Below are 54372 nucleotides of genomic sequence, written 5' to 3' on the forward strand. Positions count from 1 at the left end.
GCACCTCGTCCTCGAGTACGAGCCCGAGGGCCTCGTGGAGAAGATCGGCGACAAGCTCAACGTGGTCGAGAACCAGGCCGAGGGCGACCTCGAGCGGTTCAAGAAGTTCATCGAGGCCGAGGGCTACGCGACCGGCGCCTGGCGGGGCTCCGTCAACGAGGGGGCCCCGGTCGGCACGCCCGGTGTGGAGCACGCCGCGGCCTCCCGCGGTGACGACGGCAAGGCCGGGGTGTCGGGCAAGGCGGTCGCCGCGGGTGTGGCCGCGGCCGGGGTGGCCGCCGCCGGGGTGGCCGCCGCGGCGGCGAAGAAGAAGGACTCCGGCCCGGACGCGGAGCCGGTCACCTTCGAGTCGACCGCACCGCCGGCCGCGCCGGTGGCACCGGTCGCACCGGGAGTGCCCGGGGAGACCGTGACCGGAGAGGTCCCGCCGATCCCCACCGTGGACGGGGCCCTCGCCGACGACACCGTCGACGCGGACCTGGACGTGGACCCCACCGCCCGGGGCACCGGCGACCGCCCCGCCGGCGGCCCGCTCTGAGCCGTCCCCGCTCGTGCGCCGGGCCCCGACCGCATGCGGTCGGGGCCCGGCGCACGAGCGGGACGCCCGGTGGGGCGGAACCGGACGGTCAGCCGGTGACGGCGCCCAGCGACGCCGAGCGCACCAGCTTGACGTACTTGCCCAGCACGCCGCCCTCGTACTGCGGGCGCAGGGGGGCCCAGCCGCTGCGGCGCCGCGCCAGCTCCTCGGGGTCCACCAGCAGGTCCAGGGAGCGGGCCGCCAGGTCCACCCGGATCCGGTCGCCGTCGCGCAGGAACGCGACCGGACCGGCGTCGACGGCCTCCGGGGCGATGTGGCCGATGCACAGGCCCGTGGTGCCGCCGGAGAACCGCCCATCCGTGAGCAGCAGGACGTCCTTGCCCAGCCCCGCGCCCTTGATCGCCCCGGTGATGGCCAGCATCTCTCGCATGCCGGGCCCGCCCTTGGGGCCCTCGTAGCGGATGACGAGGACGTCCCCGGCCGTGATCTCGCCTGCCTCGAGGGCGTCCATCGCGGCCTGCTCGCGCTCGAAGACGCGGGCCGGGCCCTCGAAGACCTCGGCGTCGAAGCCCGCGGACTTCACCACCGCGCCCTCCGGCGCCAGGGAGCCGTGCAGGACGGTGATCCCGCCCGTGCGGTGGATCGGGTTGTCGAGCGTGCGGATCACGTCGCCGTCCAGGGGACCGGGGTCCAGGGCGGCCAGGTTCTCGGCCACCGTGCGGCCGGTCACGGTGAGGGCTTCCCCGTGCAGCAGCCCGGCGTCGAGCAGGGCCTTCATGACCACGGGGATGCCGCCGTGCCGGTCGACGTCGTTCATCACGTACCGGCCGAACGGCTTGAGGTCCGCGAGGTGCGGGACGCGGTCCCCGATCCGGTTGAAGTCCCCCAGGGTGAGGTCCACCCCGGCCTCCTGGGCGATGGCGAGCAGGTGCAGGACCGCGTTCGTGGAGCCGCCGAGGGCCATGAGCAGGGTGATCGCGTTCTCGAAGGCCTCCCGGGTGAGGATGTCGCGGGCGGTGATGCCCTGCCGGAGCATCTCGACGACGGCCTCCCCCGAGCGGTGGGCGAACTGGTCCCGGCGCCGGTCCGCCGAGGGCGGGGCCGCGGAGCCGGGCAGGCTCATGCCGAGGGCCTCCGCCATGGACGCCATGGTGTTGGCCGTGTACATCCCGCCGCAGGCGCCCTCGCCCGGACAGATGGCGCGCTCGATCCGGTCCAGGTCGGCCTTGCCCATGATCCCGGCCTTGCACGCACCCACGGCCTCGAACGCGTCGATGATGGTCACGTCCTTCTCCGTGCCGTCCGTGAGCTTCACCCACCCCGGGGCGATGGTCCCGGCGTAGAGGAACACCGAGGCCAGGTCCAGGCGGGCGGCGGCCATGAGCATGCCCGGCAGGGACTTGTCGCACCCGGCCAGGAGCACGGAGCCGTCGAGGCGCTCGGCCTGCATCACCGTCTCCACGGAGTCCGCGATGACCTCGCGCGAGACCAGCGAGAAGTGCATCCCCACGTGGCCCATCGAGATCCCGTCCGAGACCGAGATCGTGCCGAACTGGAGGGGGTAGCCGCCCCCGGCGTGGACGCCCTCCTTGCAGCCCTGGGCGAGCCGGTCCAGGGAGAGGTTGCACGGGGTGATCTCGTTCCAGGAGCTCGCGATGCCGATCTGGGGCTTCTCCCAGTCGGCGTCGCCCATGCCCACGGCGCGGAGCATGCCGCGGCTGGCGGTCGCGTCGATGCCGTCGGTGACCTGACGGCTGCGGGGCTTCATGTCGGGGCTCATGCGGTCTCTTCCGGGTCGTCGGTGCGCGGTGGGGTGCGCGGGGCAGGGCGTGCCGCGAACCTATCAACGGAACTCGAGGGGCGTCGAGGCCTGTCCACGGCCGGCGCGGAAGTTTGTGCCCGCCGGGGGAGACAAGGGGGCCCCCGTCCTCCTAGGGTGGGAGCAGGAAAAGATAAGTAACCTGATTGAAGGAGCCCGACATGCCTGAAGCACCCGTCTCCCAGCACGCCCGCGCGATGGCCGACGACGAGGGCGGGATGCCGGAGCAGCAGCAGACGCCCCCGGGGCTGACCGCCGCCATGGACCCCGTGCCCGACCACGGAGAGGCGTCCTGGGTGGGCCGGGGCCGGCTCGAGGGGCTCAAGGCCCTGATCACCGGCGGGGACTCCGGGATCGGCCGGGCCGTGGCGATCGCGTTCGCCCGGGAGGGCGCCGACGTCGCGATCAACTACCTGCCCGAGGAGCAGGAGGACGCCCAGGACGTGGCGGGGTGGATCGAGAAGGCCGGACGCACGGCCGTCCTGGTCCCCGGTGACGTGCGCGAGGAGCAGAGCTGCCAGGACATCGTGGACCGGGCGGTCGAGGGCCTCGGCGGGCTCAACGTGGTCGTGAACAACGCGGGCTTCCACTGGGCCCGCGGGGAGGCGGGGCTCAAGGGGCTCGCCACGGAGGACCTCGAGCGGGCCGTGCGCACCAACCTCTACGGCACCCTCTGGGTCAGCCGTGCGGCCCTGCCGCACCTGGGCCGCGGGGACAGCATCATCAACACCACGTCCGTGCAGGCCTACGACCCCTCGGTGTCGATGCTCGACTACGCCGCCACGAAAGCGGCCCTGAACAACGTCACCGCCAACCTCGCCGCCGAGCTCGGCCCCGAGGGCATCCGTGTCAACGCGGTCGCCCCCGGCCCCGTGTGGACCCCGCTGGGGCCGGCCACCAAGGAGCCCGGGGCGGTCGCGAACATGGGCAAGGAGACACCCCTGGGCCGGATCGGCCAGCCCGCGGAGCTGGCCGGCGCCTACGTCTTCCTGGCCTGCCCGGCGGAGGCCAGCTACGTCAGCGGCGCCGTCCTCGGCGTCACCGGCGGCATGCCCGTCTTCTGAGCGGCGTCCCCCACCCCCCCCCCACGGAAGGAGCACATCGTGCCCAAGACCGGCAAGGACGACCACGCCAGGAAGAGCGAGCTGCCCTCCACCCTGCAGCGCTCGGGGCGGAAGGCGCAGGACACGTTCGCCAAGACCTACGACTCCGCGCTCGAGGAGTACGGCGACGAGGAGCGCGCGGCGCGCACGGCCTACAGCGCGCTGAAGCACACCCACGAAAAGGTCGGCGACCACTGGGAGCCCAAGGAGGAGTACGGGCCCTCGGACGAGCACGCCGCGGGTGGCCGCGACTCCCGCGCGGAGACCGCCGGCGGGGTCGACGCGAACGCCTCGAAGCACCACCTCTACGAGGTGGCGAAGCGGCTCGGCGTCGAGGGCCGCTCCTACATGACCAAGAAGGAGCTGGTCGACGCGATCGGGAAGGCCAACGACGCCGCGACGCGACGCGCCCGCGAGAGCTGAGGGACGGTCCCGCTCAGAGGACGCCCAGCAGCCCGCGCACCAGCGTGATCGCCCCGCCCAGTCCCGCGAGGACGAGCGCGACCGTGCGCGCGGTGCTCAGGGGCACGCGGCGGGCGACGACCCCGCCGATCCGCACGCCCAGCACGACCGTGAGGACCACCCCGGGCGCCACCCACCACGGCGGCATCCCGCCCGTCCCGGCCGCCCCGAGCAGGGTCTTGGTGAGCACCGACAGGGCGCCCATCGTCATGAACACCGGCTGCAGGGTCGCGGCGAAGGAGCGCTGCTCCCACCGGGCGAGCCGGGAGTGGATCACCATGACGGGGCCGGCCACCCCCGCCGTGGTGTTGAAGAACCCCCCGATCGCGCCGGCGAGCACCGTCGGCAGCCGCCCCGTCCACTCGGGCAGGCGGGGGAGCCCGAACATGGTGGTCAGGGCCAGGAGCACCACGCCGCCCACCACCACCTGCAGCCAGGCGGCGGGCAGCTCGCGCACCACGAGCGCCGCCGGCACCGCGCCCACCGCCGCGGCCGGGGCGATGAGGGCGTAGCGCCGCCAGTCCACGTGCCGCCACACCGAGAGCATGATGAGGAACCCGGAGACGGTCGTCGTCGCGTTGGTCACGAGCACGCCCGTGGCGGGGCCCAGCAGCAGGGCGAGGGTCGGGGCCACGACGAGGCCGACCCCGGTGCCCGAGACGCGCTGCAGGACCGAGCCCACGAGGATCGCGAGAGCCGCGATGACGATGATCTCCACGGGCCCCATTCTGCGCCCCCGCCCGCCCGGTCCCGGACCGCACACGGGCCTGCGGTGGTCCTTCGTGGTTCCTCCCAGAGTCGATAAGTAGCCTTGTGGTCATGGGAGTCCACGGGGCGACGTCGACCGAGGGGTGCGTCATGAGCAGCAGCCGAGACCTGGATCAGCGGCGGCGGGCACGGGTCCGTGACCGTCCTCGCCCAGTTCCCGTGCTGAACCGGTGAGCGCCGCCAGGGGCGCGGAACAGCCCACCGCACCGGTTCCCGCGGAACGGCTCCGGGAGGTCGCCGCGTCCTGCTTCGGCATCGAGGAGTTCCGGGAGGGGCAGCTCGAGGCGATGGCGGCGGCGGCCGGCGGCCGCGACGTCCTGGCGGTGATGCCCACCGGCCACGGCAAGTCCGTGATCTACCAGGTGCCGGGCACCGTCCTGCCCGGGACCGCCGTGGTGGTGTCCCCGCTGATCGCCCTCCAGCACGAGCAGGTCGAGGCGATCAACGAGGACCTCGGGGCGGAGGTCGCCTTCGCGCTGAACTCCACGGTGGGGGCGCGCCGTGAGCGCGCCGCCTGGGAGGCCGTGGAGCGCGGGGACGCGAAGTTCCTCTTCCTCGCCCCGGAGCAGCTGGCCCGGGAGGAGACGACGCAGCGGCTCGCCGTGCATCCTCCGTCCCTGTTCGTGGTGGACGAGGCGCACTGCATCTCCTCGTGGGGTCACGACTTCCGCCCCGACTACCTCGTGCTCCAGGAGGCGGTCGAACGGCTGGGGCGCCCGACCGTCGTCGCCCTGACCGCCACCGCGTCCCCGCACACCCGGGCCGAGATCGTCGACCGGCTGGGCCTGCGCGACCCCCTGGTCCTGGTGCACAGCTTCGACCGGCCCAACATCGAGCTGCGGGTGGTGCGCCACCACCAGGCCTCCGACAAGCGCCGGGCGGTGCTCGAGGAGGTCTCCGGGCTCGGAGGCCCGGGGCTGGTCTACGTCGCGACCCGCAGGGAGACGGAGGACTACGCCGCCGAGCTGACCCGGCGGGGCGTGCGCGCCGAGGCCTACCACGCGGGGCGCACGCGGTCCGAGCGCAACGACGTGCACGCCCGGTTCCTCGGCGACGAGCTGGACGTGGTGGTGGCGACCACCGCCTTCGGGATGGGCATCGACAAGCCGGACGTGCGCTTCGTGGTGCACGCGGACATCCCCGACTCCCTGGACAGCTACTACCAGGAGATCGGCCGGGCCGGCCGGGACGGGAGACCGGCCCTCGCCGTGCTGCACTACCGCTCCGAGGACCTGGGGCTCCAGCAGTACTTCGCCGGCACCGCCCCCGGGCGGGAGGACCTCGAGGCGGTCTTCCGCGCGGTCCGCCGGCACGGGCCGGTCCGGGCCCGTGAGCTGCGCGAGCACACGGGCCTGGGCCCCCGCGCCCAGGCCCGGGCCCTGCACCTCCTCGAGCACAGCGGCGGCGTGCTCGCCGGGCCGCAGGGCTACCGTGCCGTGGGCGGGGCCACGCCGGAGGCGGCCGTGGCCGCCGCGCTCGCGGAGGCCGAGGCCCGGCACCGGATCGACCGGTCGCGGATCGACATGATGCGCGGGTACGCCGAGACGGACGGGTGCCGGCGGGACTGGCTGCTCAACTACTTCGGCGAGGAGACCGACGGCTGGTGCGGCAACTGCGACACCTGCGCGGAGACGGGCTCCGCCGCCGAGGCCGCGGAGCGGGCCGCCGCCACCCCGCACGGCTGGGAGATCCTGACCCCGGTCACCCACCGCGAGTGGGGCCACGGGATCGTGATGGGCGCGGAGCCGGACCGGATCACCGTCCTGTTCGACTCGGTCGGCTACAAGGAGCTCTCCCTGCGCCTGGTCGAGGAGCACCAGGGCCTGCTGGTGCGCGGCCCGGAGGAGCAGCGGGGAGAAGTGCCGTGAGCTCCCGGGGCCGGCCGCCGGTCAGCGGACGACGTCGTAGACGGACTTGAGGACGCCGTTGGCGTAGGCCTCGTGCTCCACCAGCTCCAGGGTGCGGAACGTGTCGGTGCTGTCGTCGAAGAGACGGCGGCCCGCGCCGAGCAGCACGGGGAACACCAGCAGGTGGTACCGGTCCACGAGCCCCGCGGCGGCGAGTCCCTTGGCCAGGGTGGCGCTGCCGTGCACGAGGATGGTGCCGTCGACCGTGGCCTTGAGCGCCGCGACCTCGTCGAGGGAGCGCAGCACGGAGGTGTTGTGCCACTGCGGGTCCTGCAGGGTGGAGGAGACCACGTACTTGGGCATGGCGTTGTACTCCGCGAAGTCCTCCATCGACGGCCAGACGGGGGCGAACTCGTCGTAGCTCACCCGGCCCATCAGCATCGCGGCCGCCTCCTTCTGCTCCCGGTCCTTGAGCTCGTAGGCGGCCTCCTCGTAGGCGACGTGCTGGAAGGTCCAGCCGGCGTGCGGGTGCGGGCCGCCGCCGGGGGAGTCGACGACGCCGTCGAGGGTGATGAACTCGGTGACGATCAGCGTGCCCATGGGGTTCTCCTGTCGGTGCGGTCGGCGTTCGTCCGTGCGGTTCCCACTCTGGTGCTCCCGCGCGGCCGGGGGAAGGGGGGCGGCACGACGCGTCCGGCAGGCACGCGGACCGCGCCACCTCTTGCGCGGCCGGCACCCCGGTGGGATCGTCGGCAGGGACGGCGGTCAGGCGAGGGTCCGGGAGGCACCCGTGGCGGAGGAACAGGCGGCGGAGCAGGTGCGGACCACGTGCTGCGTGGTGGGCGGGGGCCCGGCCGGGCTGATGGCAGGGGTGCTGCTCGCCAGGCAGGGCGTGGACGTGGTCGTGCTGGAGAAGCACGGGGACTTCCTGCGCGACTTCCGCGGCGACACCCTGCACCCCTCCACCCTGGAGCTGATGGCCGAGCTCGGCTGGCTCGAGGACGTCCTGGCGCTGCCGCACACCCGCGTGGAGCGCGCCACGGTGTCCCTCGGCGGGGAGACGGTCGTGGTCGGGCGGTTCGACCGGCTGCCCGTGCGCTGCCCGTTCATCGCGTTCCTGCCGCAGTGGGACTTCCTGGACCTGCTCGCCGAGAAGGGCGAGGCGCTGCCCGGCTTCCGGCTGTTGCGCTCCACGGCCGCCGACGGCCTGCTCGTCGAGGACGGCCGGTGCACGGGCGTCACGGCGCACGACGACGACGGGGCGCCGGTGCGGATCCGGGCCGAGCTGGTGCTGGCCGCCGACGGCCGCGACTCCGTGCTGCGGGCCGCGGCCGGGCTGGTCCCGACGGCCTCGCCGTCCCGGATGGACGTGCTGTGGTTCCGCGTGCCCCGCCGCGAGGGGCAGGAGCAGCCGCTGTTCAACGCCGGCGACGGCGCGGTGGTCGCCCTGCCGCGCACCGGCTACTGGCAGGCCGCGATGATCGTGCGGGCCGGGGAGCACGACGCGCTGCGCGCCCAGGGGCTGGAGGCCTTCCGGGACCGGGTGCGCGCGCTCGCCCCCGGGCTGGGCGAGGGGCTCGCGGCGATCGAGGACTGGGACCAGGTGAAGCTGCTGCGCGTGCGCGTGGACCGCCTGCGCCGCTGGTGGCGGCCCGGGGTGCTGTTCCTCGGCGACGCCGCGCACGCGATGTCCCCGGCCGGCGGCGTGGGCATCAACCTCGCGATCCAGGACGCGGTCGCGGCGGCGAATCTCCTCGGGCCGCGCCTGCTGCACGGCGGGGTGCGGGCCCGGGACCTCGCCCGGGTGCAGCGCCGGCGGGCGTGGCCGGCGCGCGCCACCCAGCTGTTCCAGCTCGTGCTGGCCCGCCGGCTCGTGCCCACCCGGGCCGGGGCGCGGCCGAGGCCCCCGGTGCCCCTGGGGGTGGTCCGGGCGCTGCCGTTCCTGCCGCACCTCACCGGGCGGGCCATCGGCATCGGTCTCCGGCCCGAGCACGTCCCCGCCGCGCTGCGCGCGACGGACGGCGCGGCACGCGCATGACCGCGGTCCCGGACAAGCGCGCCCGGGTGGACGAGCCCCACGTGGCCCCGCTCAACGCCCTGGTGCGCTCCTGGCGCCACGGCGGTCGGTTCGTGCCGTGGGTCGATCCCGACGGCGGCGGCACCGCGGCCCGGGTGCTCGTGCTCATGGAGGCGCCCGGGCCGGCCACCGTGGCGGCCGGGGACCTGGGGTTCAGCTCCGAGGACAACCCTGATCCCACCGCCCGGACCTTCCGGGCGCTGCGGGAGGAGTCCGGGCTGGCCCGCGGCGACTGCCTGCGCTGGAACGTGGTGCCCTGGGCGCTGCGGGACGAGGGCGGCCGGCAGCGGCCGCCGAAGGTCGAGGACCTCCTCGAGGCGGGACCTGCTCTCCGCGAGCTGGTCGGGGCGCTGCCGGAGCTGCGCGTCGTCGTGACCTTCGGGGCCCCGGCGCTCACCGGGATGATGCGCCTGCTCACCGTGGAGGAGCCCCCGCGGCTGCTGCCCGTGCTGGGCGTGCCGCACCCGTCGCTGCGCAACGGCCACCGCCGGGCCGAGACCCGACAGCGGATCCTCGTCGCGCTGCGCACGGCCGCCGCCGCGGCGCGGACCTGAACCGGCCCCTCAGGGGCGTGGGCTGAGCCGGTCCACCGCGGCCAGGAGGCGCTCCAGGATGGTGTGCCGCTGCGCGCTGCCGTCGGGCAGCAGCCCGATCGACGCGTTGTGGTAGAGCCCGTCGCCCATCTGCTGGACCGCGGTCGCCACCGCAGGGTCCCCCACGTCGGCGAGGATCAGCTCGTACCACGCCTCCTCGAGCCGCTTGAGGGCGGCCCGGGCGTTCTCGTCCCCGGCCTGGACCAGGCGGGAGGCCACGATCAGGGCCCGGTCCAGCCGGCTGTCCTCGAACAGGGACGTGACGAGGAAGTAGCGCGCGGCCCCGTCCGCCGCCGCCGCCATGGCCTCGAGGTCCAGGTGCATGAGCTCCTCGAGCCGCTGCAGCGTCGCGTCCACGAGGGCCTGGCGGTGCGGGAAGTGGTAGAGCAGGCCCCCCTTGGACACACCGGCGGCGGCGGCGACGGCGTCGAGGGTCGCGGCGCGCTCGCCGTCGTCGAGGACGATCTGCTCGAAGGCGGCCAGGAGCTTGTCCCGGGCCACGGGTGGGCGTGGCATGTGAGGAAGACCTCCCTGGGTCGGACGTGGTCCCCATTGTGTCAGCTCGCACATAACTGTACCGTCTGGACGGTACAGTTTCTGCAGCTGTCCGATCCCGATCCGTTCCCCGGAGGTGAACCATGACCACTCTGCTGACGCCCCGCCCCACGGCCGGCGCGCGCGAATGGGCCGCGCTCGCGGTCCTGATGATGCCCGTCCTGCTCGTGTCGGTCGACAACACGGCGCTGAGCTTCGCGCTGCCCACCATCTCCCAGGCGCTGCACCCCACCGGGGCGCAGCTGCTGTGGATCGTGGACGTCTACCCCCTCGTGCTCGCCGGCCTGCTCATCCCCATGGGGTCGCTCGGGGACCGGATCGGCCGCCGGCGGCTGCTGCTGATCGGCGGCACGGGCTTCGCCGCCGTCTCCGCGGCTTCGGCCTTCGCGCCCACCGCCGAGCTGCTCGTGGCAGGGCGGGCCGCCATGGGGTTCTTCGGCGCGATGCTGATGCCCGCGACCCTGTCCCTGCTGCGCAACATCTTCCTGGACCCGGGGCAGCGCCGGATCGCGATCGCGGTGTGGGCCGGCGGCTTCAGCGGTGGTGCCGCGCTGGGCCCGATCGTCGGAGGCTTCCTGCTCAACCACTTCTGGTGGGGCTCGGTGTTCCTGATGGCCGTGCCGGTGCTGCTGCCCCTGCTCGTGCTCGGTCCCGTGCTGGTGCCGGAGTCGCGCGACCCCCGGCCCGGACCCGTGGACGTCCCGTCCGTGCTGCTCGCCATGCTCGCCATGACCCCCGTGGTCTACGGCATCAAGGCGGCGACGGCCTCCGGGGAGCTCTTCCACGGCCTGCTCAGCGCGGCCTTCGGCGTGCTGGCCGGTGTGCTGTTCGTCCGCCGCCAGGCGGTCCTGGCGCATCCCATGCTCGACCTCGCCCTGTTCCGGCACCCGGGCTTCAGGGGCGGCGTGACCGTCAACGTCCTCGGCAACGTGGGGCTCTACGGGTTCCTGTTCATGCTGACCCAGTACCTGCAGCTCGTGGTCGGCCTGGACCCGATGACCGCGGGCCTGACCATGGTCCCCGGCCTCGTCCTCACGGTCCTCGCCGGCTTCGTGGCCGTGCGCGCCGTGCGGTGGCTGACGCCCCGGACCGTGATCACGGCGGGGATGCTCCTGTCCTCGGTCGGCTTCCTCGTGGTGGCCCTCGCCGACCTCTCCGCGGCCGCCGGCGCCGTGGTGGTCCTCGTGGCCTTCTGCCTGGTGGGCACCGGCATCGGGCTCGCCGAGACGCTGTCCAACGACCTCGTCCTCACGGCGGCCCCGCCGCACAAGGCCGGCGCGGCCTCCGCGATCTCGGAGACCGGCTACGAGGTCGGTGCGGTGCTGGGCACGGCCGTGCTCGGCGGACTGCTGACGGCGTTCTACCAGCGACACCTCGAGCTGCCCGCGGCCCTGGGCGCCGGGCCGTCGGCCGCGGCGCACGAGACCCTCGGCGGAGCCGTCGAGATCGCGGAGGGCGCCGGGGAGCTCGGTCCCGCCGTGCGGGAGGCTGCGGTCGCCGCGTTCACCGCGGGCATGCACTGGACGGTGGTGGTCATGACGGCCGTCGTGGTCCTGGCGGCGTTCACGGTCGCCCGCATGCTGCGGCCGGCCACGCGCTGACCCGCCCGCCGTCGGGGAGCCGCGTCACCGGACGGTGGCGCGGCTCCCCGGGCCCCGGGGGGACGTAGGCTCGGCGGCAGGGGCCGGTCCGGTCCCCCGTACGGAGGGAGTGGTCGCGATGACGCCGCAGGAACTGTTCGAGGACGCCGCCCGCCGCCCGTCCGAGGTGGCGGAGCACGTGCTCGAGGGCATCTCGGCGGAGGTGCTGAACACCATGCCGGGCGGGACCGCGAACTCCGTGGTCTGGCTGGTGTGGCACGCGGCCCGCCAGCAGGACGTGCAGGTAGCCCAGCTCGCCGGCACCGAGGAGGTGTGGACCGCGGAGGGGTGGAGCGGGAGGTTCGGTCTCGACGTCCCCGACTCCTCCACGGGCTTCGGCCACGGCCCGGAGGACGTCGCGCGGATCCGTGTGGCGTCCCCTGACCTGTTGCGCGGCTACCTCGACGCGGTGGTCGAGCGCACGGTGGCCTACGTGCACGGGCTCACGGACGCTCAGCTCGACGACGTGGTGGACCGGTCGTGGACCCCGCCCGTCACCCGCGGGGTGCGTCTGGTGAGCACGGTCGACGACGCCGCACAGCACCTCGGCCAGGCAGCCTATGTCCGCGGCCTGCTCGACGACGGGTGGTCCGGGCCCTACTGACCGCCTCCCGCGGGGACCCCGGACCGTGCGGGCAAGGCGCACGGGAGGTTCCACCCCCATTTGCATTTGCATCAAGTCGTCGCATGACAAGGCGCTGATGTGGGGACGGGAGTTTCCTCGGTGGTCAGGGTCCGTTCGCTTAAGCTGATCACGCTGGGTCCCAGCACCTCGAACTCCTGCACGATCTTTTCGTCGCTCGCCGCGACTTCCTGGGGGAAACACCGTCATGCCCCGCGACTCCTCTCGCCGTCCTGCCCGCACCGATCTGCGTCACCGTGCTTCCTCGCCGGTGACCGCCCTCACCGCGTTCTCGGCCCTCGTGGCCGTCAGCGTCGCGGTCAGCGCGGGCATCGCACCGGAGGCCGGCGGCGAGCGGGGGGCCTCGGCCTTCGGGGCTCCGGCCGCCTCCGCCGAGCGGCCGGACAGCGGGTGGAGCCTGCTCGCGGCCGGACAGGAGCAGACCACCCCGCCGGCCGGACCGCTGCGGGAGGACCGTACTGCCTCGCCCGTCCGGGACGGCGGCGCGGGCCAGGGCTCCTGGCGGGCCGGGACGGGCCGCGGTGACGGCGGCCGCGAGGCGGCCTCGACGGTGCGCCCGGGCCGGCAGGCGCCGAAGCTGTACCAGGGCGAGCTGCCCGTCAACACGATCATCGCACCGGCCCGCCCCGGTGCCGTCCTGCCCGGTGGGCAGTTCGGCTGGCGGATCGCGCCCGACCGCGGCGGGCGCGAGTTCCACAACGGGACCGACGTCTCCGCCGCGGCGGGCCTGCCGGTCGTCGCCGCCCTCGACGGCGTGGTGACGGACGTGTTCTGGGACGTCTGGGGCGGCAACCGCGTGGAGGTCACCCACGCGGACGGGATCAGGACCACCTACAACCACCTCGAGGACGTCCGGGTGCGGACCGGCGACCGGCTCGCCGCCTCCGAGCAGCTCGGCACGGTCGGGGCCACCGGCGTGCGGGTCACGGGCCCGCACCTGCACTTCGAGACCTGGGTGGACGGGCAGGCCGTCGACCCGCAGTCCTTCGACTGGGTCGACGGCATGCGCGTCATCCCCGCCTCCCGCAGCAAGTACTCCCTCGAGGTCCCCGTCCCGGACACGGTCGAGGACCCGGCGGCGCAGAAGGCCGAGGCGTCGAAGAAGGCGGACGCCGCCAAGAAGGCCGAGGCGGCGAAGAAGGCCGAGGCGGCGAAGAAGGCCGAGGCGGCCAGGAAGCAGGCGAAGTCCGCCGAGAAGACGGAGACCCGCACGAAGGCGGACGCCGCGAAGAAGCAGGCCGACGCCGCCAAGAAGGCTGAAACAGAGAAGACCGGAACCGTCGAGCAGCCCGTGCCGCCGGTGGAGGCCGTACCACCTCCGACGACCCCGGTCGTGACGGCTCCTCCTCCGCCCGCTCCCGTGCCGACGCCGCCGGCTTCCGGGAACCCTGCCCCGCCTCCCGCGGTGCCCGACGTCAAGCCCGTACCCGAGGTGAAGCCCGTGCCCGTGCCCGTACCCGAGGTGAAGCCCGTGCCCGTGCCCGAGGTGAAGCCGGAGCCCGAGCTCGAGCCGGGAGTCGCTCCCGTCGTCGTGCCGGACGCGGTGCGGGACACCGACGGGGACGGGACCATCGACGTGGAGGATCCCGACATCGACCGCGACGGCGTCCCCAACGAGCTGGACGACGACATCGACGGCGACCGCGTCCGCAACGACGTGGACCCGGACATGGACGGGGACGGCCTGCGCAACGAGGACGACCCGGACCGCGACGGGGACGGGATCCCCAACAAGGAGGACGCGGAGCCGGACCGCCCGGCGCCCAAGACGGCGTCCGCGCCGGCCACGGACCCGGCCGAGGCCACCGACCCGGCCGTCCCGCCCACGGCGGCCGCCGGAGCGGGCGGGACCGTCCGTCCCTGACGTCCTGCGCGGAGTTATGCAGGCGTGACGAGGGCACCTGCCGAGTCCGGCGTGCGGCGGACTAGAATTTGCCACCGGGCTGACGATTTCTTTCGCGCAGGAGCGGGAGCCATGAGCACCACCGACCACGGTGCGCCGGGCAACGGGACGACCAGGGCGCTCCAGGAACTCCAGGACCGTCTCACCGGGGGGCTGGTCGAGCCGGGGGACCCCGACTACGACAGGGCCCGCCGCGTCTGGAACGGCCTGATCGACGCGCGTCCCCGCGCTGTCGTGCGGGCCGGCGACCTCGATGACATCGACCGGGCCCTGGCCGCGGCCCACCGCACGCGGCTGCCGCTGGCGGTGCGGGGCGGCGGGCACGGCGTGGCGGGCCACGGCACGGTCGAGGGCGGTCTGGTGCTGGACCTCGGGCGGCTGCGGGGCGTCGTCGTCGATCCCGCGAACCAGCTCGTGAGCGTGGACCCCGGCACCACCGTCGCCGCTCTCGACCGTGCCACGGCCCGGCACGGGCTCGCCGTTCCCGGCGGCCTCGTCGGCACGGCCGGTGTCGCGGGGCTCACCCTGTGCGGGGGCATGGGCTGGCTGACCCGCAGCAGCGGGCTGACCCTCGACAACCTGGACTCCGCCGACGTCGTGACCGCCGCCGGCGACCACCTGCACGTCAGCGAGGAGGAGAACGCCGGGCTGTTCTGGGGACTGCGCGGCGGCGGGGGCAACCTCGGGGTGGTCACCTCCTTCACCTTCCGGGCCCGCCGGCTGCCGTCCACCGTGCTCGCGGGGAACCTCCACTACCGCAGACCCCGCTGGCGGGACGCCCTGACCGCCTTCGCCGCGTGGACGCACGGCCTGCCGGACGAGATGACCCCGGTCCTCATGTTCGCGATCCCGCCCCCGGGGGCCCGGATGGGCGACGAGCCGGTGCTGACCGTGGGCTTCAGCTGGGCCTCCGAGGACCACGCCGCCGGCCTGGGCGTCGTAGACGGACTGCGGGAGGACGCTCCGCCCGACGCCGAGGAGATGGGCCCGACGCCGTGGCCCGCGTGGCAGGGGGCGAGGGACGGCCTCTTCCCCAAGGGCTCGCACGGCCACTGGCGGAACCTGCCCTTCTCCCGGCTGGACGACGAGGTCGTCGACGTCCTCGTCGGACTGGCCTCCCGGATCACCTGCCGGGGCGCCGGCATCGACGTCCACCATCTCGAGGGCGCCTTCGGCAGGGTGCCCGAGGAGGCCACCGCCTTCCCCAACCGGTCCGCGCGGTACTGGCTGATGGTCCACGGCGTCCGGCAGGACCCGGCCGCCGACGAGCACCTCGCAGCCTTCGTGCGGACCGTGCGCGACGCGATGCAGCCGTTCGCCGAGCACGGCGAGTACGTCGGCCTCATGGGTCCGGACGCCGAGCTCGGGGGTGATCCGGCGGAGGCGGCCCGCCTGGCCTACGGGCGGGAGAAGCACCAGCGGCTGGCCGTTCTCAAGGACCGCTACGATCCCGGCAACCTCTTCCGGCACAACCTGAACGTCCTGCCCGGCCGGCCCTGAGCGCACGTCCGGCGGGGCCTGAGCGCACGTCCGGCGGTGCCTCCTCGCGCGGGCTCGCGCCCGAGAAACCAGCGGCCCCGCCCCGTCATGTCCGGACGATGTCGGTGGCAGCCCTTCCCCGGCCCCGGACCCGGCACTAGGGTCGTCAGTCCAGAGACCCCGCGTTCCCGGGAGGCCCCCCGCATGCCGATCTACGAGTACCGGTGCCGGGAGTGCGGCGACTTCGAGGTCCTGCTGGGCATGGGCGCGGCCACGCGCGAGAGCGACTGCCCCGGCTGCGGCGCCGCGGCGCGGCGGCTGATGAGCGCGCCCGGGCTCTCCCGGGCCGGCACCCCCGCGGCCCGGCTGATCGAGCGCACCGAGCGCACCGCCGCGGAGCCCGACGTCGTCACCGCGCCCCCGCCCGACTCCCGGCGAGGGCCCCGGACCACCGGCAACCCCCTGCACCGCAGACTTCCCCGGCCCTGAGAGGCACACCACCGCAGCACAGCCGCCAAGGAGGCACGTCATGCCGGAGCTCATCTTTCCCCTGGACTCGTCACGGCCGTTCGAGGACCAGCAGCTGGTCGGCCACAACCGGTGGCACCCGGAGATCCCCCCGGTGGCCACCGTGCGACCGGGGGACACGTTCCGGGTGCACTGCCGGGAGTGGTTCGACGGCGCGATCGTCAACGACGACTCCGCCGAGGACGTCCTCAACGCGCCGCTGACGACCGTGCACAAGCTCTCCGGCCCGTTCGCGGTGCAGGGCGCCAAGCCGGGGGACCTGCTCGTCGTCGACATCCTCGACGTCGGCCCCATCCCGCAGGAGGACTCGGGCCCGCTGGCCGGGCAGGGCTGGGGGTACACCGGCGTCTTTGCCCGGTCCAACGGCGGGGGCTTCCTCACCGACCGGTTCCCGGACGCCTACAAGGCGGTCTGGGACTTCCGAGGCCAGACCGCGACCTCCCGGCACGTCCCGGAGGTCTCGTTCACCGGCATCGTCCACCCCGGCCTGATGGGCACCGCGCCCTCCGCCGAGCTCCTGTCCCGGTGGAACGCGCGCGAAGGAGCGCTCATCGCCACCGACCCGGACCGGGTCCCGCCCCTGGCGCTGCCGCCCGAGCCCGAGAACGCCCTGCTCGGCGGAGTGCCCGGCCCCGACGTCGAGCGGGTCGCCGCGGAGGCCGCGCGCACCGCCCCGCCCCGCGAGAACGGCGGCAACCAGGACATCAAGAACCTCACCAAGGGCACCCGCGTCTTCTACCCCGTCTTCGTGGACGGCGCGAACTTCTCCGTGGGCGACCTGCACTTCTCCCAGGGCGACGGCGAGATCACGTTCTGCGGCGCCATCGAGATGGGCGGGTTCATCGACTTCCACGTGGACGTCATCAAGGGCGGCATGGAGACCTACGGGGTCACGGAGAACGCGATCTTCCTGCCGGGCAGGACGGACCCGCAGTATAGCGAGTGGATCGCCTTCTCCGGCACCTCGGTGACCCTCGACGACGAGCAGCGCTACCTCGACTCGCAGCTGTCCTACCAGCGGGCGTGCCTGCACGCCGTCGACTACCTCACGAAGTTCGGCTACTCCCCGGAGCAGGCGTACCTGCTGCTGGGCGCCGCGCCGATCGAGGGCCGGTTCTCGGGGGTGGTGGACATCCCCAACTCCTGCGCCACGGTCTACCTGCCCACCGCGATCTTCGACTTCGACGTCCGGCCGTCCGCGGCCGGACCGCACCAGGTGGATCCGGGCAGGGGGGCGCCGCACGCGGCCGCGTGAGCTCAGACGGCCCCGAGCGCGAGGTACAGCTCGACCACGGCGGTGGCCACGTCCTGGCCGCACGCCGCGGTGGGGTAGCCGGAGCCCAGCACCGCGATGTGGTGGGCGGTCCCGCCCGTGACCGTCCGCCCCACGCTGTGGGTGTCCCACGCGCCACCGGTGTCCGGCAGCCACCCGTTCTTGACGAGGGAGTCCGCTGTTCCGGCCCCGTCCGCGCGGACAGCCCCCACGCCCCACGTCTGGGACGGGTGGCTGGGCCGCATCTGCTCCCGCAGCCAGGCGAGGTCCTCCTCGGGCAGCCAGTCCGCCCCGTGGACGACCGTGCCCAGCACGGCCAGCTGGTCGGAGGCGTTGGTCAGGTTGTGGCCCCAGCCCCCGGAGGACCGGGTCGAGCCGACACCCATGAGGTCGTAGGTCTCGTTGACCTCGCCCTCCATGGCGGCGACCGTGGGCCCGAGCGCGCCGTAGAGAGCGGTGGTGGACTCGTTGCCGCTCTCGTGCACGCTGTTGCGGATCAGTTCCCGCTGCTGCTCCGTGAGCCGGCCGTCCCGCTCGGCGGCGAGGCGCATGGTGGTGAGGGCCAGCGGGACCTTCGAGAGGCTGGCCTCCATGCCGGTCAGCTCGGGACGGTGGGCGAAGACCGTGCGGCCGTCCGCGTCCTGCACCACCAGCGAGATGTCGGCGCCCACCGCCCCGCTCAGCCCGTCCAGCGCGGCGGTCAGGGAACGCTGGTCCGCCATCGCCGTGACCCCGCCCGCGACGGGCAGCGGCCCGGCCGCCGGGCCGCAGGAGGCGGGGACGGAGACCGGCGCGGGCGCGGCGACCTCGGTGCCCGGGGCGGCGGGGAGCGCCGCCGCGGGCGCCGGGACGGAGAGTCCCAGCAGGAGCGCGGCGGTCCCCAGGGTGCGGGCGGTCCTTCGGTGCTGCGGGTGCGGTCGGCTCATGGGCCCCATGCTCCCCCACGGCGGCCGTTCTGCCGATCCGAGCGGGTTCTCCTCACGTAATGAGCCCCCGGTCCGTCCAGGACGTCGGCAGGTGCCCGCCGGAGGGGAGCAGCACGAGCTGGGCCGAGGGCAGCCGCTCGACGAGGCAGCGCGCGTGGGCGGGGGGCACGACGTCGTCGTCCTCGGCGTGGACCACGACGATCTCGAGGTCCGCGAGCGTCCGGCCCACGGTGGAGGGCAGGGCGAAGCCCTGCTCGTCCACGTCCGGGTGCTCCGAGCACCAGCACGGGGCCGCCACGGTGACGACGCGCTGCAGCAGGGTGGGGATCCGGTGGCAGAGGAAGCGCAGGGCCTCGAACCCGCCGAGAGAGTGTCCCACGATCACCCAGGGCTCGTCCGGTATGGCGCGCACGGCGCGGCCGATCGCCTCCTGCCACTGCTCCGGGTCGGGGTCCTCCGGGTTCGGGAGCTCCGGGGCGACGAGGTCGGCGTCGGGCCACTGCCGCCGCACCGCCTCGAGCACCGGGTTGTCACCGGCTCCGGGCTGGGCCCCGGCGCCGTGCAGGAAGAGGATGCGCTGGACCATGGGTCACCTCGGGGGCGCTGGGAGGTGACGGCGGACGCCGCCTCTCCCAGCGTCCCCGCCGCCGTGGCGGGGTGTCAAGAGCGGCGGGCGGCTCCTGCTCCCACGCGGTCCAGTCCCGGCCCCGCGAGCCGGTCGAGGGCCGCGGTGCGGCCGGTCAGCAGCAGCAGGAGCGCCTCCATGGTGCCCCGGACCTCCGGCCCGCTGCCGGCGCGCCAGTCGATGTCGGTCGCGGTGAGCGTCACCCCGCGCAGTCTCCGGCGTGCCCAGAAGGGGAACGGCATGGACCAGACGCGGTCGGCGGCCGTGCGGGCGTCCTCCGGCGGCATGGCGTGGTGCCGCCCCAGGGGCAGGGCGATGTCCTGGGTGTGGACCAGGACGTCCAGCAGCGGCTCGCGGGCGGTCGTGCCCGGGGGGTGGCGCCTCGACCCGTCCAGGCGGCGGTAGTCCGCGACGATCTGCTCGACCGGCCGGCGGCCGCGGGCCAGGGCGTCCAGGTACATGGCGCGGTTGTAGTCGCCCCGCCCGCGCCACAGGGCCGGGACGAGATCGGCGAGGCCGAACTGGGGTGAGGCGATGACGTGGGCCGCGACGTGCCGGACCGCCCATCCCGGGCACAGCGTGGGGTGGTCCCACTCCTCGGGGCTGAGCGTCTCGAGCAGGTCCGCCAGTGCGGACCGCTCGCGGTGAACGGCGTCCCAGACGGCGGTGCGGTCCATGGTAATCTCCCCCTGATGGTCAGGTTTCCTGACTAAATTTTCCGGCGGTGGGCGCCACGGTGTCAAGGGGTGGGAATGCAGGAGGGCGCGGGGACGAACACGGGGCTGCTGCTGTACTACCCGTACCGGGACATGGAGATCCGGGTGCTGGAGGCCCTGCACGCCGCCGGCTTCGCGGACCTCTCCTACGCCCAGGCGCGGATCTTCCAGCGGATCGGCCCGGACGGCACCCGCACGGTGCAGCTGGCGGAGCAGGCCCGGGTCACCAAGCAGACGGCCAGCCTGCTCGTGCAGGCCATGGAGGAGGAGGGCTACGTGGAGCGGCGCCCCGACCCCGCCGACGCCCGGGCGCGGCTCGTGACCATCGCCGAGCGCGGCCGGGCCGCCCAGGCGGTGGCGGCCGGCGTGGTCGTGGAGGTGGAGGAGCAGTGGCGGCGCAGGCTCGGAGCGCGGCGCTATGCCGCGCTGCGCCGGGCGCTCGCCGAGCTGCACGAGGAGCCCGGCGACGTCCGCTCCACGCCGGCCGGCCACGGTCCGCCCGGCTGAGCCGGGAGAGCCCGGCCGACCGCGCGGTGGCGTGCTCCGCCGGGCCCGCCGCGGTCACCCGGTGGCGCGGCGCCGCCGTCAGGACACAATGGGACCATGACCGACGCCGCCCCGGAGGAGTCCCGCACCTGCCGCGCCTACTGGACCGTGGAGCCCGGCCGGGGGGAGCTGCGCACCGCGGAGCTGCCCGGCCCGGGCCCGGAGGACGTCCTGGTGCGGGCGCTGTGCTCCGGGATCAGCCGCGGCACCGAGGCGCTCGTCCACCGCGGCCTCGTCCCGGCGCGCGTGCACGGGCGGATGCGCGCGCCCTTCCAGGAGGGGGACTTCCCGGGCCCGGTGAAGTACGGCTACCTGTCCGTGGGCGTCGTGGAGGAGGGGCCGGAGGAGCTGCTGGGCCGGCGCGTCTTCAGCCTCCACCCGCACCAGGACCGCTACGTGCTGCCGGCCGCCGCCGTGACCCCCGTGCCCGACGACGTCCCCTCCGGGCGCGCGGTGCTCGCCGGCTCGGTGGAGACGGCCGTCAACGCCCTGTGGGAGGCCGCGCCCCGCTTCGGGGACCGCGTGGCCGTGGTGGGGGCCGGGATGATCGGCGCGTGCGCGGCCGCCCTGCTGGCCCGCTTCCCGCTCGCCCGGCTGCAGCTCGTGGACCCCCAGCCGTCCCGCCGGGAGCTGGCCGCACGGCTGGGCGTGGAGCACGTGCTGCCGGAGGACGCCGCGGGGGAGTGCGACGTCGTCCTGCACGCCTCCTCCACCGCCGCCGGCCTGGCGCGGGGTCTCGAGCTGCTCGGCGACGAGGGCGAGCTGATCGAGCTGTCCTGGTACGGCGACGAGGACCCGGCCGTCCCGCTCGGCGCGGACTTCCACGCCCGCCGGCTGCAGCTCCGCGCCAGCCAGGTCGGCGCCGTCGCCCCTGCCCGCCGGGCCCGCCGCACGACCGCCGACCGGCTCGCCACGGCGCTGGACGCCCTGCGGGACCCCCGCTTCGACGCCCTGCTCTCCGGGAGCTCCTCCTTCGAGGACCTGCCCGCCACCATGGCGCGGCTCGCCGCAGGGGCCTCGGACGTGCTGTGCCACGTGGTCCACTACGACTGACCGCCCCCCACCGACCCGAGGAGCCCCGTGTTCACCCTGACCGTCCGAGACCACATGATGATCGCCCACAGCCTCCCGGATCCCTTCTTCGGTCCCGCCCAGAACCTGCACGGGGCCACCTACGACGTGGAGACCACCTGGTCCCGGCCGGTCCTCGACGAGCACGGGGTGGTCATGGACATCGGCGTGGCCAACGACCTGCTCGCGGGCGTCCTCGACGGGCTGCGCTACCGCAACCTCGACGAGCACCCGGACTTCGCGGGCCGGCTGTCCACCACGGAGGTCCTCGCCCAGTACGTCGCCGAGCGGCTCGCCGCGGGCGCGGCGTTCGTCGAGGGGCTCGAGCGGCTGACCGTGACCCTCCGGGAGACCCCCGACGCGTGGGCCTCCTACACCCTCGAGCTGCCCGTGCTGAGCGAGCGCGGCGGGCCCGCCCCCGCCCGGTGAGCACCGCGCGCGCGGGCCTCGACGTGGTGGTGCCCGACGACGGCGGGCGGCCCTCCGGCGGCTCGCGCTACCGCCGCCGGCTCGTGGCGGCCCTGGGCGCCCTGGGCCGCCCGGCCCGCCTCGTGCCCGTGGCCGGGGACTGGCCCGCCCCGGACGGTGCCGCCCGGGCGCGGCTGCGGCGGGCGCTGGGCGCACCCGCCCCCGGGCGGGCGGTCGTCCTCGACGGCCTCGTGGGGTGCGCGGCCTCGGAGACCGTCGACGACGCCGTGCGCTCCGGCGTGCCCGTGCACCTGCTCGTGCACCTGCCCCTGCCCGCCGAGACCGGGCTGGACCCCGCGACCGCCACGGAGCTCGCCCGGCGGGAGGCGTCCGCCCTCGCCGCCGCCACCGGCGTGCTGGTGCCCAGCGCCTGGGCGGCCCGGGACCTCCGCCGCCGCTACGGCACCGCGGACGCCGCCGTGGCCGAGCCGGGCGCCGAGCGCGGACCGGTGGCCGCGGGGTCCCGCCCGCCGCGACTGACCTGCCTGGCGTCCCTGACCCCGCGCAAGAACCAGCGCCTCCTGCTGGAGGCCCTCGCGCCGCTGACCGGCCTCGACTGGACCCTCGACCTCGTGGGCCCCGACGGCGACCCCGAGCACATCGCCGCACTGCGCGCGGCGGTCCGGGACCTCCCCGAGCCGGGGCGCGTGCACTGCCCCGGTCCCCTCGAGGGCACCGCGCTGGCCCGGCAGTGGGCGCGCACGGACCTGCTGCTGCTGCCCTCCATAGCCGAGACCTACGGCATGGTCGTCACCGAGGCGCTCGCCCACGGCGTTCCCGCGGTGGTCGCTGCCGGCACCGGCGCGGTCGAGGCCCTCGACGGCACGCCGGGACCCCGGGGGGCGGCCGGTGCCGGCGCTGCTGTCGGCGGCACCCGGGCCGGCACCGCCGTCGACCCCGCCGACCCGTCCGCCTGGACCGAGGTGCTGCGCGACTGGCTGACCGACGCCACCCTGCGCGCGCAGTGGCGGGCCGCGGCGCTGGCCCGCCGCGATCACCTGCGCGGCTGGGCGGACACCGCCCGCGACGTCCTCGCGGCGATCGGCCCGCCCCTCGGCCCGCCGGGCCCCGGCGAGCACGGCACCGACCACGACCACGACACCGACCGCACCAGGAGACCGTCATGACGAACCACTCCGCTCCCGACCGGCCCGTCGCCGGTGACTGGCTGGCCCTGCGGGAGCCCGCCGACGCCGCGGCCCGCGAGGACTCCCTGCCGCTGATCGGCCGTCTCGTCCGGCACTGGGAGGAGCTCGGGGCCTCCGGCTCCTCGGGCGCCGAGCCCGTCGTGGTCGTGGACCTCGGCGCCGGGACGGGCGCGAACCGGGCCTGGCTCGCCCGGCACCTCCCCGGCCCCCAGCGCTGGATCCTGCTCGACCACGACCGCGAGCTGCTCGACCAGGCTGTGGCCGCGGCCCGGGAGGAGGGGGCCGACGTGGTGCCCGTCCTCGCCGGGGTCGAGGAGCTCGGCCGGGTGCTCGCGGAGCACCCGGCGCCCCGCCGGCTGGTGACGTGCTCGGCGCTGCTCGACCTGCTGACCCGGGAGCAGCTCCGGGAGCTGGCCCGCGTGATGTCCGAGGAGGCCGTCCCGGCGCTCCTCGCCCTGACCGTCGACGGCGAGGTCCTGATCGACCCGCCCCACCCGCTGGATCCCTCGGTGCTGGGAGCCTTCGAGGACCACCAGCACCGCGGTGAGCTGGCCGGCACCGGGGCCGTGCGGCTGGCCGCGGAGGCCCTGCAGGAGCGCGGCATGGTCGTGGACGTGGTGCCCACCCCCTGGTGGATCTCCGACCAGGCGTGGGCCCGGCCCCTCCTGGAGCGGTTCCTCGCCGACCGCGCGGACGCAGCCGTGGAGCACCGCCCCGATCTCACGGCCGAGGCCCACGCCTGGGTGCGGACCCGTCTGGTGGACTGCGCCCGCGGTCGGCTGCGGGCCACGGTGGGGCACGCGGACGTGCTCGGCCTGCCGCCCGTCAGCTGAGGCCGCGGGCGTCCCGTTCCAGCCACAGGACGTCCCGGCCGAAGGAGACCAGCAGCAGGGCCAGCGCGATGACGGTGGCGGTGACGGCCAGCGGCACCGGGGTCGGGGGGACCAGGGCGCCGAGCAGGACCCCGCCCTGGATCCCCGCGACGACCCGCCGGTACGAGGAGAAGGGGAGCTCGCGGCGCCACGCGGGACGCGCCCGGAGGGCCAGCAGGAAGAGGTAGCGCAGGGCGCCGATCACCACCACCCACCACGCCTCCGGCAGCCCGATCCGGGCGGCGACGGCCACGGAGAGGAACAGCAGCAGCACGGCGTCGACCTCCTGGTCGAACCGTGCCCCGGCGCGCGTGGCGCTGCCGGTGCGGCGCGCCACCCACCCGTCGACCCCGTCGAGCAGCCAGGCGGGCAGCGCGACGGCGAACACGGTCCAGCACCAGGCGTCGGCGGGCCGGCCCGCGTCCTGCCCCAGCACGGGAGCCAGCCCCACGGGCAGGAGCGCCGCGGTCAGGGCGACGAGCACGGAGCGGCCCACGGTGACCCGGTCGGCGGGGCCGTAGGGCTCGCCGCGGCGCCGCACGGCGCTGCGCACCACGGCGCCGAGCACGGTGACGCCCAGCACCCCGGAGGCCACCAGCACGAGGGGCTCCGCGTCCGCCAGGAGGAGGAGCGCCGTGAGCGCTCCCCCCAGGGCCGTGAACGCCAGGACACCGTCCCGGCGCGCCGAGGACCGAGGACCGGTGGATCGGGCCAGGGGCATGCGGTCGCCTTCCGCGTCGGGGGTCTTCATCGTGGGCGGGCAGGGCCCGCGGCGTCAATCCGGGCGACGACGGGCGGTGGCTAGACTGCGCCCATGCCTGCCGAGACCCCGCCCGCCGCCCGCGGGCGGCGGCCCGTTCCGCGCGTGCTGCTCGCGGCCGGGCAGGCGGCGGCCGGACTGGGGCTCCTCGCCGTGCTGTTCCGCGTGCTGGGCACGGACGCGGTGCGCAGCGCCCTCGGGATCCTGACCCCCGCCACGGTGGCGCTCGCCCTGGGCGCCGGGCTCGTGGCCACCACGGCCCAGGCCCAACGCTGGCGACTCGTGGCCCGCAGCCGTGGCACGCCGATCGGCTTCCGCGAGGCCCTGGGCGAGTGCTGGGCGTCCGGGCTCGTCAACCTGCTGCTGCCCGGGGGCGTGGCCGGGGACGCGGTGCGGGTGCTGCGCCGCCGCCGGCGGGGCGACAGCTGGCCGGGGGCGGGCGGCTCCGTGCTGGGCGAGCGGCTGGCCGGGACGTCCGTGCTCCTCGCGGCGGGGGTCGTCCCCGCCCTGGCAGTCGGCGGCTGGCTCGCCGCGGCCCTCGGCCTCGGGGCGCTCGCCGTGGGGGCCGTCGCCTGGCGCGCGACGAGCGGCGCCCCGGCGCGGGACCGGGCCGGGGTGTGGGCGCTGTCCGTGCTCGCCTGGGCCTGCTACCAGGGCCTGTTCCTGCTGGCCGCCGTGCGCACCGCCCCGCAGGAGACCCTGGCGAACCTGTGGGGAACCACCGTGCTGGGCCTGGCGGGAATGTCCGTGCCCGTCGGGGTGGGCGGCTGGGGCCCGCGCGAGGGGATCACCACCCTGGCCGCGATGGCCCACGGTCTGCCCGCCGGGGCCGGCTTCGCGATCTCGATCGGCTACGGGCTGCTCGCCCTGATCTCCGCACTGCCGGGGGCCGTGGTCCTGGCACGCTGGCTCCTGCCCGTCGGTCGCCTCCCGGGCTAGGCGCTCCTCGGGCCCGGCGGAGGCGACACGGGCGGCTCAGCGCGGGGCCGTGCCGAAGGGCCGCCTAGACTCCGAGCCATGCACCCCCCCACCGTGCTCCCCGACGCCCGCGCCGGGGACCCCCTTCTCCGGCGCGCCGCAGGGCCGACGATCGCCGGATGGGCCGTCGGCCTCGTGGGGACCGGGCTCGTCGTCTGGAGCCCGCACGTCCTGTTCGGCTACCGCAGTCCCTCCGTGCACCTGGTGCTGGACTCGGTCGACGCCTGTGTCGCGCTCCTGGTCGCGTATCTCCTGCACGGGCGGTTCGTGCGTCGACGTCGGTTGCAGGATCTGCTGCTCGCCCAGGGACTCGTGCTCCTGGTGGTCGCCGGGATCGGCCTGGCCTGGATGGTCGAGGCGGCCGGGCTCGGTCCGGCCGGGACCCTGGACGTCTGGTTGCCGCTGGCACTGAGGCTCACGGGCGCGGCGCTCATCGCGGCGGCTGCCCTGGTGGGGCCCCGGCGTGACGTGCCCTTCAGCTCCGAGCTGTGGGTGGTGGGCGCGCCCCTGGTGATCGTCGCCGTGACGTCCTCCGCACTGTGGGCCGTCAGATCGTCCCTCCCCGTGGCCCTCGACCAGCCCGGTGCCCTCGCCGCGGCACCGCAGGAGATCCTCACCGGCCACCCCCTGCTGCTGATCGGGCAGGGGGTGGCGGCGCTGTGCTTCTTCGTGGCCTCCGTCGCCTTCACCGTGCAGGCCGCGGAGCACGAGGACCCCCTCCTGCGCTGGCTGGGCCCGGCCTGTGCGCTCGCCGCCTTCGCCCGCGTCAACTACGTCCTGTTCCCCTCCCTGTACACGGACTGGCTCTACGCCGGGGACGTGCTCCGGACCGGTTTCTACCTGTGCCTGCTGGTGGGCGCCGGCCGGGAGATCCAGCAGTACTGGACCGCCTCCTCCCGGGCCGCCGTGCTGGAGGACCGGCGGCGGCTCGCCCGGGAGCTGCACGACGGCGTCGTCCAGGAACTGGCGCTCATCCGGATGGAGTGCCACGCCCTGCCGCAGGAGCACCCCTCGAGGAGCCACATCATGGCCGCCTCCGACCGCGCCCTGGACGAGGCGCGCGCCGCCGTCCACGCCCTGGGGCACGCGGGGGACGAGGCCCTCGGGTTCACGCTGCACCGGACCGCGAGGGAGCTGGCCCAGCGGTACCGGGTGGAGCTCGAGGTGGACGTGGACGACTCCATCGACGTCGACAGCGACCAGCGGCACGCGATCCTGCGCATCACGCGGGAAGCGGTCTCCAACGCGGTGCGCCACGGGCACGCCGGCAGGCTGTGCCTGCGGCTGAGCCGGGACGGCGAACGCCGCCGCCTCACCGTCCAGGACGACGGCGACGGCTTCGACGTCCTCCGCTCGACCGGGGTCCGTGCGGGTTATGGTCTGATCAGCATGCGGGACCGGGCGCGTGGACTGCCCGGTTCCCTCGAGATCGACTCGGAGCTCGGCAGGGGGAGCACGGTGACGCTGACGTGGTAGGGGACGACCGGATGCGCGTGGTCATCGCCGACGACCACGCGCGGATGCGCGCGAGGATCCGAGAGGCGCTGGAGGCGGGCGGCTGCGAGGTGTGCGGGGAGGGCGCCAGCGCCGAGGACGCCGTGCGGCTCGTGGCGGAGCACCGGCCCGACGCGGTGCTGCTCGACATCCACATGCCGGGGAGCGGGATTCAGGCGGCCCAGCAGATCACCCGCAGCGCTCCCCGGACCGGCGTCGTGATGCTCACCCAGTCCCGGGAGGACGAGGACCTCTTCGACTCCCTGCGGGCGGGCGCCTCCGGGTACCTGCTCAAGGACGCCGACCCCGCGTCCCTGCCCGATGCCCTGCGGGGCGTCCTGGCCGGTGAGGCCGCGATGCCCGCCGCCCTCGTCACGCGCGTGCTCGAGGAGTTCCGCGCGCCGGGCCGGCGGGTCTTCCGGCGGAGGTCCGACGCCGCGGCCAAGCTGAGCCCCCGGGAGTGGGAGGTCATGGAGCTGCTCGCCGAAGGGCGGTCCACCGAGCAGGTGGCGGGCAAGCTGTTCGTCTCCCCGACCACGGTGCGGGTCCACGTCTCCACGGTCCTGCGCAAGCTCCGGGTCAAGGACCGCGAGGGCGCCTTCCGGGTGCTCAAGGGCGAGTAGGACCCCGGCGGGCACCGCGCGGTCTGGACCTGCCGGCAGGGTTCCCGCGACGAACAGCAGCGTTCAGGCATTTGAACGCGACAACGGCTTCGCGTTTACGAACTTGAACGCGGAAACGGGCTCCCGGGTGTCCGACGTACCGCAGACTTCTCGCGGGGACCCGCTCAGGGGGAGCGGGCCGACGAATCTGGGGGCTCCACCATGTCTTTCGCACGCACTCCTGCTGCACCGTCCGGCACGACCTTCCGCCGGGGTGCCGGACGCGCCGTGGCGGCCCTGGCGATCTCCGCCGTGTTCGGCGGGATCGCCGTGGCCGCGCCGGCGCACGCGGCACCGCCGTCCACGACCGGCGGGGTGTGCAACGGCGTCGTCAACCAGTCGGCGCACCGGGGCACCGTGCAGCAGGGCCTGCTGAAGGCGGCCGCGAAGAAGAACGCCGAGCAGATCACCAAGCTGCAGGCCGAGAAGGCCACGCTGGTGAAGACGGCCGAGGAGCTCACGGCCAAGATCATCGCGGAGGAGAAGGGCCTGGCCGAGCTCGAGGCCAAGGACGCGCAGACCGAACTCGACACCGCGGCGGCCGAGGCCGAGCAGAGCGCCCTGGTCGCGGAGCAGGCCGAGTCGGTGGCGGCCGTGGCCGCCGCCGAGAAGGCCCTCGACGAGCTGCAGTCGCAGCAGTCCTCCCTGCAGGAGCGGCTGGCGCCGCTGGAGGCGGACCTGGAGGCCGGGAAGCAGGCGCTGGCCGCTCTGGAGGAGCGGACCGCCGGGGCGACCGCGGACGCCGTGGTGAAGCAGGAGCAGATCGACGCCGCCGGGACGGAGCTGACCACGCTGGAGGCCGCCGCGACCGCGGCGGAGGGTGCCGTCACCGCCAAGAACGAGCAGGTCGACGAGGCCGAGGCCGGGCTCGCCGCCCTGGAGGACACCGCGGCCACGGCCGGGGCCGCCCGCACCGCCGCCGAGGGGGCCGTCGCCGAGGCCGAGGCGGAGCTCGAGCAGCTGCAGAAAACCGGCACCGCCGCCCAGGACGAGCTCGACGCCCAGCAGCGCCGGATCGCCGACGCGCAGGAGACCCTCGCCGCGGCGCAGGCCGCCGCGAAGCGCGCCGCCGACGCGCTGGCCGCCCAGCAGGCCGAGATCACCGAGGCGCAGGAGACCCTCGCCGCGGCGCAGGCCGCCGCGAAGGGCGCCGCCGACGCGCTGGCCGCCCAGCAGGCCGAGATCACCGAGGCCGAGGCCGATCTGGCCGCCCTGGGGACCGCCGCGAAGGCCGCCGCGGACGCCGTCGCCGCGAACGAGGCGAAGATCGCCGCGGTGGGAGCCGAGACCACCGCGCTCCAGCAGCAGATCGACGAGAAGAGCACGGCGATCACCGCCAAGCAGGCCGAGCTCACGAAGGCCCGGAACGAGCTGACGAAGCTGCAGGAGCGGAGGACCTTCCTGGACGCAGAGATCGCCCGCCTGGACGCCATCAAGGGGCAGGGCGAGAAGGAGCGCAAGGACCAGATCGCCGCACACAGGGCCGAGCTCAGCACCGTCACCGCCCAGATCAGCGACAAGAACACCGTGATCTCCGGCCTGCAGGGGGACCTGACCACCCTGCAGAAGCAGGCGGACACCCTGTCCCAGCAGCTGACGGCGAAGCAGCAGGAGAGCGCCGCCCTGCAGCAGCAGGTGGCCCCGCTGCAGACCTCGCTGACCGCCGCCGGCACCGCGGTCGCCACGAGGCAGGCGGAGGTCGACGCCCTCAAGAACCAGCTGCCGGCTCTCCGGTCCGCCGCGGCCGCGGCGGATTCGGCGGTGACGGCCGAGCAGGCGGAGCTGACCGGGCTGCAGGACGCGGTGCCTGCTCTCGAGGCTGCCAGGACTGCCGCGAACGACGGCGTCACGGCGCAGGAGCAGGTCGTCGAGGATCTCGAGGCCGCCCTGCCGGGCCTCACGGAAGGAGTCGAGGCTGCCCAAGAGGAGATCACCGCCCAGCAGTCGGTGCTGAAGGACCGGCAGGACGAGCTGGCCGAGGCCACGGGAGCGCTCGCGGCCGCCCACGCGGCCGTCACCGCCCAGAATGCGGAGCTTCAGAAGCTCCAGGGTGAGCTGTCCGGACTGAAGACGGCCGCGGAGGACGCAGCCAAGGCAGTGACCACCAAGCAGGGCGAGATCACCACGCTCAACACGCAGATGGACTCCCTGGTGGCCACGGTGACCGCCCTGAACTCCCAGATCTCCGCGAAGGAGGCTGAGGTCCTGGGCCTGCAGGGTCGCGTGGCTCCGCTCCTGCTCGAACTCCAGAAGGCCGACGAGGCGGTCACTGCCGCGGAGGCACAGCTCAGGACGCTCCAGGGCCAGGTCGTGACGCTGGACGGACAGGTCACCGCGGCGCAGTCGAAGCTTCGTGGCCTGCAGGCAGACAAGAAGCCCAACAAGGACGCGATCGCCGCCCAGACGGCGGTCGTGAAGGGCTTCCAGGACCAGCTCGGGTCGGTCCAGAAGCAGATCAGCGCCATCGACGGCACGATCGCGCTCGGCGGCTGCGTCGCCTGACCGCCGGCCGACAGGGGTGCTCGGCGGGTGGGAGCCGGCGGGCTCCGGATCGAACGATCCGGGGCCTGCCGCGGCCCCCGAGCAGCGCGGAAGGAGAGCCCCGTGCACGAGGGCATCGAGATCGAGCGCCCGGCCGACGATGTGCGCAGCCCGGGCCGGATCTGCCCCGACTGGTGCGTGGCCCGGCACGGCGCGCAGCTAGGGGAGGAGGACTGGGTCCACTCCGGCGAACCGCTGACCGTCACGGAGGGCGTCACCGCGCAGCTGTGCATGTCCGTCGACCCCGACAGCGGTGCCGAGGACGGACCTCACATCCTCATCGGCTCGAGCGAGTACACCCCGGCGGCGACCGCCGCGCTGGGACGGTCCCTGATCGCGCTGGCGGACCGTGCGGGAGCTCGGCCGGCGCGGTGACCGGCCTTCCGCGGACCGGGGCCGGGGTGCTCACGGGCTCATCCGCCGGAGCAGGTCGGCGGCGACGCTGATGGCGATCACCGCCGGGGCCTTGCCCGGGATGCCGGGGAGCCCGATGGGACAGGTGATGCGCTCGAGCGCGCCGTCGTCGTGCCCCTCCTCCCGCAGCCGTCCCCGGAACCGCGACCACTTGGCCCGGGAGCCGATCAGGCCCACGGTCCCGAGGTCGTCCCGGCGCAGCGCCGCGTCGCACAGGACGAAGTCCTCGGCGTGGTCGTGGCTCATGATCAGCACGTGCGCACCGGCCGGCAGCCCAGCCAGCACGTTCTCGGGGACCGGGCTGTGGTGGAGGTGGACCTGCGCGGTCCCGTCGGTGACGTCGGCCAGACGCTCGGCGTCCAGCTGCCTCTCCCGGCTGTCCACCAGGTGCAGGTGCAGCGGCAACCGGGACAGCACCCGGCCGAGCTCGTGGCCCACGTGGCCCACGCCGAACACCGCGATCACCGGCAGGGCGCGCTGGGGCTCGAGCAGGACGCTGACCACGCCCCCGCAGCACTGCCGCCCGTGCGCCACGGCGGCGTGCTCGTTGAGCGCGAAGGTCAGGGTCTCCGGCGTGCTCGCCCCGGTCGCCAGCATCGTCCGTGCCCGCTCGATCACGCTGGCCTCCAGGTTGCCGCCGCCCACGGTGTCCCAGGTGGCGGTACCGGACACGACCATCTTGGCCCCGGCCTCCCGGGGGGCGTGCCCGCGCACCTCCGTGACGGTCACGAGCACCCCCGGTTCGCCCTGCGCGCGCAGGTGCTGCAGCGCGTCCAGCCAGTCCACGTCAGCGCGCCGCCGAAGCGGCCGGTGCCGCGGAGTTCTCGGCGTCGGCGGTTCCGGCCCGGCGGGCCTCCCGGACCGCCCAGAACACGGCCTCCGGAGTGGCGGGGCTCGCGAGCGCGGTGCTCCGCCCGCCGGGCCCGAACGCGGCCGCGGCCTCCCGCAGCGCCTCGCGCACGCTGAAGGCCAGCATGAGGGGCGGCTCCCCCACGGCCTTGGAGCCGTAGACGACACCGCTCTCGGTGGCCTCCTCGAAGAGGTGCACGTGGAACTCCTCGGGCATCTCCGAGAAGCTCGGCAGCTTGTAGGTGCTGGCGGACTGGGTGGCCAGCCGGCCCCGGTGCGGACCGTCGGAGACGTCCCAGCGCAGCTCCTCGAGGGTGAGCCACCCGGCGCCCTGGACGAACCCGCCCTCGATCTGCCCCACGTCGATGAGCGGGGAGAGGCTGTCGCCCACGTCGTGGACGATGTCCGTGCGCAGCAGCCGGTAGGCGCCGGTGAACCCGTCGACCTCCACCTCGGAGACGGAGGCGCCGTAGGAGAAGTACTTGAACGGCTCGCCCTGCATCCGGGCGCCGTCCCAGTGCAGCCCCTCGGTGCGGTAGTACCCGGCCGCCCACAGCGAGACCCGCTGGAAGTAGGCGTCGTGCGCGAGCTCGGCGAAGGACATCACCTGGTCGGAGAAGCCGATCCCGGTCACCGTGCCGTCGACGAAGCGCACGTCGTCGGGGTGGATGTCGAACTTGCGGGCGGCGACCTCGGCCAGCCGGTCGCGGATCTGCTCGCAGGCGTTCTTCACGGCCCCGCCGTTGAGATCCGCCCCGGAGCTGGCGGCCGTCGCGGAGGTGTTGGGCACCTTGTCCGTGCGGGTGGGCGCCAGCCGGACGATCTCCAGCGGCACGCCCAGCGCCGTGGCCGCGACCTGGCGCATCTTGGTGTGCAGGCCCTGCCCCATCTCGGTGCCCCCGTGGTTGATGAGCACGGACCCGTCCTTGTAGACGTGCACGAGCGCACCGGCCTGGTTGAAGGCCGTGAGGTTGAACGAGATGCCGAACTTCACCGGAGTGACGGCCAGCGCTCTCCGGGTGTCGGGGTGCGTCGCGTTGAACGCCGCGATCTCCTCGCGGCGGCGCTCGACGTCGGCCCGGTCGAGCAGCTGCGTCCAGATGGTGCGCAGCCGCTCGGCGTGCCTGACCGGCTGGCCGTAGGGGGTGGACTGGCCGGGGACGTAGAGGTTGCGGTGGCGCAGCTCCGTGGGATCCAGGCCGAGCAGCGGGGCGCACCGGCCCATGACCTCCTCGATCACCAGCATGCCCTGGGGTCCGCCGAAGCCGCGGAACGCGGTCTGGGAGGTCTTGTTCGTCTTCGCGATGCGGCCGTGGACCTGCACGTGGGGGATCCAGTAGGCGTTGTCGATGTGGCACAGCGTCCGCTGCATCACGGGCTCGGAGAGGTCCAGGCTCCACCCGCCGTCGCTGGTGACGGTGGCCTCCAGGGCCTGCAGGCGGCCGCTCTCGTCGAAGCCGGCCTCCCAGCGGGCGTGGTACGGGTGGCGCTTGCCGGACAGGGTGATGTCCTGGGTGCGGTTGAGCCGCAGCCGCACCGGCCGTCCGGTCAGCACCGACCCGAGGGCGGCGACGGCGGCGTAGCCGTGCGGCTGCATCTCCTTGCCGCCGAACCCCCCGCCCATGCGCAGGCACTGCACGGTGACCTCGTGGCTGTGCAGGCCCAGGACGTGGGCGACGATCTCCTGGGTCTCCGTGGGGTGCTGGGTGCTGCAGTGCACCAGGACCTGACCGGCCTCGTCGACGTAGGCGAAGGACGCGTGGGTCTCCAGGTAGAAGTGCTCCTGGCCGCCGAACTCGAACTCCCCGCCGAAGCGGTGGGCGGAGGCGGCCAGCGCGGTGCTGGTGTCCCCGCGGCTGACGGTGGGCTGACCGCCCTGGAAGCTCCCGGCCTCGACGGCCTCCGCCACCGTGATCAGTGACGGCAGCGGCTCGTAGTCGACCTCGACGGCCTCGGCCCCCAGCCGGGCGGCCTCCTGGGTCTCGCCCAGCACCCAGCACACGGCGTGCCCGTGGAACATGACCTCGGAGGGGAACAGCGGCTCGTCGTGCTTGGTGCCGGAGTCGTTGACGCCGGGCACGTCCGCGGCGGTGAGCACCCGGACCACACCGGGGACCTCCAGGGCCGGGGCCGTGCGCACGTCCTGCACGAGGGCGTGGGCGTGGGGCGCCTGCACCGGCCAGGCGTGCAGCACGTCCTGGTGGCGCACGATCAGATCGTCGGTGTACAGGGCCGTGCCGGTGACGTGCAGGGCGGCGCTCTCGTGCGCGACGGACAGGCCCACCACGGGGTCGACGGGGCGGTCGGCGAGGGACTTCATCGGGACACCTCCAGATCGGCGGCGGGCGCGTTCTGCGCCCAGAACTTGAGCAGGGCCTGCTCGAGCATGGCCGAGCGGTAGCGTGCGCTGGCCCGGTGGTCGTCGATCGGCGTGCCCTCCCCGGCCAGCGCGGCCGCCGCGGCGACGACCGTGTCGCGGTGCCACGGCGCGCCGCTCAGGGTGCGCTCCGCGCCGTGCGCCCGGATCGGGGTGGCCGCCACCCCGCCCAGACCGATCCGCACGGACGAGACCGTTCCGTCATCCACCTGCACGGCGATGCCGACGGCCACGCTGGAGATGTCGTCGAAGCGGCGCTTGGCGATCTTGTGGAACGCGGTGTTCCGGGCGAGAGGCAGCGGGATCCGCACGGCGCGGATGATCTCCCCGGGGCGGCGGACGCTGCGCCGGTATCCCGTGAAGTACTCGTCCAGGGGCACCTCGCGCTCGCCCCCGGCGGAGGCCAGCACCACGGAGGCGCCCAGGGCCAGCAGCGCCGGGGCGGAGTCGCCGATGGGCGAGCCCGTGCCGAGGTTGCCGCCGAACGTCGCGGCGTTGCGGATCAGGCGCGAGGCGAACTGCGGGAAGAGCTGGTCGAGCAGGGGCACCCGTCCGGCGAGCCCGCGCTCGACCTCGGACAGGCTCAGGGCCGCTCCGATCTCGATCCCGTCCTGCCGCACCTCGAGGGTGCGCAGCTGCTCGAGTCCGTCCACGGCGAGGGTCAGCGGCGGACGGGCGTGGTGGATGTTGACCCCCACGCCCGCGTCCGTCGAACCGGCGACCAGCAGCGCCTCCGGCGCGCGCTCCAGGTGCTCAAAGAGCTCCTCCAGGGAGCCGGGGCGGACGAACCGTGCGCCGCCGGCCTCCACCCGGGTGGGCGGGGCGGGCGGCGCGGGCCGTTCCTGGCGCTGGAGCAGGGGGTCGGCGTCGGCCGGCGCCCCCAGCGCGTAGGCGGCGTCACGGATGGGCCGGTAGCCGGTGCAGCGGCAGAGGTTGCCGCTCAGGGCGTGCAGGTCGAATCCGTTGGGCCCGCACTCGTGGTCGGCCGCGTGCTCCTCGCCGGTGACCTCGGTGCCGGTCTGCACCTCGTCCGCCGGGCCGGAGGCCTCGCGCTCGGGACGGTAGTACTCGGCGGCCATGGAACAGACGAACCCCGGCGTGCAGTAGCCGCACTGCGAGCCTCCCCGGACCGCCATCTCCTGCTGGACGGGGTGCAACGCCGCCGGCGCGCAGGCCCCGGGGGCGGTCCCGAGCCCCTCGGCGGTGACGACCTCCTGGCCGTCGAAGGCGACGGCGGGAGGCAGGCACGCGTTGACCGCGGTCCACCGGCTGCGACCTTCTCCGTCCGGCCGGGCGACGAGCACCGCGCAGGCTCCGCACTCGCCCTCGGCGCAGCCCTCCTTGGCCCCGGTCAGTCCCTCGCCGCGCAACCAGTCCAGCAGCCGGGTGTGCGGGCCGGCACCGTCACAGCTGCGGGCCCGACCGTTGACCGTCACTCGGATGTCACTCATGCCTTGTGCTCCTCGGTGCGTGCCACTGGCCGCGACGTGGAGTCAGGTGGTTCCCGAGGGGGACCGGGAGCTCTCTGGCGGCGGACCAGCGCGATTTGTCGTTGCTCGCCCGGTAGATAGTCCGGTGGGGACCCGCCGTAGGCTGAGTCACACGATAACCACGCCATGACGCGGCCGCAAGAGGTGGTGCGCCGACTCCGGCTGCCGCGTGGATCTGGAAGAATTCTTCCGTATTGTGTTGTACCTCACGTCGAACTGCTCTACGTTTGCCTCAGCCAATGGCGGGTCCCGGTCGAGCGGGACTATCTACCGGGCATGATCCGACATTCGGGTGGGCCCGCCGGCGGCCATCAGCCGTTCCCCGGGTCCCCCACGATCCGTGAGGACCTGAGCATCATGTCGACCGTTCACGAAGAAGCCACCCACTCCCAGACCTACCTCGAACACGCCGTCGACCTCGCGGTGGAGAACGCCGCTGTCGACGGCGGGCCGTTCGGCGCCGTTGTCGTGACCGCTGACGGGCGGGAGTTCCCCGCCGTCAACCGCGTGACGGCGGACAACGACCCCACAGCGCACGCGGAGGTCATGGCGATCCGCAGCGCCTGCCGCGAGCTGGGGACCTTCGACCTCAGCGGGGCCGTGCTCTACACCAGCTGCGAGCCGTGCCCGCTGTGCCTGTCGGCCTCGCTGTGGGCCCGGCTGGACGCGGTGTACTTCGCCGCCGACCGGCACGACGCGGCGGCCGGCGGATTCGACGACGCCGAGTTCTACGAGTTCTTCGCCCGGAGCGCGGAGCAGCGGGACCGGGCCCTCCCGGTCCGCCAGGTTCCCCTCGCCGGGCGCACGGATCCGTTCGAGGCCTGGGCCGGCAACGCCCGCCGCACCGAGTACTGACCCGAACATCCGCCGCACCCGGTCGGCTTCCACCGGGACCACCAGATCTGGACACTTCACGGGAGACCCGCCGGCAACGGCCGGACCCGGGAAAAACAGAGGATCGCCGGACCTTGCGCAGCAGAGCCGACGTCTGCGCGCTGAAGGAGGCTCCTTCCATGTCACCGACCACACCTGGCCGCCCGACCCCGGACCGCACGATCCGCCGTGGGCGCCGAGCGGGCCCAGCACGCGTGCCCGGCCCGGAGGACGAGCGGCTGCCCCTGGGGCGCACCACCGCCTACGGCTTCCAGCACGTCCTCACCATGTACGGTGCCATCGTCGCCGTCCCCCTCATCATCGGGCAGGCCGCCGGGCTCTCCGGCGAGGAGATCGCCCTCCTCATCAGCTCCTGCCTGCTCATGGGCGGGGTCGCCACCGTCCTGCAGAGCTTCGGGGCCCCCTTCCTCGGCTCCAAGCTGCCGCTCGTGCAGGGCGTGTCCTTCGCCGGGGTCGCCCCCATGCTCGCGATCCTGGCGGGGGGCAACGACCTGACCACCATCTTCGGGGCCGTCCTCGTCTCCTCGGTGGTGGGCTTCCTGCTCGCCGGCGCGTTCTCCCGGATCCTCCGGCTCTTCCCGCCGGTGGTCACCGGAACGGTCATCACGGTCATCGGCATCTCCCTGCTGCCGGTCGCGATCTCCTGGGCCGCCGGTGACGGGGACGGCGGAGCCGCCGATCCCCGCAGCCTCGCGCTGGCCGGGACCACCCTGCTCATCGTGCTGGTGCTGTCCAAGGTGGGCGTCGGGATGATCTCCCGCCTGTCCATCCTGCTCTCCTTCGTCCTGGGCACGGTGATCGCCCACGCGATGGGGATGGTGGACTTCTCCGGCGTGGGCGAGGGCGGCATCGTCACCTTCCCGACGCCCCTGGCCTTCGGGCCTCCGACCTTCGAGGTCGCCTCGATCATCTCGATGCTCATCGTGGTGCTCGTCACGATGACCGAGACCACGGCGGACATCCTCGCCGTGGGGGAGATCACCGGGGCCAAGATCGACTCGAAGCGCGTGGCCGACGGCCTGCGGGCGGACATGCTCTCCTCCGCGGGGGCGCCGGTGCTCAACTCGTTCACCCAGACGGCCTTCGCCGCCAACGTGGGCCTCGTCGCGGTGACGGGCGTCCGCAGCCGGTTCGTGGTCACCGCCGCCGGGGTCATCATGGTCGGGCTGGGCCTGTTCCCGGTCGTCGGGGAGGTCGTCGCGGCCATCCCGACCCCGGTCCTCGGCGGCGCGTCGATCGTGCTCTTCGGCACGGTGGCGTCCTCCGGCGTCCGCACGCTGGCCAAGGTCGACTTCAGCAACTCCATGAACCTCGTCATCGTGGCGGTCGCCTTCGCCTTCGGCCTGGTCCCCGTGGCCGCACCACAGCTCTACGCCGGTTTCCCGTCCTGGACCCAGACCATCCTCGGGTCGGGGATCAGCGCCGCAGCACTCGTGGCCATCGCCCTCAACCTCCTGTTCAACGAGCTCACCGCCGGCAACTCCAGGAACCAGTCCGTCATGGCGGCGGCGCCGGTGCGGGTCGTCCGGGCGGACGTGCTCGCACACCTGGAAGAGGGCGACCGGATCCAGGGCGGTGCCGTCGTGGCCAGCGACGGGGCCGAGGTCGCGGTCGTCCCGGGGCACCGCTTCGACGACGTCCGGAAGATGATCGACTCCGGGGAGATCACGCACACGGGCCAGATCCTGCAGGTGATCGGGCAGAAGGACGGGGTCTGAGCACCGTTGCCGGCGGCGCACCCGGGGGGCTGAGGCATCGTCCCGTGACGCTGCTCCGATCAGGACACGTTCTCTCGGGCACCCGGATCTCTCCGGGCCCCGGCTCAGAGGCGTCGCGCCGGGGGTCCTCCGAGGGGGCGCGGACGGGCCACCAGGAGCCGGCCCATGGGCCGGCAGATCAGCAGGAGGAGGATCCCGAGGGCCGCGAGGCTGCCGGCGAGCAAGGGAGAGTCGTGCCACCCTCCGGAGAGGGCGAGGAAGCCGGGCAGGCCGGTGGTCAGCAGCGCGTTGCCGATGGAGAGGACCCCCACCGCAGGCGCCAGGTCCGTGCGGTCCCGAGCCATGAGCACGAAGAAGGCGGCCCAGAGCACGGACCACATGAGCCACTGGACGGCGAGGACCCGCCCGCCCAGGACCACCCAGGAGTGCGCCGCGAAGCCCGCCCCGTTGACGGCCACGACCAGGCAGAACCAACCCAACCCGTGGTCCGGCCAGCGGGTGACCAGGTTGGCGCCCAGCCAGAGGTAGGTGAAGCCGAAGAAATAGAGTCCGGCGGCCTCGGCGATCCGAGTCCCGTCGCCCCCGGCTGAGACGATGAGCCAGGTGGGGACCACCACCTGCAGCGCTCCCACGAAAAAGTTCAGCGGAGCAGCGCCGGTGCCGCTGACGTGGCCCAGCAGCATCATCCCGTTGACGAACAGGACCGCACCGACGTAGAGCAGCCCGACGGCGCTCATGGGCGCCGGTTCCGGGCACGACTACGGTCCCAGCACCAGGACGCGACCACAGGTCTACCTCGATCTTTCCGCATCGGCGCCCGGCGCCTCAGGCCGTGGCGAGGTCGGGCCCCCGTCGCAGCGTGTTGAGCCGGGGCAACGGGGCGTGGCGGGCAGGGCGTTCACGAGCGGAGGTCACGCGGGGGCCAGTTGCTGAAGGCCTTCTGCCGGGCGGTTGCATAGGTCCGGACCTTCGACGTGGTCAGTCCCAGCCGGACGAGGGACTCGGCGATCGTCACGGCCGCGGCGACGCCGTCGACCACGGGCACCCCGGTGCGCTCGGCGACCTTCGCCGTCAGACCCGCCATCCCGCCGCAACCGAGGCAGATGACCTCAGCGTGGTCGTCCCGCACGGCGCGCAGCGACTGGTCGAGGATGGCCTGGACAGCGGCGCCGGGGTCCGACTCCAGCTCGAGGACGGACATTCCGCTGGCCCGCACGGACGCGCACCGGTCGGTGAGCCCTGCGAGCTTGAGCCGGTCCTCAATGAGAGGGACCGTGCGGTCCAGCGTGGTCACCACCGAGTACTTGTGCCCGAGATACATCGCCGTGCTCGCCGCGGCTTCGGTGATGTCGACCACCGGCACGTCCAGGAGCTCCTGGAGGCCCTCCCGGCCGTGCTCGCCGTAGCCGGCTTGGATGACGGCGTCGAAGGGCTCGGGGTAGGCCTTGACGGTTTCCATCACGGCAATGGCGGCCAGGTAGCTCTCGTAGTTGCCCTCGACGGACTCGGCCCCGAACAGCGGGGTCAGGGGCACGATCTCCGTCCCCGGGGCGGCGGCGGCCGCTGCTTCGCGGCCGATGGATTCGGTCATGGACTCGGTGGTGTTCACGTTGAGCACGAGGATGCGCATGCGGATGGCCTTTCGGTCGGAGATTCCGGGCGTGTGGTGGTCGTCGGGGCGGTCAGTGCTTCGGGGCCACGGCGATCTCCTCGCCGTCGACGGCGTGGAACGTGGCGTGGCGGTCGGAGATCAGCAGGTAGATCACCGCGGCGAGGATCGCGCCGACGAACCAGGAGAACCCGGCGACGAAGGTGAAGGCGGGAACCAGCGCGAGGATCAGGGCGACGATCGCGGCCGGCGTGCCCGCGAGGACGGCCTTGCGGTTGACGCCGCGGGTGTAGGCGTACTCCCCGTGCGGGGACTCGGAGTACAGGTCCGGGATGTTGACCTTGCCCTTTCGGACCAGCCAGTAGTCGGCCATGATCACGCCGAACAGCGGCCCCAGCAGCGCACCCAGGCCGCCGAGGAAGTACACGATGACCACAGGGGAGTTGTACAGGTTCCACGGCAGGATGATCAGCCCGATCACCGCCGAGATGATGGCGGCCCGACGGAAGTTCAGGGTGCGCGGGAACAGATTGGCCAGGGTGTAGATGGGGGCGACGAAGTTGGCCATGAGGTTCACGGCGATCGTGAGGATGATCAGGGCGAGGCAGGCGAGCACCAGCAGGAAGGTGTTGGGGATGGCGTTGACGACGTCGGTGGGGCCCTCGATGATCGTTCCGTCGATCTTGTACTGAGCGCCCGCGAGGACGATGACGATGGCGGCGAAGAACATCATGTTGATGGGGATGCCGTAGAAGTTGCCGCGCACCACCGAGCGCTCCGAGGGGGCGCCGCGGGTGAAGTCGCAAAAGTTCAGCACGAAGGTGCCGTAGATGACGACCCACAGTGCGGCGGACTGGAAAATGCGCACCCACATCTCGCCACCGGTCAGGGAGTCCGCGGTGGACCAGGCGATGGAGCCACCGGCCTCCACGAACATCCAGACGGCCAGGGCGAGCATGGTGACCAGGATGATCGGGCCGGCGAAGGCCTCGTACTTGCGGATCATCTCCATGCCGAAGCTGACGATGACCACCTGCACGAGCCACAGGGCCACGAACGAGATCCAGCCCAAGGTGGAGAGGCCGAGGAACGAATTGGTGTCGAGCGGCGCCAGAGAGGGTGCGAGGGCAAGGATCAGCACCCGGAGCACCAACGAGGCCAGATAGGTCTGGATGCCGAACCACGCGATGGCCACGCCTCCACGGACGATGGCGGGGATCTGGGCGCCCTTGACGCCGAAGGCGATGCGGCTCATGACCGGGAACGGCACTCCCGTGCGCTCTCCCATGAACCCGGAGAGGTTCAGGAGCAGGAAGAGCAGGGCGGCACCCAGGATGAAGGCCAGCATGATTTGCCACCCGCCCAACCCCAGGGCGAACAGCCCGATGGCGAACGCGTAGTTGCCCAGCGAGTGCACGTCGTTGGCCCACAGGGTGAAGATGCTGTAGGCGTGCCAGGTCCGGCCCTTCTTCGTGGTCGGTGCCAGGTCCTCGTTGTAGAGCCGGGGGCTGACGCCCGTGGGGATGGGGCCGGTGGTGCCGGGCACGTGGACGGCCGCCTCGACGGCAGGGTCACCGGTGCCCCACGGCTCGGGGTCGAGCAGGGGCCGGTGACCGTGCTGCCTGCCCGTGGCACGCGGCTCTCCGCCGCGGGGAGAGCCGTCCGTCGGATCGGTGCCGGGGGATGGCTTGCTGACGTTCACGGCGCCTGTCTCCTTCTGGAAGATGCCCATCGGATCCTCATTCCATAATATGAAATTCTTATTTCATTCGGTGAAATGAGCTTAGGTGTGTCTCACGTCACGATCAAGCATTACGGAACGGTAATTTCAATGGGTGACCAAATTGAAACTTCCATGACCACAGGCCGCCGGTCAGGAGGATCTCCTGGCCGGCGGCCTGTGGTGGATGGTGCCGGTCGTCCGTCAGCTCTCGCCGCGCCGGACCAGGCGGCCGGTGGGCGTCCGGAAGTCCACGGCGCTGCCCCGCAGATAGGTTCGGCGCACCTTTCCGGACAGCGCCTTGCCCTGGTACGGGGTGATGGGGTTCTTGTGGTGCAGCTTCCCGGCGTCCACGACGAATGCGTCGTCGGGTGCGAAGACCACCAGGTCGGCGTCGTAGCCCAGGGACAGCTTGCCCTTGGAGCGCAGGCCGGCGCGCTGGGCGGGCTTTGTCGACATCCACTCCACGACGCGACCCAGGGCCACTCCCCGGCGGCGGGCCTCGGTCCAGATCAGGGACAGGCCCAGCTGCAGGGAGGAGACCCCGCCCCAGGCCACGCCGAAGTCGCCGTTGTCGAGGTCCTTGAGGTCCAGCGTCGAGGGGGAGTGGTCGGAGACCACGAAGTCGATCGTCCCGTCGATCAGCCCCTCCCAGAGCAGCTCGCGGTTGCCGACCTCCCGTACGGGCGGGCAGCACTTGAAGGCGGTGGCCCCGTTGGGCACCTCTTCGGCGAGCAGCGTGAGGTAGTGCGGGCAGGTTTCGACCGTGATGTCGAGGCCGTCCGCCTTCGCGGTCGCGATCATCGGCAGGGCGTCCGAGGAGGACAGGTGCAGGATGTGGGAGCGGGCACCGGTCCAGCGGGTCCGCTCGATGACCTCGGCGATCGCCAGGTTCTCCGCCCCGCGCGGGCGGGACCTCAGGAAGTTCTCGTAGACGTCCCCCTCCGGGTGCGGGGCGCGGTCGATGGCGCGGGAGTCCTCGGCGTGCACGATCATCAGCGAGTCGAAAGTCTTGATCTCGGCCAGGTCCTCCTCCATCTCGTCGGCCTCGAGGTGCGGGAACTCGTCCACGCCGGAGTGCAGCAGGAAGCACTTGAAGCCGAAGACGCCGTCGTCGTGCAGCTCGCGCAGATGGGGCTTGTTGCCGGGGATCGCCCCGCCCCAGAAGCCCACGTCCACGAAGACGTTGTCCTGGGCGAAGAGGCGCTTGTACTCGAGGGCCGGCACGTTGACGGTCGCCGGGACCGAGTTGAGCGGCATGTCCAGGACCGTGGTCACGCCCCCGGCGGCAGCGGCGCGGGTCGCGGAGGCGAATCCCTCCCACTCGGTGCGGCCGGGCTCGTTGATGTGCACGTGGGTGTCCACCAGGCCGGGCAGCAGGTGCTCGTCCTCGGCCAGCTCCACGACCTCGCGGCCCAGCAGCCCGGCGCCGAGGGGTTCGATGGCCACGATCTTGCCGTTGCGGACGCCGACCTCGCGCGGAGCGAAGTGGTCGCCGCAGGAGACGTTCCTCCCGCGCACCACGAGGTCGAACTCGCGGTGATCACCCGCGAAGGTGCCGTCGTCGTCCGCCCCCAGATGGGGGGCGTCGGCGGCATCGGCAGGAATCCCGTGCTCCCGCTTGTAGTCGGCGATGAGGCGGCGGACGCGCTCGGGGTCGTTGGCGTCCTTGCTCACCTCCCGCTGGTGCGCCTGCTCGGCCTCGAAGGCGCTCTGGGCTGCGGCCGGCTTGGTGGCCGCGCGCGAGGAGTCCTCCCGGGCGATCTCCGCGGGATCCCCGGTCGTCTGGTGCGGGCGCCCGGCGGCGTCCGGGGTGCCGTCCACGCGTGACGTGCGCTCCGCGGACGGTTGCTGGGGGGCCGGCTGACGTCCTTGCTCGCCGCCCTGGTCCTTGCCCCGGCCGGGGTTCCCCGGCTGCTGCGGTGTCTTCTTCTCCGTCATCGACGTTCCTTCTCGTCATCGGCGTCCGCACAGGGCGCCGGATCGGTCAGTTGGGTTGGGTCCCGGCGAGCAGGTCGGGGAGTTCACGGGCGAGCCGGGCGCCCACCTGCTCGAGCAGCCGGCCTGCCTCACGCATGCTGACCCGCGGGTCCGGCTCGAGCTCGGTCAGGGCATAGGTGCGTACGAACCCCGCGCTCCGGCGGGTCTCCTCGTCCAAGGTGGTGCGGCCGCACACGGCCACCACCGGCACGCCGGCGGCGTGCGCTGTGGCGGCGACCCCCATGGGGGTCTTCCCGCCGAGCGACTGCTCGTCGAGGCTGCCCTCCCCGGTGACCACGAGATCGGTGCCCGCCATCCGGTCGGCGAGGCCCACGAATTCCAGGACCACGTCGATGCCCGGGCGGCGCTGGGCGCCGAGCACGGCGAGTGCCGCGAATCCCACCCCGCCGGCAGCTCCGGCACCGGGGGACTCGGCCGCCGCCAGGACGGCCGGGCCGAGGACGTCCGCCAGCCGGTCCCGGAGAACCGTCAGCGCGGCATCGAGGGATGCGACCAGTTCGGGATCCGCACCCTTCTGCGGGCCGAACACGGCCGGGGCGCCCTTGGCTCCCGTGAGGGGGTTGTCCACGTCGGCGGCCAGGACGAACTGCGCGTCCTGCACCCGGGGGTCCAGCCGGGTGAGGTCGATCCGGGCCAGCCGGGCGAGCTCGGCTCCTCCGCGGCCCAGTTCGCGCCCCTCACCGTCCAGCAGACGGGCGCCGAGACCCTCCAGCAGCCCCGCGCCGCCGTCGCTGCACGCGCTGCCGCCCACGCCCAGGACGATCCGGGTGGCTCCGGCGTCGAGGGCGGCCCGGATCAGTTCCCCGGTGCCGCGGCTGGTGGCGCCCCCGGCGTCGAGGAGGGGGTCGCCGTCCTCGTCCACCGGCAGGGCGGCCAGTCCCGAGGCCAGGGCCATCTCCACCACTGCGGTCCGGTCGAGGAGGGCGAACCCTGCCTCGACGGGCTCCCCGAGGGGACCGGTCACCGTGGTGGGGCAGGCGGTGAATCCGGCGCCGACGGCGGCGTCGAGGGTGCCCTCGCCGCCGTCGGCCACCGGGACGGCCACGACCGTGGCGGACGGTTCCACGGACCGGATGCCCGCCGAGAGGTGCTCCACCACGTCGGTGGCTTCCAGCGAACCCTTGAACTTGTCCGGGGCGACGACGATGCGCACGGCCGGTCCTCCTGTTCTGTGCGGATGGGGATCAGTCGAGCAGGGCGATCGCGGTCGGGGCGTCCACGCCGCTGGCGGCGAGCTCCTCGAACTCGACCACGTTGTCGATCTCGGTCCCCATGGAGATGTTGGTGACCTTCTCCAGTATGACCTCCACCACCACGGGGACCTGGTGCTTCTCCAGGAGGGTCCGGGCCTGGCCGAAGGCCTCCTGCAGTTTCTCGGGATCGGTCACGCGCAGGGCCTTGCAGCCCAGGCCCTCGACGACCTTGAGGTGGTCCACGCCGTAGCCCTGGGTCTCGGGGGAGTTGATGTTCTCGAAGGCCAGGGAGACGTTCTGCTCCATCTTGAACCCGCGCTGGGACTGGCGGATGAGGCCCAGGTACGAGTTGTTCACCACCACGTGGAGATAGGGCAGGTTGAACTGCGCCCCGACGGCCAGTTCCTCGATCATGAACTGGAAGTCGTAGTCCCCGGAGAGCGCCACGACGGTGGCCTCCGGCTTGCCCCGGACGACGCCGAGGGCGGCGGGCCCGGTCCAGCCCAGCGGGCCGGCCTGGCCGGCGTTGATCCACTGGCGCGGGCCGTGCACGTGCAGGAACTGGCCGCCGGCGATCTGGGAGAGCCCGATCGTGGAGACGTAGGTGACGTCCGTGCCGAAGGCGGTGTTCATCTCCTCGTAGACGCGCTGCGGCTTGACGGGGACCTGCGTGAAATGCGTCTTGCGCTGCATGGAGCCCTTGCGCTGGGCGCAGTCCTTGACCCACACGGACCAGTCCGGCACGGAGAGCTGCTCCTTGCGCTCCCGGGCGACCTCGATGAGGACGTCCAGGGCCGCACCGGCGTCGGAGACGATGCCGAGGTCCGGGGAGAACACGCGCCCGATCTGGGTGGGCTCGATGTCGATGTGCACGAACGTGCGGCCCCGGGTGTAGGTGTCCAGGCCGCCGGTGTGACGGTTGGCCCACCGGTTGCCGATGCCGAGCACGAAGTCGGACTCCAGGAACGTCGCGTTGCCGTAGCGGTGGGAGGTCTGCAGGCCCACCATGCCCGCCATCAGCGGGTGGTCGTCCGGGATGGCGCCCCAGCCCATGAGGGTCGGGATCACGGGCACGTCCAGCAGCTCGGCGAGCTCGACCAGCTGCGCCGAGGCATCGGCGTTGATGATGCCGCCGCCGGCCACGATGAGCGGACGCTGTGCGGAGGAGAGCATGTCCAGGACCTTCTCGGCCTGCGCGCGGGTCGCTGCGGGACGGTGGACGGCCAGGGGCTCGTAGACGTCGATGTCGAACTCGATCTCGGCGAGCTGCACGTCCAGGGGGAGATCCAGCAGCACCGGACCGGGCCGGCCCGAGCGCATGAGGTAGAAGGCCTTCTGGAACGCCCCGGGGACCTGGCCGGGCTCCAGCACCGTCATGGCCATCTTGGTGACCGGCGCGGCGATCGAGGAGATGTCCACGGCCTGGAAGTCCTCCTTGTGCAGCTTGGCCACGGGGGCCTGGCCGGTGATGCACAGGATCGGGACGGAGTCCGCCCACGCGGCGTAGAGGCCGGTGATCATGTCGGTGCCCGCGGGACCGGACGTGCCCACGCAGATCCCGATGTTGCCGGGGGCGGCCCGGGTGTAGCCGTCGGCCATGTGCGAGGCGCCTTCGACGTGCCGGGCGAGGGTGTGGCGGATGCCGCCGTGGGCGCGCATCGCCGAGTAGAACGGGTTGATGGCGGCGCCGGGCAGGCCGAAGGCCTCGGTGGCGCCCTCCTTCTCGAGGATGGCGACGACGGCGTCGACCGTGCGCATTCTGGCCATGATGAACTCCTTGGAAGCAGGACCCGGGATCGGGTCGGGAAGCGGTGGGGTGGGACAGGTCAGCGGCCCGAGCGGCCGGAGAGCTCCTCGACGAGCTTGAAGAGACCCGAGTGGTCGAGTCCGCCGTCGCCCTTGTTGACGGTGGCGGCCACGAGCTGGGCGACGATCGCGCCGAGTGGCACGGCCACGCCGGCCTCCCGGGCGGCGGAGGTCACGATGCCCATGTCCTTGTGGTGCAGCTGCAGCCGGAAGCCCGGGTCGAAGTTGCGGTCCAGCATCTTCTGACCCTTCTGGTCCAGGACCTTGGAACCGGCCAGGCCGCCCCCGAGGACCTTCAGCGCGGCGTCCGTGTCCACGCCGTAGGCCTCGAGGAAGACGATGGCCTCCGCGAGCAGCTGGATGTTGCCGGCCACGATCAGCTGGTTGGCTGCCTTGACGGTCTGCCCGGAGCCGGCGGGGCCCACGTGCACGATGGTCTTCCCGACGGCCTCGAGCACCGGGCGGGCGGCCTCGAAGTCCGCGGCCTCGCCGCCGACCATGATCGACAGCGCGGCGTCGATGGCGCCCTGCTCGCCGCCGGAGACCGGGGCGTCGAGGGGGCGGAGACCTGCCCGGGCGGCATCCCCGGAGAGCCGAGCGGCGACGTCGGGGCGGATGGAGCTGGCGTCGATCCAGATGGTGCCCCGCCGGGCGTGGGCGAAGACGCCGTCCTCGCCGGTGACGACGCCTTCGACGTCGGGGGAGTCCGGGACCATGGTGATCACGACGTCGGCGTTCTCGACGGACTCGGCCACGCCGGAGGCGCCCTTGCCGCCGGCTTCGACGAGCTGGTCGATCTTGTCCTGGGAGCGGTTGAAGCCGACGACGTCGTAGCCGGCCTTGACGAGGTTCTTGGCCATGGGCAGGCCCATGATGCCGAGTCCGATGACGGTGACGGTGGTCATTGTGCTGTCCTCACTGTGGGGGCCCGCACGGTGCGTGCGACGGGCGGGTGCTTGCGGGGCGAAGAAGGGGTGGTCAGCCTCGGGTCCAGGCGGAGAGCCATGCGAAGGGGTCCTCCTGGGACGCCTTGTACTCCAGGCCCACGTAGCCCGAGTAGCCGAGCTCCCGGCTGCGCTCGATCCACTGCTGGAGCGGGAGCTCGCCGGTGCCGGGCTCGTTGCGGCCGGGGGCGTCGGCGATCTGGATGTGGCCGAAGTCAGCGGCGTGCTGCTCGATGACCGAGGTGACGTCGTCACCGTTGACCGACAGGTGGTAGAAGTCGGCGAGCAACTTGATGTTGTCGGCGCCGGCGGCCCGGACCTTCGCGATGACGTCGAGGACGTCCTGGGCGGTCTTCAAGGGATAGGCCTCGGTGCCGGAGACCGGCTCCAGCAGCACGGTCCCGCCGATGCGCGCCACGCCCTCGGCCGCGGCCACGAGATTGCGCACCGCCAGCTCGTCCTGGGCCTGCGGGGTGTGCTCGGGCTGACGGTTGCCGTAGAGGGCGTTGAAGGCCTTGCACCCGGTGCGCTCGCCGATGGCGGCGACCACGGCGATGTTCTCCGTGAACTCCCCGCAGCGGCCCTTCCAGGACACGAGGCCCCGGTCTCCGCCCGGCATGTCGCCGGCGTTGAAGTTCAGCCCGCTCAGCTGCACCCCCGCGTTCCGGATCGCGTCCACGAAGGCGTCGACGTCGCGGTCCCCGGGCACGGATTCCGCGAAGGGCCACCAGAACTCGACCGCGTCGAATCCGGCGGCCTTGGCGGCTGCGGGGCGCTCGAGCAGGGGCAGATCGGTGAGAAGGATGGAGCAGTTCACGGTGTAGGACATCTGGATCCTCCTGGTTCGGACGGGACCGCCGCATATTTCGGAATGTGGAAGTCAGTTTCTGTCTTGTGAAACAGCGTACGGTCCCCTGTGACGCAGGTCAATCCTTAATTGGAAGAATTGTTTCGTGATGTGGAAATATCTGACGGTGGTCCGATGGCATGGAAGGACCCCGTGCCGCCGCGGTGGCAGGGCGGCACGGGGTCCGGTCGGTGGGGACGGGATCGCCGTCCGGTCAGCGCAGCTTCATCTGCCGGTTGACGTCCTTGTAGAGCAGGTACCGGAACCGGCCCGGGCCGCCCGCGTAGCAGGCCTGGGGGCAGAAGGCGCGCAACCACATGAAGTCGCCGGCCTCGACCTCGACCCAGTCCTGATTGAGCCGGTAGACGGCCTTGCCCTCGAGGACGTAGAGCCCGTGCTCCATCACGTGGGTCTCGGCGAAGGGGATCACGGCCCCCGGCTCGAAGGTCACGATCGTCACGTGCATGTCGTACCGGACGTCGTCCGGGTCCACGAAGCGGGTGGTCGCCCACTTGCCGTCGGTCCCCGGCATGGCCGTCGGCTCGACCTCCTGCTCGTTGGTGACGAACGGCTCCGGGACCTCGATGCCCTGGACGTACTCGTAGGCCTTGCGGATCCAGTGCAGGCGGGCGGGTTCGCCGCCGGTGTTGCGCACGGTCCACTCGCACTCCGGCGGGAGGAAGGCGTAGCCACCGGGAGCGAGCTGGTGCTCCTCGCCGTCGACGGTCAGGGTGAGCGTCCCCTCCATGAGGAACAGCACGCCCTCCACGCCGGACTCCGTCTCGGGCCGGTCGCTGCCGCCGCCGGGGGCGACCTCCACGATGTACTGCGAGAAGGTCTCGGCGAAGCCGGACAGGGGCCGGGCGAGCACCCAGACGCGGGTGTCGTCCCAGAACGGGAGCCGGCTGGTCACGATGTCGCGCATGGTCCCGCGCGGGATCACCGCGTAGGCCTCCGTGAACATCGCCCGGTCCGTGAGCAGCTGGGTCTGGTCGGGGTGGCCGCCGTGCGGCGCGTGGTAGGTGGTCTCGCTCATGTGAAGTCGCCTCCGGTGGTCGATGCGGCCGGTGCCGCGGCCTTGGGGTGGGCCAGGGTGAAGAGCTCCTGCTGGCCGATGCCGGCGCTCTCCTCGAGCTCCTCCCCGGAGATCGCCCCGCACAGCACGCCGCGGTGGACGAAGCGGGCCAGGGCACGGGCCGTGGCCGGTTCGTCCATGATCTCCGACTCGATGCCGTGCACGTAGTTCTTCAGCCGCAGCGCCGCGGCGGCGAAGCCCTGACGGTAGAAGAAGTACGTGGCGAGGAACCGGGTGGGCAGCTGGTGCGCGTGCAGGTCCCAGCCCTGGTAGAAGCCCCGTTCCAGGGAACGGCGCACCAGGCGGGCGTGCAGCTGCCAGGAGCCCAGTCTCTGCTGCTCGTCCCCGGTGGGCAGGATGTTCGTGGAGCCGTCGGACAGCCGCACCCCGGTGCCGGCCACGGCGACCTGCATGACGGCCTTGGCGTGGTCGGCCGCAGGGTGCTCCATGGACTGGTACGGGGCGGCGATCTGCAGGGAGTCGGAGTAGTCGTAGGTTCCGTAGTGCAGTGCCTCTACCCGTCCGTTCGTGCGGTGGAGCATCGCGGGGATGGGGCAGGTGCCGTCGGTTCCCAGGATCATGGGGGCGGTCTCCATCTGCACCTCGAACCGCAGCCGCCCGGCCGGCAGCCCGAGGCCGGCCTCCAGCTGCTCGCAGGCCTCGACCATGACCTCGACCTGCTCCAGGGTGCTCACCTTGGGCAGGGTGAGGACGAGGCCGCGGGGCAGGCCGTCCTCGCTGTGCCCGGACTCCCGCAGCCCGCCCTCGCGCACCAGGGTGGTGAGGAACAGGTCGAGGGTGCGCAGGCCGCGGTCCCGGGTGGGGGACTCGAAGCACTTGAAGCGGATGCCGATGTACGGCGGTGCGGTGCCCTCCCGGACGGCCTGGGCCACGGTGCGTGCCGCACGGACGGACCACTCGTCCTCCTCCTGGTCCCCGCGGTCGCCGAAGCCGTCCTCGAAGTCCAGACGGAGATCCTCGATCGGCTCGCTGGCGAGCTTGCGCTCGACCGCCCGGGCCACCTGGTCGACCAGCTCGGGAGCGGCTCCCTCGGGGGCGATGCGCGCCGCGAGGACGCCCACCCCGAGCCCGGCCACGGCCTCGGCGGCGCGCGCCCCCCACTGCTGGGCCGTCTCCGGGGTGAAGGTGTCGGCCGGGAGGTAGACGGTGTGCACGGGTTGGCGGGTTCCCGGATCTCCCGGGTAGGCCCGCTGGAGCAGCTGGTCGGTGCCGGTCAGCCGCTCGGCCGCGCGCTGCTGGAAGGCCCTTCCCAGCGTCCTGGTGCCCAGGTCGCCGGCGCTCACTGCGTGGCCACCCGGTCGCGGTCTGACTTCTCGAGCAGCTCGTAGGCGGGCAGGGTGAGGAAGTCGACGTACTCCTCGTCCAGGACGAGATCGGCGATCAGTCGCGCGGCCGGCTCGAAGTACGCCTCGAACAGCTCCTGGCCGACCTCGGCGCGCAGCACCTCCTGCTGCCGCTGGAGCTCCTCGGCGACGAGCTCGTGGGTCGCGGTGTTCCCGGTGTCCTCGTAGACCACGCCGTTGCGGATCTGCTGCCAGATCTGCGAGCGGGAGATCTCGGCGGTCGCGGCGTCCTCCATGAGGTTGTGGATGGCCACGGCCCCGTTGCCGGACAGCCACACGGCGGTGTAGCGGATCGCCACGTAGAGGTTGGCCGCGAGCTCCTTCTGGGTGCTGACGCGCCCGGCGCTGGGGACGTCGAGCAGCTGCTCGGGGGTCACCTGCACGTCCTCGCGCAGCCGGTCCACCTGGTTGGGCCGCTCGCCGAGGACCTCGTCGAAGACCTCGCGGCAGGTGGGCACCAGGTCCGGGTGGGCCACCCAGGACCCGTCGAAGCCGTCGGTGGCCTCACGGGTCTTGTCCGCGCGCACCTTGGCGAACGCGGCCTCGGTGGCCTCCTGGTCCCGGCGGTTCGGGATCACGGCGGCCATGCCGCCCATCGCGAAGGCGCCGCGGCGGTGGCAGGTCTTCACGAGCAGCTCGGTGTAGGCCCGCATCAGCGGGGCGGTCATGGTGATGGTCGAGCGGTCCGCCAGGACGAACCGCTCGCCGGCGTCCCGGAAGTACTTGATGATGCTGAACAGGTAGTCCCAGCGTCCCGCGTTGAGTCCCGAGGCGTGCTCCCGCAGCTCCCAGAGGATCTCCTCCATCTGGAACGCGGCGGGGATCGTCTCGATGAGCACGGTCGCCCGGACGGTGCCGTGCTCGATGCCCACGTGCTGCTCGGCGAACGTGAACACGTCGTTCCACAGCCGCGCCTCGAGGTGGGACTCCATCTTCGGCAGGTAGTAGTACGGTCCGTGCCCGTTGGCCAGCAGGAGCTTCGCGGTGTGGAAGAAGTGCAGGCCGAAGTCCACGAGTGCGCCGGAGACCGGCTGCCCGTCCACGGTGACGTTGTGCTCGGGCAGGTGCCAGCCGCGGGGTCGGGTGACCACCACGGCGAGCGGGGCGTCCTGGCGCAGGGCGTACTTCTTGCCCTCCGGGGAGGTGAAGGACAGCGTGCCCCGCGCGGCGTCGCACAGGTTGAGGATGCCGTCCACCTGGTTGTGCCAGGTGGGGCTCGAGGCGTCCTCGAGGTCGGCGAGCCAGACCTTGGCCCCGGAGTTCAGGGCGTTGATCGCCATCTTGGCGGGAGAGGCGGGCCCGGTCATCTCGACCCGGCGGTCCTGGAGGGCGGGTGGTGCTGGGGCGACCTTCCACTCGCTCTCGCGGATCTCCCGGGTCTCGGGGAGGAAGTCCAGGGTGCCGGTCTCGGCGGCCCGGCGGCGGTTCTGCTCCCGGGCGCCGAGCAGCTCGGTGCGGCGGTCGGCGAAGCTCTGGTGCAGGGCCTCCACGAAGGCGAGGGCCTCGTCGGTGAGGATCTCGCTCGCGCGGTCCAGGCCGGCTGGGGTGGTGAACTCGATGGCCATGGTGGTCTCCGTTCGGTGCTGGGTTCGGTGGGTGTCGCCCCCGGCAGGGGGCGGGCCGCGACGCGCGGTGGTGCGGGGGAGGTTGCCGGGCTACCGCTGGGCGGCCACCGGTGAGTGCTGCTGGGCGTCCTGCTGGGCCACCCGCTGCACCGCCTCGGCCACGGCCGGGGCCACGTGCTGGTCGAAGACGCTGGGGACGATGTAGCTCGCGTTGAGCTCGTCCTCAGCCACGCAGTCGGCGATGGCCCGCGCGGCGGCGACCAGCATGTCGGTGGTGATGTCGGAGGCCCCGGCGTCGAGCAGGCCGCGGAACAGGCCGGGGAAGGCCAGGACGTTGTTGATCTGGTTCGGGAAGTCGGAGCGGCCGGTCGCGACCACTGCGGCGTGCTCGGCGGCAACGCCGGGGTCGACCTCGGGGTCGGGATTGGCCATGGCGAAGACGATCGCGCGGTCGTTCATGGACGCGATGTCGGCCTCGTCGAGCAGATTGGGGGCGGAGACGCCGATGAAGACGTCAGCGCCCGCCACGGCCTCCTTGAGCGAGCCGGAGAAGGCCCGCTCGTTCGTGTTCTCGGCGATCCACTGGCGGTGCGGGTCGTCGTAGCTCTCCCCGCGGTGGACGGCACCCTTGCGGGAGCAGGCGACGATGTCCTGCACCCCCTGGGCCTTGAGGAGCTGGATGATGGCGTGGCCTGCGGCGCCCACCCCGGAGACGACGATCCTGATGTCGCCGATCTTCTTGTCCACCACGCGCAGGGCGTTGAACAGCGCCGCCAGGGCCACGATCGCGGTGCCGTGCTGGTCGTCGTGGAAGACGGGGATGTCGAGCTCCTCGCGCAGGCGGGCCTCGATCTCGAAGCAGCGGGGGGCCGCGATGTCCTCGAGGTTGATCCCGCCGTAGACGGGGGCCATGGCCTTCACGATCCGCACGATCTCGTCGGTGTCCTTCGTGTCGAGGCAGACGGGCCACGCGTCGACGCCGGCGAAGGCCTTGAAGAGGGCGGCCTTGCCCTCCATGACCGGCAGGGCGGCCGCCGGGCCGATGTCGCCCAGGCCGAGCACCGCGGTGCCGTCGGTGACCACGGCCACCGTGTTGCGCTTGATCGTGAGCCGCCGGGCGTCCTCGGGGTTGTCGTGGATGGCCATGCACACCCGGGCCACGCCGGGGGTGTAAGCCCGGGAGAGGTCGTCTCGGTTGCGCAGCGAGACGCGGGGGGTGACCTCGATCTTGCCGCCGAGGTGGATGAGGAAGGTGCGGTCGCTGATCTTGCGGACCTCCACGCCCTCGAGCGTCTCGAGGGCGTCGCGCACCTCGTCGCGGTGGGAAGCGTCGGAGACGTTGCAGCTGACGTCGACGACGACGTGGCCGGCGTGCGACTCGACGACGTCGAGGGCGGTCACGGCCGCACCGGCGCGCGCGGCGGCGGTGGCGAGCTCGCTGGTGACGGTGAGGCCTGCCGGCGCCTGGACGCGCAGGATCATCGAATAACCGGGACTGGGCGTGGCCATGGTTCCTCCAAAGGCTGTGGATTGATAGTTTCAGTCATATCGTGGAATGAAACTTTCGTATTATGGATATTATGGGAGTCAGCTGAGGTTGGCAAGACGTCTTCGTGACACCTGTCACGAAGTCTTCGGCCGACATTCCGCCCGCCGCGCCACGCGACCGGGCCGTACCGACGGGAGATGGCAATGACCACCACGACCACACGAGCCGGCTCGGGCGGTGTGCAATCGGTCGAGCGCGTGTTCGAGCTCCTCGAGGTGATCACCGCGGCCGGCGGCGAGATGTCGCTGAGCGAGCTCTCCGCCACCGTGAAGCTGCCGCTGCCCACCATCCACCGGCTGCTGCGCACGCTGGTGCCGTCCGGCTACGTCCGTCAGCTCCCCAACCGCAACTACGCGCTGGGGCCGCGGCTGATCCTGCTGGGGGAGGCCGCCGGGCGCCAGTTCGGTTCCGCGGCCCGCACCCGGCTGGACGAGCTGGTGCAGGAGCTCGGCGAGTCGGCGAACATGGCCGTGCTCGACGGCCAGGAGGTCGTCTACATCGCCCAGGCCCAGTCGAACCGGTCGATGCGCATGTTCACCGAGGTGGGACGCCGGGCCGACACCCACGACACCGGCGTGGGCAAGGCGATGCTCGCCACCCTGCCGGACGAGCGCGTCCGCGCCATCGTGGGGGCCGCCGGCATGCCCACCCCCACGCCCAAGAGCATCGGAACCCTCGAGGAGCTCTTCGCGGACCTGGACCGGATCCGGGAGCGCGGCTACGCGATCGACGACGAGGAGACCGAGCTCGGCGTGCGCTGCTACGCGATGGCCGTGCCCGGGGCACCGACGCCCACGGCGATCTCCGTCTCGGGGCCCGTGTCCCGGGTGGACGAGGACTTCGGCCGCCGGGCTGTGCCCGTGCTGCGCCGGGCCGCCGAGGCGATCGCCGCGGAGCTGATGTCCGGCCCGGTCTGAGACCA

At 73.2% G+C, this 54372-nt stretch carries 46 protein-coding genes and 2 pseudogenes; 25 read left to right on the forward strand and 23 right to left on the reverse strand.

The genetic code is table 11. The features are described from left to right. Positions 1 to 538: pseudogene (locus tag ACYVM4_RS02195) on the forward strand (SRPBCC family protein); the annotation flags it as partial. A gap of 88 nt (positions 539 to 626) precedes the next feature. Here the strand turns inward: ACYVM4_RS02195 and ilvD are convergent. Beyond that, on the reverse strand, positions 627 to 2318 hold the full coding sequence (gene ilvD / locus ACYVM4_RS02200) for a dihydroxy-acid dehydratase (protein WP_460667518.1): 1692 nt from the start codon (positions 2316 to 2318) through the stop codon (positions 627 to 629). Between the two features lie 200 nt (positions 2319 to 2518). On the opposite strand from ilvD, the gene ACYVM4_RS02205 reads away from it, so the two are divergent. Together ACYVM4_RS02205 and ACYVM4_RS02210 are read left to right on the forward strand one after the other, a co-directional pair. After that, the gene (locus ACYVM4_RS02205; protein WP_368822932.1) at positions 2519 to 3421 is read left to right on the forward strand and encodes an SDR family oxidoreductase; all 903 of its coding nucleotides are present in this window, start codon (positions 2519 to 2521) and stop codon (positions 3419 to 3421) included. Between the two features lie 39 nt (positions 3422 to 3460). Then, on the forward strand, positions 3461 to 3883 hold the full coding sequence (locus tag ACYVM4_RS02210) for a ChaB family protein (protein WP_368822931.1): 423 nt from the start codon (positions 3461 to 3463) through the stop codon (positions 3881 to 3883). A 13-nt stretch (positions 3884 to 3896) separates the two neighbouring features. On the opposite strand, the gene ACYVM4_RS02215 is transcribed toward ACYVM4_RS02210, so the two are convergent. Then, positions 3897 to 4649, reverse strand: coding sequence for a TSUP family transporter (locus tag ACYVM4_RS02215; RefSeq protein WP_368822930.1), 753 nt, complete (start codon positions 4647 to 4649; stop codon positions 3897 to 3899). A gap of 211 nt (positions 4650 to 4860) precedes the next feature. On the opposite strand from ACYVM4_RS02215, the gene ACYVM4_RS02220 reads away from it, so the two are divergent. Then, positions 4861 to 6558: a RecQ family ATP-dependent DNA helicase gene (locus tag ACYVM4_RS02220; protein ID WP_460667519.1), complete on the forward strand. Its 1698-nt coding sequence runs from the start codon at positions 4861 to 4863 to the stop codon at positions 6556 to 6558. A gap of 21 nt (positions 6559 to 6579) precedes the next feature. On the opposite strand, the gene ACYVM4_RS02225 is transcribed toward ACYVM4_RS02220, so the two are convergent. Continuing rightward, a complete protein-coding gene (locus ACYVM4_RS02225) occupies positions 6580 to 7137 on the reverse strand; it encodes a dihydrofolate reductase family protein (protein ID WP_460667520.1) in 558 nt (185 codons plus the stop codon). Positions 7138 to 7327: 190 nt separating this feature from the next. Here ACYVM4_RS02225 and ACYVM4_RS02230 point away from each other — a divergent pair, with 190 nt between their 5' ends. Together ACYVM4_RS02230 and ACYVM4_RS02235 are read left to right on the forward strand one after the other, a co-directional pair. Continuing rightward, positions 7328 to 8575, forward strand: a complete 1248-nt coding sequence (locus ACYVM4_RS02230; protein WP_460667521.1) for an FAD-dependent oxidoreductase — start codon at positions 7328 to 7330, stop codon at positions 8573 to 8575. Continuing rightward, the gene (locus ACYVM4_RS02235) at positions 8572 to 9168 is read left to right on the forward strand and encodes a uracil-DNA glycosylase (protein ID WP_460667522.1); all 597 of its coding nucleotides are present in this window, start codon (positions 8572 to 8574) and stop codon (positions 9166 to 9168) included. Before ACYVM4_RS02230 ends, ACYVM4_RS02235 begins: the two co-directional genes overlap by 4 nt. A gap of 9 nt (positions 9169 to 9177) precedes the next feature. On the opposite strand, the gene ACYVM4_RS02240 is transcribed toward ACYVM4_RS02235, so the two are convergent. After that, positions 9178 to 9723: a TetR family transcriptional regulator gene (locus ACYVM4_RS02240; RefSeq protein ID WP_460667523.1), complete on the reverse strand. Its 546-nt coding sequence runs from the start codon at positions 9721 to 9723 to the stop codon at positions 9178 to 9180. A gap of 122 nt (positions 9724 to 9845) precedes the next feature. Here ACYVM4_RS02240 and ACYVM4_RS02245 point away from each other — a divergent pair, with 122 nt between their 5' ends. The 6 genes from ACYVM4_RS02245 to fmdA all read left to right on the forward strand — a co-directional run bounded on the left by ACYVM4_RS02245 (position 9846) and on the right by fmdA (position 17210). Continuing rightward, a complete protein-coding gene (locus ACYVM4_RS02245) occupies positions 9846 to 11363 on the forward strand; it encodes an MFS transporter (RefSeq protein ID WP_368822924.1) in 1518 nt (505 codons plus the stop codon). Positions 11364 to 11481: 118 nt separating this feature from the next. Next, positions 11482 to 12006 carry a mycothiol transferase gene (locus ACYVM4_RS02250; protein WP_368822923.1) on the forward strand — a complete coding sequence of 175 codons (525 nt, stop codon included), beginning with the start codon at positions 11482 to 11484 and terminating at the stop codon, positions 12004 to 12006. Positions 12007 to 12295: 289 nt separating this feature from the next. Beyond that, positions 12296 to 13909: a M23 family metallopeptidase gene (locus ACYVM4_RS02255; RefSeq protein WP_460667524.1), complete on the forward strand. Its 1614-nt coding sequence runs from the start codon at positions 12296 to 12298 to the stop codon at positions 13907 to 13909. 111 nt (positions 13910 to 14020) lie between these two features. Beyond that, positions 14021 to 15448: an FAD-binding oxidoreductase gene (locus ACYVM4_RS02260; RefSeq protein ID WP_460667525.1), complete on the forward strand. Its 1428-nt coding sequence runs from the start codon at positions 14021 to 14023 to the stop codon at positions 15446 to 15448. Between the two features lie 183 nt (positions 15449 to 15631). Then, positions 15632 to 15916: an FmdB family zinc ribbon protein gene (locus ACYVM4_RS02265; protein ID WP_368822920.1), complete on the forward strand. Its 285-nt coding sequence runs from the start codon at positions 15632 to 15634 to the stop codon at positions 15914 to 15916. 40 nt (positions 15917 to 15956) lie between these two features. After that, positions 15957 to 17210, forward strand: coding sequence for a formamidase (gene fmdA, locus ACYVM4_RS02270; RefSeq protein WP_460667526.1), 1254 nt, complete (start codon positions 15957 to 15959; stop codon positions 17208 to 17210). A gap of 2 nt (positions 17211 to 17212) precedes the next feature. Here fmdA and ACYVM4_RS02275 read toward each other — a convergent pair whose 3' ends face one another. From ACYVM4_RS02275 to ACYVM4_RS02285, 3 genes are all read right to left on the reverse strand, one after another. Continuing rightward, entirely contained in the window at positions 17213 to 18154 is a 942-nt protein-coding gene (locus ACYVM4_RS02275; protein WP_460667527.1) for a serine hydrolase, read from the reverse strand. A 52-nt stretch (positions 18155 to 18206) separates the two neighbouring features. Continuing rightward, positions 18207 to 18740 carry an alpha/beta fold hydrolase gene (locus tag ACYVM4_RS02280; RefSeq protein WP_368822917.1) on the reverse strand — a complete coding sequence of 178 codons (534 nt, stop codon included), beginning with the start codon at positions 18738 to 18740 and terminating at the stop codon, positions 18207 to 18209. 74 nt (positions 18741 to 18814) lie between these two features. Further along, entirely contained in the window at positions 18815 to 19456 is a 642-nt protein-coding gene (locus ACYVM4_RS02285) for a maleylpyruvate isomerase family mycothiol-dependent enzyme (protein WP_368822916.1), read from the reverse strand. A gap of 75 nt (positions 19457 to 19531) precedes the next feature. Between ACYVM4_RS02285 and ACYVM4_RS02290 the strand changes: the two genes are divergently transcribed. The 5 genes from ACYVM4_RS02290 (at position 19532) to ACYVM4_RS02310 (ending at position 23561) form a co-directional block, all read left to right on the forward strand. Then, on the forward strand, positions 19532 to 20002 hold the full coding sequence (locus ACYVM4_RS02290; protein ID WP_460667528.1) for a MarR family winged helix-turn-helix transcriptional regulator: 471 nt from the start codon (positions 19532 to 19534) through the stop codon (positions 20000 to 20002). Between the two features lie 96 nt (positions 20003 to 20098). Further along, positions 20099 to 21094, forward strand: coding sequence for a zinc-dependent alcohol dehydrogenase (locus tag ACYVM4_RS02295; protein ID WP_460667529.1), 996 nt, complete (start codon positions 20099 to 20101; stop codon positions 21092 to 21094). A 27-nt stretch (positions 21095 to 21121) separates the two neighbouring features. Continuing rightward, entirely contained in the window at positions 21122 to 21541 is a 420-nt protein-coding gene (locus tag ACYVM4_RS02300; RefSeq protein WP_368822913.1) for a 6-pyruvoyl trahydropterin synthase family protein, read from the forward strand. Continuing rightward, on the forward strand, positions 21538 to 22707 hold the full coding sequence (locus ACYVM4_RS02305; RefSeq protein WP_460667530.1) for a glycosyltransferase family 4 protein: 1170 nt from the start codon (positions 21538 to 21540) through the stop codon (positions 22705 to 22707). The genes ACYVM4_RS02300 and ACYVM4_RS02305 overlap by 4 nt, the downstream gene beginning before the upstream one ends. After that, positions 22704 to 23561, forward strand: a complete 858-nt coding sequence (locus tag ACYVM4_RS02310; RefSeq protein WP_460667531.1) for a class I SAM-dependent methyltransferase — start codon at positions 22704 to 22706, stop codon at positions 23559 to 23561. Before ACYVM4_RS02305 ends, ACYVM4_RS02310 begins: the two co-directional genes overlap by 4 nt. Here ACYVM4_RS02310 and ACYVM4_RS02315 read toward each other — a convergent pair. Continuing rightward, positions 23554 to 24321: a CDP-alcohol phosphatidyltransferase family protein gene (locus ACYVM4_RS02315; protein WP_368822910.1), complete on the reverse strand. Its 768-nt coding sequence runs from the start codon at positions 24319 to 24321 to the stop codon at positions 23554 to 23556. The genes ACYVM4_RS02310 and ACYVM4_RS02315 overlap by 8 nt on opposite strands. 93 nt (positions 24322 to 24414) lie before the next feature. Between ACYVM4_RS02315 and ACYVM4_RS02320 the strand changes: the two genes are divergently transcribed. The 5 genes from ACYVM4_RS02320 to ACYVM4_RS02340 all read left to right on the forward strand — a co-directional run bounded on the left by ACYVM4_RS02320 (position 24415) and on the right by ACYVM4_RS02340 (position 30410). Then, on the forward strand, positions 24415 to 25299 hold the full coding sequence (locus ACYVM4_RS02320; RefSeq protein ID WP_460667532.1) for a lysylphosphatidylglycerol synthase domain-containing protein: 885 nt from the start codon (positions 24415 to 24417) through the stop codon (positions 25297 to 25299). Positions 25300 to 25377: 78 nt separating this feature from the next. Then, entirely contained in the window at positions 25378 to 26814 is a 1437-nt protein-coding gene (locus ACYVM4_RS02325) for a sensor histidine kinase (RefSeq protein WP_368822908.1), read from the forward strand. 11 nt (positions 26815 to 26825) lie between these two features. Next, positions 26826 to 27455 (forward strand): response regulator, encoded by a 630-nt coding sequence (locus tag ACYVM4_RS02330; protein ID WP_368822907.1) that lies wholly within the window; start codon positions 26826 to 26828, stop codon positions 27453 to 27455. A 201-nt stretch (positions 27456 to 27656) separates the two neighbouring features. After that, entirely contained in the window at positions 27657 to 29996 is a 2340-nt protein-coding gene (locus ACYVM4_RS02335) for a coiled-coil domain-containing protein (RefSeq protein ID WP_460667533.1), read from the forward strand. A gap of 102 nt (positions 29997 to 30098) precedes the next feature. Beyond that, positions 30099 to 30410, forward strand: a complete 312-nt coding sequence (locus ACYVM4_RS02340) for a DUF6907 domain-containing protein (protein ID WP_368822905.1) — start codon at positions 30099 to 30101, stop codon at positions 30408 to 30410. Positions 30411 to 30440: 30 nt separating this feature from the next. Here the strand turns inward: ACYVM4_RS02340 and xdhC are convergent, their stop codons facing one another. The 3 genes from xdhC to ACYVM4_RS02355 are packed head-to-tail and all read right to left on the reverse strand — an operon-like array spanning position 30441 to position 35126. After that, a complete protein-coding gene (gene xdhC, locus ACYVM4_RS02345; RefSeq protein WP_368822904.1) occupies positions 30441 to 31235 on the reverse strand; it encodes a xanthine dehydrogenase accessory protein XdhC in 795 nt (264 codons plus the stop codon). Position 31236: 1 nt separating this feature from the next. Further along, complete coding sequence (xdhB, locus tag ACYVM4_RS02350) at positions 31237 to 33618, reverse strand: xanthine dehydrogenase molybdopterin binding subunit (protein WP_460667534.1); 2382 nt, start codon at positions 33616 to 33618, stop codon at positions 31237 to 31239. Beyond that, entirely contained in the window at positions 33615 to 35126 is a 1512-nt protein-coding gene (locus ACYVM4_RS02355; protein ID WP_368822902.1) for a xanthine dehydrogenase small subunit, read from the reverse strand. The genes xdhB and ACYVM4_RS02355 overlap by 4 nt, the downstream gene beginning before the upstream one ends. Before the next feature lie 396 nt (positions 35127 to 35522). Between ACYVM4_RS02355 and ACYVM4_RS02360 the strand changes: the two genes are divergently transcribed. Further along, positions 35523 to 36020 (forward strand): nucleoside deaminase, encoded by a 498-nt coding sequence (locus ACYVM4_RS02360; RefSeq protein WP_368822901.1) that lies wholly within the window; start codon positions 35523 to 35525, stop codon positions 36018 to 36020. A gap of 158 nt (positions 36021 to 36178) precedes the next feature. After that, positions 36179 to 37777, forward strand: coding sequence for a nucleobase:cation symporter-2 family protein (locus tag ACYVM4_RS02365; RefSeq protein WP_460667535.1), 1599 nt, complete (start codon positions 36179 to 36181; stop codon positions 37775 to 37777). 104 nt (positions 37778 to 37881) lie between these two features. Here the strand turns inward: ACYVM4_RS02365 and ACYVM4_RS02370 are convergent, their stop codons facing one another. From ACYVM4_RS02370 to ACYVM4_RS02425, 12 genes and pseudogenes are all read right to left on the reverse strand, one after another. Then, positions 37882 to 38514 (reverse strand): AmiS/UreI family transporter, encoded by a 633-nt coding sequence (locus ACYVM4_RS02370; protein WP_368822899.1) that lies wholly within the window; start codon positions 38512 to 38514, stop codon positions 37882 to 37884. Between the two features lie 161 nt (positions 38515 to 38675). Continuing rightward, positions 38676 to 39407: an aspartate/glutamate racemase family protein gene (locus tag ACYVM4_RS02375; RefSeq protein ID WP_368822898.1), complete on the reverse strand. Its 732-nt coding sequence runs from the start codon at positions 39405 to 39407 to the stop codon at positions 38676 to 38678. Positions 39408 to 39459: 52 nt separating this feature from the next. Continuing rightward, the gene (locus ACYVM4_RS02380; RefSeq protein ID WP_460667536.1) at positions 39460 to 41118 is read right to left on the reverse strand and encodes an NCS1 family nucleobase:cation symporter-1; all 1659 of its coding nucleotides are present in this window, start codon (positions 41116 to 41118) and stop codon (positions 39460 to 39462) included. Between the two features lie 192 nt (positions 41119 to 41310). After that, positions 41311 to 42684 carry an allantoinase AllB gene (allB, locus tag ACYVM4_RS02385; RefSeq protein WP_368822936.1) on the reverse strand — a complete coding sequence of 458 codons (1374 nt, stop codon included), beginning with the start codon at positions 42682 to 42684 and terminating at the stop codon, positions 41311 to 41313. A gap of 409 nt (positions 42685 to 43093) precedes the next feature. After that, positions 43094 to 44260 carry a glycerate kinase gene (locus ACYVM4_RS02390; protein WP_368822897.1) on the reverse strand — a complete coding sequence of 389 codons (1167 nt, stop codon included), beginning with the start codon at positions 44258 to 44260 and terminating at the stop codon, positions 43094 to 43096. 31 nt (positions 44261 to 44291) lie between these two features. Further along, positions 44292 to 46067, reverse strand: coding sequence for a glyoxylate carboligase (gene gcl / locus ACYVM4_RS02395; RefSeq protein WP_368822896.1), 1776 nt, complete (start codon positions 46065 to 46067; stop codon positions 44292 to 44294). A 59-nt stretch (positions 46068 to 46126) separates the two neighbouring features. Next, positions 46127 to 47269 carry a 2-hydroxy-3-oxopropionate reductase gene (locus ACYVM4_RS02400; protein WP_368822935.1) on the reverse strand — a complete coding sequence of 381 codons (1143 nt, stop codon included), beginning with the start codon at positions 47267 to 47269 and terminating at the stop codon, positions 46127 to 46129. Then, a pseudogene (locus ACYVM4_RS02405) lies at positions 47178 to 47879 on the reverse strand (hydroxypyruvate isomerase family protein); the annotation flags it as partial. The gene ACYVM4_RS02400 and the pseudogene ACYVM4_RS02405, both read right to left, overlap by 92 nt. Positions 47880 to 48111: 232 nt before the next feature. After that, complete coding sequence (locus ACYVM4_RS02410) at positions 48112 to 48933, reverse strand: bifunctional allantoicase/(S)-ureidoglycine aminohydrolase (RefSeq protein ID WP_460667537.1); 822 nt, start codon at positions 48931 to 48933, stop codon at positions 48112 to 48114. Continuing rightward, complete coding sequence (locus ACYVM4_RS02415) at positions 48930 to 50276, reverse strand: DUF6986 family protein (protein WP_460667538.1); 1347 nt, start codon at positions 50274 to 50276, stop codon at positions 48930 to 48932. The genes ACYVM4_RS02410 and ACYVM4_RS02415 overlap by 4 nt, the downstream gene beginning before the upstream one ends. Then, positions 50273 to 51901 (reverse strand): malate synthase A, encoded by a 1629-nt coding sequence (gene aceB, locus ACYVM4_RS02420; protein ID WP_460667539.1) that lies wholly within the window; start codon positions 51899 to 51901, stop codon positions 50273 to 50275. Before aceB ends, ACYVM4_RS02415 begins: the two co-directional genes overlap by 4 nt. A gap of 90 nt (positions 51902 to 51991) precedes the next feature. Then, positions 51992 to 53410, reverse strand: a complete 1419-nt coding sequence (locus ACYVM4_RS02425) for a malic enzyme-like NAD(P)-binding protein (RefSeq protein ID WP_460667540.1) — start codon at positions 53408 to 53410, stop codon at positions 51992 to 51994. 183 nt (positions 53411 to 53593) lie between these two features. On the opposite strand from ACYVM4_RS02425, the gene ACYVM4_RS02430 reads away from it, so the two are divergent. Continuing rightward, the gene (locus ACYVM4_RS02430) at positions 53594 to 54367 is read left to right on the forward strand and encodes an IclR family transcriptional regulator (RefSeq protein ID WP_368822892.1); all 774 of its coding nucleotides are present in this window, start codon (positions 53594 to 53596) and stop codon (positions 54365 to 54367) included. Positions 54368 to 54372: the final 5 nt, after the last annotated feature.

The organism is Kocuria himachalensis (assembly GCF_054784195.1).

Excerpts from the sequence above, each read along its gene's own strand:
- ilvD (WP_460667518.1), bottom strand. The coding sequence starts at position 2,318 with ATGAGCCCCGACATGAAGCCCCGCAGCCGTCAGGTCACCGACGGCATC.
- ACYVM4_RS02205 (WP_368822932.1), top strand. The coding sequence starts at position 2,519 with ATGCCTGAAGCACCCGTCTCCCAGCACGCCCGCGCGATGGCCGACGAC.
- ACYVM4_RS02215 (WP_368822930.1), bottom strand. The coding sequence starts at position 4,649 with ATGGGGCCCGTGGAGATCATCGTCATCGCGGCTCTCGCGATCCTCGTG.
- ACYVM4_RS02225 (WP_460667520.1), bottom strand. The coding sequence starts at position 7,137 with ATGGGCACGCTGATCGTCACCGAGTTCATCACCCTCGACGGCGTCGTC.
- ACYVM4_RS02235 (WP_460667522.1), top strand. The coding sequence starts at position 8,572 with ATGACCGCGGTCCCGGACAAGCGCGCCCGGGTGGACGAGCCCCACGTG.
- ACYVM4_RS02240 (WP_460667523.1), bottom strand. The coding sequence starts at position 9,723 with ATGCCACGCCCACCCGTGGCCCGGGACAAGCTCCTGGCCGCCTTCGAG.
- ACYVM4_RS02245 (WP_368822924.1), top strand. The coding sequence starts at position 9,846 with ATGACCACTCTGCTGACGCCCCGCCCCACGGCCGGCGCGCGCGAATGG.
- ACYVM4_RS02250 (WP_368822923.1), top strand. The coding sequence starts at position 11,482 with ATGACGCCGCAGGAACTGTTCGAGGACGCCGCCCGCCGCCCGTCCGAG.
- ACYVM4_RS02260 (WP_460667525.1), top strand. The coding sequence starts at position 14,021 with ATGAGCACCACCGACCACGGTGCGCCGGGCAACGGGACGACCAGGGCG.
- ACYVM4_RS02265 (WP_368822920.1), top strand. The coding sequence starts at position 15,632 with ATGCCGATCTACGAGTACCGGTGCCGGGAGTGCGGCGACTTCGAGGTC.
- fmdA (WP_460667526.1), top strand. The coding sequence starts at position 15,957 with ATGCCGGAGCTCATCTTTCCCCTGGACTCGTCACGGCCGTTCGAGGAC.
- ACYVM4_RS02275 (WP_460667527.1), bottom strand. The coding sequence starts at position 18,154 with ATGAGCCGACCGCACCCGCAGCACCGAAGGACCGCCCGCACCCTGGGG.
- ACYVM4_RS02280 (WP_368822917.1), bottom strand. The coding sequence starts at position 18,740 with ATGGTCCAGCGCATCCTCTTCCTGCACGGCGCCGGGGCCCAGCCCGGA.
- ACYVM4_RS02285 (WP_368822916.1), bottom strand. The coding sequence starts at position 19,456 with ATGGACCGCACCGCCGTCTGGGACGCCGTTCACCGCGAGCGGTCCGCA.
- ACYVM4_RS02290 (WP_460667528.1), top strand. The coding sequence starts at position 19,532 with ATGCAGGAGGGCGCGGGGACGAACACGGGGCTGCTGCTGTACTACCCG.
- ACYVM4_RS02295 (WP_460667529.1), top strand. The coding sequence starts at position 20,099 with ATGACCGACGCCGCCCCGGAGGAGTCCCGCACCTGCCGCGCCTACTGG.
- ACYVM4_RS02310 (WP_460667531.1), top strand. The coding sequence starts at position 22,704 with ATGACGAACCACTCCGCTCCCGACCGGCCCGTCGCCGGTGACTGGCTG.
- ACYVM4_RS02315 (WP_368822910.1), bottom strand. The coding sequence starts at position 24,321 with ATGCCCCTGGCCCGATCCACCGGTCCTCGGTCCTCGGCGCGCCGGGAC.
- ACYVM4_RS02320 (WP_460667532.1), top strand. The coding sequence starts at position 24,415 with ATGCCTGCCGAGACCCCGCCCGCCGCCCGCGGGCGGCGGCCCGTTCCG.
- ACYVM4_RS02325 (WP_368822908.1), top strand. The coding sequence starts at position 25,378 with ATGCACCCCCCCACCGTGCTCCCCGACGCCCGCGCCGGGGACCCCCTT.
- ACYVM4_RS02330 (WP_368822907.1), top strand. The coding sequence starts at position 26,826 with ATGCGCGTGGTCATCGCCGACGACCACGCGCGGATGCGCGCGAGGATC.
- ACYVM4_RS02335 (WP_460667533.1), top strand. The coding sequence starts at position 27,657 with ATGTCTTTCGCACGCACTCCTGCTGCACCGTCCGGCACGACCTTCCGC.
- xdhB (WP_460667534.1), bottom strand. The coding sequence starts at position 33,618 with ATGAAGTCCCTCGCCGACCGCCCCGTCGACCCCGTGGTGGGCCTGTCC.
- ACYVM4_RS02355 (WP_368822902.1), bottom strand. The coding sequence starts at position 35,126 with ATGAGTGACATCCGAGTGACGGTCAACGGTCGGGCCCGCAGCTGTGAC.
- ACYVM4_RS02360 (WP_368822901.1), top strand. The coding sequence starts at position 35,523 with ATGTCGACCGTTCACGAAGAAGCCACCCACTCCCAGACCTACCTCGAA.
- ACYVM4_RS02365 (WP_460667535.1), top strand. The coding sequence starts at position 36,179 with ATGTCACCGACCACACCTGGCCGCCCGACCCCGGACCGCACGATCCGC.
- ACYVM4_RS02370 (WP_368822899.1), bottom strand. The coding sequence starts at position 38,514 with ATGAGCGCCGTCGGGCTGCTCTACGTCGGTGCGGTCCTGTTCGTCAAC.
- ACYVM4_RS02375 (WP_368822898.1), bottom strand. The coding sequence starts at position 39,407 with ATGCGCATCCTCGTGCTCAACGTGAACACCACCGAGTCCATGACCGAA.
- ACYVM4_RS02380 (WP_460667536.1), bottom strand. The coding sequence starts at position 41,118 with ATGGGCATCTTCCAGAAGGAGACAGGCGCCGTGAACGTCAGCAAGCCA.
- gcl (WP_368822896.1), bottom strand. The coding sequence starts at position 46,067 with ATGGCCAGAATGCGCACGGTCGACGCCGTCGTCGCCATCCTCGAGAAG.
- ACYVM4_RS02410 (WP_460667537.1), bottom strand. The coding sequence starts at position 48,933 with ATGAGCGAGACCACCTACCACGCGCCGCACGGCGGCCACCCCGACCAG.
- aceB (WP_460667539.1), bottom strand. The coding sequence starts at position 51,901 with ATGGCCATCGAGTTCACCACCCCAGCCGGCCTGGACCGCGCGAGCGAG.
- ACYVM4_RS02425 (WP_460667540.1), bottom strand. The coding sequence starts at position 53,410 with ATGGCCACGCCCAGTCCCGGTTATTCGATGATCCTGCGCGTCCAGGCG.
- ACYVM4_RS02430 (WP_368822892.1), top strand. The coding sequence starts at position 53,594 with ATGACCACCACGACCACACGAGCCGGCTCGGGCGGTGTGCAATCGGTC.